This is a genomic window from Streptomyces sp. NPDC033131 (assembly GCF_055578365.1).
On the sequence record NZ_JBVIPA010000025.1, the window covers coordinates 69,759 to 127,429 of the forward strand.

A 57,671-nucleotide genomic window follows, 5' to 3' on the forward strand; every position below is an offset into this window, starting at 1 on the left:
GTTGGGGGGGGGGGGGGGGGGGGGGGGGGAGGGGGTGGGGGGGGGGGGGGGGAAGGGAAGGGAAGGGGGGGGGGGGGGGGGGGGGGGGGGGGGGGGGGGGGGGGTGTTTCTCCCCCCCCCCCCCCCCCCCCCCCCCCCCCACCCCCGATTCGAATCCCCTTGTCGCCGGGGATCGCACAGCACAGGGCCCCGGAACCGGCGCAGAGGTCCCGGGGCCCGGTCACAGGGGCGGCCGATACGAGCCGCCGCCGCAGCCGTCACACGCGCCGCAGCACTGCCACCACCTTGCCGAGGATGGTCGCGTCGTCGCCGGGAATCGGCTCGTACGCGGAGTTGTGCGGGAGAAGCCAGACATGGCCGTCCTCGCGCTTGAAGCGCTTGACGGTCGCCTCGCCGTCGAGCATCGCGGCGACGATGTCGCCGTTCTCGGCGACAGGCTGACGGCGGACCGTGACCCAGTCGCCGTCACAGATCGCGGCTTCGATCATGGAGTCGCCGACGACCTTGAGGACGAACAGCTCACCGTCGCCGACCAGCTGGCGAGGGAGAGGGAACACGTCCTCGACGGACTCCTCCGCGAGGATCGGGCCGCCTGCGGCGATGCGGCCGACCAGCGGGACGTACGACGCGGCGGGCTTTCCCGCGGTGTCCGTGGGCTGCGCCGATGAGGTCTGGTCGGAACCGCGCACCTCGTACGCGCGCGGTCGGTGTGGGTCACGGCGCAGGAAGCCCTTGCGCTCCAGCGCCATGAGCTGGTGCGCGACGGACGACGTGCTGGACAGGCCGACCGCCTGGCCGATCTCCCGCATCGACGGCGGGTAGCCACGCCGCTGCACTGAGTCCCGGATGACCTCGATCACCCGCCGCTGCCGGTCGGTGAGCCCGGAGCTGTCCGCCCGGATGCCCGGAGGTCGGCCCGGCAAGGAGCGCTTGTGCGCCTCGGGATTCATGGCTTCGTTCATCGCATGCACCGGCTCGAGTCGGCCCTGGGAGCGGTCCTGGGCAGTGATGATGGCACTGTCTGCGGTGGTGGTCACGTCGGCCCCTCTCGATGGTCTCCCTGCTGGACAACGGTAGTTGCTTTCGAAAGGTTGCGCCAAACACACGTTCGAGTGAAAAACCGTGAATAGCCTGACTCGATCACATGCCTGGGTGTATGGATGACGCGGCACCTGGCAGACAAAAGCGCCCATTGTTGTACTCTTCACCGCCGGGATGGCGACCTCGTGAGCGCCGGCCCAGTCTGCCATCAGCCTTCCTGGCAGCCGGGGACCGGCCCCCATCTGTGCGGGAACCCCCACGTGCCCTCCCCGTGGCGCCCACGGTATCTCCGCATGTGTCGCAGCGGTACGGCCGTGCGGCCTGTGTGTCGGTGTGGCGGTACGGGCGTGGGGCACATGCCAATACGCCCGCGACACACGTGTACGGCGTGTATGTATGGGCCAATCCCCACATGTAGTGGTTGGATTGCAGCAGCGGCCCAGAAGTTGTGGTCCCCCGGGTCTTTGAGCCCTCGGCGATCGCCTATGCTTGGGGCTGCTTCAAGGGGCCCAAGAGGCCTGAGAGGTCTCTTGAGGCTATTGAGTCTGCTGTTGAGGAGGGTTGGGAATTCATGCACTGCCCCTTCTGCAGGCACCCCGACAGCCGTGTCGTCGACAGTCGAACGACCGACGACGGTACGTCGATCCGCAGGCGCCGCCAGTGCCCTGACTGCTCCCGTCGTTTCACGACCGTGGAGACGTGCTCGCTCATGGTGGTGAAGCGGTCCGGAGTCACCGAGCCTTTCAGTCGTACCAAGGTCATCAATGGCGTGCGCAAGGCATGTCAGGGACGGCCTGTCACGGAGGACGCACTCGCCCAGCTCGGCCAGCGGGTCGAGGAGGCGGTGCGGGCCACCGGAAGCGCCGAGCTGACCACCCACGACGTGGGGCTGGCCATACTCGGCCCGTTGCAGGAACTCGATCTCGTCGCCTATCTGCGATTCGCCTCCGTCTACCGGGCATTCGACTCGCTCGAGGACTTCGAGGCCGCGATCGCGGAACTCAGGCAGCAGACGGGACCCCCCACCGCGGACGACGAGGACCGCGAAGGGGCTCTCACGGGGAGCAAGGAAGACGGCCGCGGGTCCGGCGGGACTGCTCAGGTCCCCGAACCCGCCCACGCCGCCGACTGACCGGCGGGCCGGAACTGGGCCAAACCAAACCCGGGTCCGGCCGGGCGGCGTCGGACGACGACTTGTTGCGGGCGGTATGCGAGTGGGTGCCCGCGACACCAGACACAACACAGTGCCACGGGAACATCGTGGCATTTCAGGGCGTTTTTGCCTGTACAGGGAGGCGGCATGACAGAGACGGCGAGCGGTCCGGCACGGAGTTCCCGCGCCAAGGGCACCAAGGCGACCAAGGGGCTGCGTATCGAGCGCATCCACACCACCCCCGGCGTGCATCCGTACGACGAGGTGGCCTGGGAGCGTCGTGACGTCGTCATGACCAACTGGCGCGACGGCTCGGTCAACTTCGAGCAGCGTGGCGTCGAGTTCCCCGACTTCTGGTCGGTGAACGCGGTCAACATCGTCACCAGCAAGTACTTCCGCGGTGCTGTCGGCACCCCGCAGCGCGAGGTGAGCCTCAAGCAGCTCATCGACCGCATCGTGAAGACGTACCGGAAGGCCGGCGAGGACTACAAGTACTTCGCCTCGCCCGCCGACGCGGAGATCTTCGAGCACGAGCTGGCGTACGCCCTTCTGCACCAGATCTTCAGCTTCAACAGCCCCGTCTGGTTCAACGTCGGTACGCCCCAGCCCCAGCAGGTCTCCGCCTGCTTCATCCTGTCCGTCGACGACTCCATGGAGTCGATCCTCGACTGGTACAAGGAAGAAGGCATGATCTTCAAGGGCGGCTCCGGTGCCGGCCTGAACCTCTCGCGTATCCGCTCCTCCAAGGAACTGCTGTCCTCCGGCGGCAACGCCTCGGGGCCCGTCTCCTTCATGCGCGGCGCCGACGCCTCCGCAGGAACGATCAAGTCCGGTGGCGCCACCCGGCGTGCCGCCAAGATGGTCATCCTCGACGTCGACCACCCCGACATCGAGGGCTTCATCGAGACCAAGGTCAAGGAAGAGGAGAAGATCCGCGCCCTGCGTGACGCGGGCTTCGACATGGACCTGGGCGGCGACGACATCACGTCGGTGCAGTACCAGAACGCCAACAACTCGGTCCGGGTGAACGACGAGTTCATGAAGGCGGTCGAGCAGGGCGGCAAGTTCGGCCTCCGCGCGCGGATGACCGGCGAGGTCATCGAAGAGGTGGACGCCAAGTCCCTCTTCCGCAAGATGGCCGAGGCGGCCTGGGCGTGTGCCGACCCCGGCATCCAGTACGACGACACCATCAACGCCTGGCACACGTGCCCGGAGTCGGGCCGTATCAACGGCTCGAACCCGTGCAGCGAGTACATGCACCTGGACAACACGTCCTGCAACCTCGCCTCGCTGAACCTGATGAAGTTCCTCAAGGACGACGGCCTTGGCCACCAGTCCTTCGACGTCGACCGTTTCGCCAAGGTCGTCGAACTCGTCATCACCGCGATGGACATCTCCATCTGCTTCGCGGACTTCCCGACCCAGAAGATCGGCGAGAACACGCGCGCGTTCCGCCAGCTCGGCATCGGCTACGCCAACCTCGGCGCCCTGCTGATGGCGACCGGCCACGCGTACGACTCCGACGGCGGCCGGGCTCTCGCGGGCTCCATCACCTCCCTGATGACCGGCACGTCGTACAAGCGCTCAGCCGAACTCGCCGCGGTCGTCGGCCCGTACGACGGCTACGCCCGTAATGCCCAGCCGCACCTGCGCGTCATGAAGCAGCACTCGGACGCCAACACCGTGGCCGTCCGTGTGGACGACCTGGACTCGCCGATCTGGGCCGCCGCCACGGAGGCCTGGCAGGACGTGCTGCGCCTCGGTGAGAAGAACGGTTTCCGTAACTCCCAGGCGTCCGTCATCGCCCCGACCGGCACCATCGGTCTCGCGATGTCCTGCGACACCACCGGCCTCGAGCCCGACCTCGCCCTGGTCAAGTTCAAGAAGCTGGTCGGCGGCGGCTCGATGCAGATCGTCAACGGCACCGTCCCGCAGGCCCTGCGCCGCCTGGGCTACCAGGAGGAGCAGATCGAGGCGATCGTCGCCCACATCGCCGACCACGGCAATGTGATCGACGCACCGGGCCTCAAGTCCGAGCACTACGAGGTGTTCGACTGCGCCATGGGCGAGCGCTCCATCTCCGCGATGGGTCACGTCCGCATGATGGCCGCCATCCAGCCGTGGATCTCCGGCGCGCTGTCCAAAACGGTCAACCTGCCGGAAACGGCGACCGTCGAGGACGTCGAAGAGGTCTACTTCGAGGCCTGGAAGATGGGCGTCAAGGCACTCGCCATCTACCGCGACAACTGCAAGGTCGGCCAGCCCCTCTCCGCCAAGACCAAGGAGAAGGAAAAGGCCGAGGTCACGGAGAAGGTCGAAGCGACCATCCGCGAGACGGTCGAGAAGATCGTCGAGTACCGCCCGGTCCGCAAGCGCCTCCCCAAGGGCCGTCCCGGTATCACGACGTCCTTCACGGTCGGCGGCGCCGAAGGCTACATGACGGCCAACTCCTACCCGGACGACGGCCTGGGCGAGGTCTTCCTGAAGATGTCGAAGCAGGGTTCGACCCTCGCGGGCATGATGGACGCCTTCTCGATCGCCGTCTCCGTCGGCCTTCAGTACGGCGTGCCGCTGGAGACGTACGTCTCGAAGTTCACGAACATGCGCTTCGAGCCGGCCGGTATGACGGACGACCCGGACGTGCGGATGGCGCAGTCGATCGTCGACTACATCTTCCGCCGCCTGGCGCTCGACTTCCTGCCCTTCGAGACGCGCTCCGCGCTCGGTATCCACTCCGCCGAGGAGCGTCAGCGTCACCTGGAGACGGGTTCGTACGAGCCGTCCGACGACGAGGTCGACGTCGAGGGCCTGGCCCAGTCGGCGCCGCGCGCCCAGGAGCTGAAGGCCGTCGCCACGCCGAAGGCCGAGGTCGAGGCGGTCAAGCCCGCCCCGCAGCAGGCTCACACCAGCGCCGAACTGGTGGAGATGCAGATGGGCATCCAGGCCGACGCGCCGCTGTGCTTCTCCTGCGGTACGAAGATGCAGCGGGCGGGTTCCTGCTACATCTGCGAGGGCTGCGGCTCGACCAGCGGGTGCAGCTGATCGTCGGCACCCTCAGGGTGTGAAGCCACTGTCAGGGCGGTGGCGCCGGTTCTCGGCGCCACCGCCCTCGGCGTCTTTGACGGGGCTTGCGTCACCAGCGAGCAACACACCCTGACTTGCTGACTTGCCGTCCTGAGATCGCTCCCTGTTCGGGGTCAGGGCCGGCGGGCCCGGCCCATGGTCGCCGTGAACGTCGCCGGGTCGTCCTCGAAGCCGTGGACGCCGGGCTGGAAGGTCCAGGTGCCGGACCCCTCGCGCACGAACTCCGCGACTGTCGTCGCCGTCGCCCCGAGGACGTCGCCGAAGTTGTCCTCGGCCAGGACGGTGTATCCCTCACGGATGCGGAGCGCCGGGTTGATCACGTTGACGAAGGTCGTGTGGCCGGAGCGCTGTTGGATGACGACGCCGACCACCACGCGCGCGTAGCGGGCATCCAGCCGGTCCAGCTCCAGCGTCATGACCTCGTCCCAGCCGAAGCCCTTGCCATCCTTGCTGTCGCGGTTGAGGTAGATGGTCCCGTCGGGTGAGCGGCTGTCGAAGTGCACGACATAGGCCGGATCCCCGTACGGATCGCTCGCCAAGTACGTGGCGGCGACGACGTCCAGATCGCTGGGTGGCCGGCCCGCCGGACTCGGGTCCCACTTGACGGCGATCTCGACCTTGCGGATGCCCTTCTTGAGGCCGTTCACCAGGCTTCCCCTTCCCCCTGTGGCGCCGCCCGAACTGCCGGGCCGGCAAGGCAGGTTGTCCATCCTGCCACGCGACTCCGTGCCTCTACGGGCGAGCTCTCCGTCCGAGAGTGACCTACGCCACGCTCCGTGGCCTTACGATGGCGCGGTGCTGGTCAAGTGGATTCGCTGCACCGTGGTGGACCGCCGCGGTTTCGAGCGGGGACAGCGAAAGTGGGCGGGGCTTCTGGGGGAGCCGGGGTTTCGGGGGCAGGGTGGGGGATGGAGCCGGAGCCGGCAAGGCGTGGCGCACATCTTCGCCTTCTGGGAGAGCCGTGCCTTCTACGACTCGTTCATGGCCCGGTCACACGACCGGCTGGCGGCGGCGCAGTCGGGCACCTTCAAGGACAGCCAGGCCAAGCTGTTCGACTACCGCTTCGACGTGAAGACCGGCTTCGAACCGCGGTTCTCGGACGCGGACCTGGTACGGGTCGCCCACTGCCGCGTCCACGAGGAGCGCGCCGAGCACTTCACGCTGATGCAGGAGAAGGTCTGGAACCCTGCGATGGCCGGTTCCCCCGGGATGATCCGCGGCCTGTTCGGCGAGGCGCCGGGGAACGAGTTCCTGGTGCTCTCGATGTGGCTGTCGGCCGCTGAACACGGCAAGTACCGCACCGAGAGAGTGGAGCGCCTCGCGCTGCGGGCCCAGACGGAAGCGGACGTCGCATCCCTCACGGGCGACATCGTGCAGCTCGAACCGTCCTGGACGGTGTGACGTCCGGACCTGTTACTCGTGCTCCTTGCAGTGGCCCTTGGTGCGGAAAGTGTGTGACCTACGCCGTATGGAGGCCGTACGAGTGCTCTATGGGGCCTCACTCGATCTAGGGTTTTGGCATGGCACGACCACGGCGCATCGTCCTTGTCCGGCACGGCGAGTCAACGGGCAATGTTGATGACACCGTCTACGAGCGTGAACCCGACCACGCCCTTGCTCTGACCGAGCAGGGCTGGCAGCAGGCAGAGGAGACCGGGAAACGGCTGCGCGAGGTCTTCGGCCGCGAACGCGTCAGCGTGTACGTCTCCCCGTACCGTCGTACGCACGAGACGCTGCGGGCCTTCCATCTCGACCCCGACCTCATACGGGTGCGCGAAGAGCCGCGGCTGCGCGAGCAGGACTGGGGGAACTGGCAGGACCGCGACGACGTCCGCCTCCAGAAGGCATACCGGGACGCCTACGGCCACTTCTTCTACCGCTTCGCCCAGGGCGAGTCCGGCGCCGACGTGTACGACCGGGTCGGCGGCTTCCTGGAAAGCCTGTACCGCAGCTTCGAGGCCCCCGATCACCCGCCGAACGTGCTGCTGGTCACCCACGGCCTTGCCATGCGGCTGTTCTGCATGCGCTGGTTCCACTGGACGGTCGCGGAGTTCGAGTCGCTGTCGAATCCCGGGAACGCGGAGATGCGGATGCTCGTTCTCGGGGACAACGGCAAGTACGCGATGGACCGGCCCTTCGAACACTGGCGGGATCCTGAGCCGTACGGGATCACCGGATAGAGTGACAGGGCGATGACTGCTGACTCCTCTCCCGACGGGCGCCTGGAGCGTGCCCTGGCCAGCCTGCGCGGACTGGCCGTGGGGGACGCGCTGGGCTCGCAGTTCTTCGTGCCGGTGAACTACCCGTTGCTCAAGGACCGCGAGCTGCCGCCGGGCCCCTGGCAGTGGACGGACGATACGGAGATGGCCAGCTCCGTGGTTGCCGTCCTGGCCGCCCACCACCGCATCGACCAGGACGCCCTGGCCCACTCCTTCGCCGAGCACCACGACTTCGACCGCGGCTACGGTCCGGCGGTCAACCGTCTGCTGCGGCTGGTCCGGGAGGGCGGTGACTGGCGGGAACTCGCCTCGGCGCTCTTCAACGGCCAGGGGTCCTGGGGCAACGGCGCCGCGATGCGGATCGCACCCCTGGGTGCCTGGTACGCGGACGACCCGGAGCAGGCGACCCACCAGGCGGAGATCTCCTCTTACCCCACACACCAGCACCGTGAGGCTGTTGTCGGCGCCATGGCCGTCGCCGCGGCCGCCGCCCTGGCTGCCGCCCCCGGCGGTCCGCCCAGCCCCGAGGCACTCCTCGACGGAGTCGTGGCGCTCGTTCCGAAGAGCGCTGTCGGCGCGGGCCTGCGACGAGCCCGGGACATGCTGGACTACGCCGATGCCGGCACCGTCGCGGCCGTGCTCGGCTGCGGGCGGCGTACGACGGCCCACGACACCGTGCCTTTCGCGCTCTGGTCGGCCGCAAGAGGCCTGGGGGACTACGAGCAGGCGTTCTGGACGACCGCGCAGGTCGGCGGTGACGTGGACACGACCTGTGCCATTGTGGGCGGGGTGGTGTCCTCCGGCAAAGCGGGAGCGCCGCCGGCCGCGTGGGCTGCGCAGACAGAGGCACTGCCCGTCTGGGTTCCCCCCGCCAACTGACGGGGCCTGCCGCCTGTGGCTCTTCTCGCTCGACCGTCCGTCGGAAAGGCGTGGACCGATGAACTCGCCGAAACTCTCCGTGGTCGTCGGGAACTGTGCGTGACTGCCTCGGCGTTCTCATGACATCCGCTGCGTGATGCGTGGCGGAACGCAGGCACGTGATACGGCTAGGCCGCAGGGGGTGATCGTGCAGTTCGTGACGGGGTCGGTGACGCTGCGGGGCGTTCTGGGTGTTCTGGCCATGCTTGGCGTGCTGGGCCCGGTGGCTCGCGCTCGCGCGTTCTGCGGGCGAATGGCCGGACCGTGGTCCTCGCCGTCGGTCCCCCGGACTGGGACCGGCCATCCGCAGCTTCGCACGCGACCGGTCGGCTCAGCCGATACCCGGACCCGCCGTTCCGGCGAGAGAATCCAGATCGCTCTTACGGACCTTGATCACCAACCAGGCGGTGACCAGGGCGACCACGGCCATGGCTGTTGCCGCGATGAAGCCCGTCGAGATGCCCTGGGCGAGCACCTCGTGTCCCCACGGGGCAGGCAGCTGGTGCGTTTGACTGAAGTCAGCCTTCTGCTCCGCCGAGCCCTCGGCGAGGAACTTCGGCACTTGCTTCTCCGCCTCGCTCTTGCTCGCCGAGCCGAACACCGTGGTCAGGATGGACAGGCCGAGCGAGCCGCCCACCTGCTGCGTGGCGTTGAGCAGTCCGGACGCCGCGCCCGCCTCGTGCTGGTCGACACCGGAGACCGCGGTGAGCGTCAGCGTCACGAAGTTCAGACCCATACCGAAGCCGAACACCAGCATCGGCCCGAGGACGCCACCGACGTAAGAGCTGCCGGAGCTGATCAGGGTTTGCCAGCCAAGCCCGATCGCCGCGAGCGCGGAGCCCACGATCATGAACGGTTTGGGCCCGAGTACCGGCAGGAACCGCTGGGACAGCCCCGCCCCAAGCGCGATCACGACCGTCACCGGCAGGAAGGCGAGACCGGCCTGGATCGGGCTGTACCCAAGCACGTTCTGCACGAAGAGCACGATGTAGAAGAACATGCCGAACATCGCCGCGGCGAGGCTCAGCATGATCACGTACGTGCCGGAGCGATTGCGGTCCGTGAACATCCTGAGCGGCGTGATCGGTTCCTTCGCCCGGGATTCGATGACTGCGAAGGCCACCAGCAGCACCACGGCGGCACCGAAGGAACCTATGGACATGCTGTCCCGCCACCCCTCGTCAGCCGCGCGGATGAAGCCGTAGACGAGCAGAGCCATGCCCGCCGTGGAGGTCAGGGCGCCCGAGACGTCGAAGCGCCCGGTGTGCCGCTCCGACTCGCTGATGTAGAGCGGGGTGAGCACGGCTATCAGCACGCCGATCGGGACGTTCACGAAGAGCACCCAACGCCAGTCGAGCCACTCCGTGAGCATGCCTCCCGCGAGCAGACCGATGGCACCGCCGCCCGCGGAGACCGCGGCGAAGACACCGAAGGCCCTGTTCCGTTCCGGCCCTTCGGGGAACGTCGTGGTGATGAGCGCCAGCGACGTGGGCGACGCGATCGCACCTCCCACTCCCTGCAGTACGCGTGCGGCCAGCAACTGCCAGGGCTCCTGGGCAAGGCCGCCGAGCAGCGAGGCGAAGGTGAAGAGCAGGATCCCGGTCATGAAGACCCGGCGGCGGCCGAGGATGTCGCCGGCCCGGCCGCCGAGGAGCAGCAGGCCGCCGAAGGTCAGCGTGTAGGAGCTGACGACCCAGGTGAGGTCGGTCGTACTGAACTTGAGTGCGTCTTGAATGTGCGGGAGCGCGATGTTCACAATCGTCGCGTCGAGTACCACCATGAGTTGGCAGGCCGCGATGACGGTGAGAGCGATACCGGGGTGTCCCTCCCGGCGGGCCACACCTGGTTTCTGGTTTTGAGTCAACTGAGAGGTTGTCACTATGGGTCCCCCACAAGTGCCTTAGTGAACGGTCACGTTCACTGTCGCGTCAACGGTAGTGAGCCCTGAGTAGTGAACGCAACCGTTCACTCAATATGTCGTCGCGTGGAGTGTCCCCAGCTGTCGCCGCGCGGCGCTGCCCCGCCCCCGGAATCCCCACTTTCCCCCGTACGTTGGAGAAGCTCAGATGGTTACCTCGCGCTGGACGGCCGCCTCCGCTCAGACGGTTTCCCTTCGCCGGCGCGGCCCCGTACTGGAACGCGCGATCCTCGATGCCGCCCTGGATCAACTCAGTACGGTCGGCTGGAAAGGCCTCACGATGGAGGGCGTCGCCGCCGGCGCCCAGACCGGGAAGGCCGCGGTCTATCGTCGTTGGCCGTCGAAGGAGGACCTCGTTGCGGACGCACTCCAGGCCGGACTTCCGGCTGTCGAGGAGGCCCCCGATCTGGGCAGCGTGCGCGAGGACCTGCTCACCCTGTGCCGGCGGGCGCGCGACGCGATGTTCTCGCCGCCCGGCTTCGCGCTCCGTGCAGTGATTCACGAATGCGACCCTGTGCAAGCGGAACGCTTCCATGGCGTGATCTTCGGGGGGGTCGTGGAGCCGACCCTCCGATTGCTGCGCGAGATCATTGCTCGTGGGGTGGAGCGGGAGGAGGTGCGGGCCGATGCGATGAACGGCTTCGTTTTCGATGCCATTCCGGCCATGATGATGTACCGATCCAAGGTGTGCGCGAGCGAATGGAGCGATCGGGATTTGGAAGAAATGATCGACCAGTTGATGCTCCCGCTGCTGCGGCCGAGCGGTGGGTGACCGCGGTCTCGAGAGCCGGTAAAGGCGTTCTGCGATACCGGGGTGTCGGAGAGTGATCCGGGCGGCGTACGCTAAGGGCGCCATGCCGTACGAACCGCCTACTCACACCGTCGAGCGCTCCCTGCGCGCCACGACCGGAGCGAAGGTCATTGCCGGTGTCGACGAGGTGGGGCGCGGCGCGTGGGCCGGTCCCGTCACCGTCTGCGCGGCGATCACCGGATTGCGCCGGCCCCCCGAAGGCCTCACCGACTCCAAGCTGCTCAGCGTCAAAAGGCGCACGGGGCTAGCCCTGGAGTTGGAGAAGTGGGTCACGTCGTACGCCCTGGGTCACGCCTCTCCGGAGGAGATCGACCAGATGGGTATGACGGCCGCTCTGCGACTCGCGGCGGTGCGTGCGCTGGATGCCCTGCCGGTCCGTCCCGACGCGGTGATCCTCGACGGGAAGCACGACTATCTCGGCATGCCCTGGAAGGTCCGCACGGTGATCAAGGGGGACCAGTCGTGCGTGGCTGTCGCGGCGGCCTCTGTGATCGCCAAGGTTCAGCGCGACAAAATGATGGCCGAACTGGGTATCGACCATGCAGACTTCGATTTTGCGGCCAACGCCGGGTATCCCTCGCCCGTGCACAAGGCCGCACTGGAGGAGCGGGGCCCGACCCCGTACCACCGGTTGTCGTGGGCGTATCTTGATGCGCTGCCTCAGTGGCGGCACCTCAAGAAGGCCCGCAGCTGGGTGGAGGGAAGCGTTCCAAGGATCGAGGGTCAGCTCGGCTTCGATTTCTGACGGATCCGCTCGCACTCATGTGCCACCCGCCGATGCGAGCCGTACCAACGTTTGATAAATATCAGCTCATGCCTCTCCTTCCCGAGGAGCCTCAGATTCACGAGAGTGCCCAGGGTCCCCGCGCCACTCCGGCCAGTGGCCGTACCGCGCCGACCCCTCGTCCTGTACCCGGCCCCCGCCCCGCGGCGCATCCGCGTCCGGGTCGGCCCGGCCCGCTGCGGCCCGCGCCGCCGGTGCAACACGCACCGCGCGACGCGGCCGTGGCCAAGCCCGGAGCGCCGGGCCCCGCCGCCCCTGTCGCCGCTGCTCCGGCCGCGGTGACTCCTCAGATCCAGCTGATCCCGGCCTCCGCCGAGGGCGCGCTCGATGCTGCCGAGGAAGCCGTCGACCTACTGCTGGACTCGGGTCGAGCCCCCGGTGACGTGCTGGTGATCACCACCGGCGAACAGCACCCGTGGGCTGTCCACGAACTGTCCTTCGGCGAAGCCTCCTACTGGGCGCAGCACGACGCGGCCGACGACGTCTTCTACACGGACGCCGCCGGGGCTTCCCGCGCCGCATCGCGCCCCGTGGTCGTGGTCGCCGTCAACGGCGGTCCCGACTCGGCAGCCGCCGACGCCCTGCCGCTCGCTCATGCGCGGGCCGGCGCCCTGTTGATCGTCTGTGGGAACCCGCAGCAGCTCAACTCGGTTCTGGGCACTGACGTCTGAGCCGCTTCCCGTACGCCCCGGCGGGACGCCGGGGGTGATGGAGGTGCCGCCCGGGCGGCACCTGCACGGCGGCTGCTTTGTCGTGCCGGCATCCGTACGGTCAGTGCTGTGCCTGGCTTTGCGCACTGCGGGGCGCGTGCGTGCCGTGGCTGTCAGCCACGCGGTCGGTTCGCCGTGCCGGTGCTTCGGGCTGTCGTGCGGGCTCGGCGGCGCGCGGCGGGTGCGCACCAGGCCGTACGCGTACGGCATGAGCACGCGGCCGACGTGCAGACGCTCGGCCGGTGTCAGCGAGCCGCCGCGCGGCGCAGTACCTCCGAGACGGCGCCGCCTGTGCGCGGCAGCGGAGGCGGCGCCTCGGATGTGGCGAAGGGCTCCGGTGCCGAGTCCGCGTTCGGGCGGCGTCCGCCCCGCCCCTCGCCGAGGACCTGCCAGCCGTCGCGGGTCAGTGTGATGTACGCCCCGCAGCGCAGCCCGTGCAGGGTGCAGGCGTCACGCAGTCCCCACATCCACGCGCCGTCCTCCTCGGTCCAACGCGCGTCCCCTTCACGGCAGTACAGCAGCACGGCGGTGCGCACCGGTGTGCGGCGACGCAGGTCGTGCGGAATCACCCGGCGCAGCTGGGACAGCAGCACGTTTCGGGACATCCAGCCGTCAGCCGGTGCCGGACGGCGGGTGAACGAGGCGCTCGCCCGAAGCCGCTCGTCGGCGTCGAGGACTGCCACGATCGCGGTCGTCGGCTCGGGGAGATGCCGTGTGTGCAGCCCGCTGACGACCTCGCGGGGATTGCGCAGCAGGGGGATCCCGGCAGCGGCCCACTCCGCGGGTTCGAGCATGCGGGCCAGAGGATTGGTGGATGCGGCGGACAGTTCGGCTGGCGACGATGTCGACGCCGCGGAGGACGGAGCGAATCCGAAGGTCACGGTCCTCCCTTCGGCTACGCGCCCACACTGCGGGCGGGGTCGGATTCGGGGAAGCGCACGCCGCAGCAGAGCCCTACGTGGTCACGGACGAGCCGTGCGGGGAGCGGACTTCAATTCTTCCTGTCGAACTTGGTTGCGGCAACGAGCAATTGGGCCTACCGGCCCTTTTCGAGAGGTTAGCGTCTTATATCCCTACCCGGTGTTCCGGAAGACGACGCACGGGACGTTCGAGCACGACACATCCGTACCCCGCCACCGGGCTCTCCGATGTCTGACGCGTGCTCAGCCGCGTACCGCCAGGACCAGTGGCAACACCCCCTGCGCACCGGACCTCAGGAGCAGACGGGCGGCGACCGCGAGGGTCCAGCCGGTCTCCGTCACGTCGTCCACGAGCAACACGGGGCCGTGCGCGGCATCAAGTGCCTCCCGCAGCGGTGGAGGAACGACGAGTGCTCCCTCGAGGGCGCGCAGGCGTTGGGCACTGTTGGAGCGGGGCAAGGAAAGGTCGGCCGTATGGTCCGTGTACGCCAGGGACCCGAGGAGGGGCAGTCGGCCGACCTCGGAGATCCTGTTGCCGAGAGACCGGACCAGCTGCGGCCTCGTGCGCGAGGGCATGGTGACCACGCCGACGGGACGGGCCGGCGCGTCCGGCTTGCCCGACGCCCAGCCGTCCGGTGCCTTGGCCCAGTCGGCCAGTACCGTCACGACGGCCTTCATCACGTCGTCGGGAGCGGGGGCGTCCGGGGCGTGCGGCGCGAGCATGGGGCGGAGCCGGTTGCCCCAGCCGATGTCGGAGAGCCGGCCCAATGCCCGGCCCGGGGTGGCTTGTTCTCCGGACGGGATACGGCCCTTGAGGTTGACGCCGATGGCAGGGAGGCCGGTGGGCCACATCTTGCGGGGGTCGACCACGACCCCCGCGCGCGTGAGGGAGCCGCCCGCGGTGTCCAGGGCGGTCGGGGAGACGTCAGCCGTGAAACGGGGGCCGACGCAGTTGTCGCAGCGACCGCACGGGGCCGCCTCCTCGTCGTCCAGCTGCTGCCTCAGGAACTCCATGCGGCAGCCGCTCGTGGTGGCGTAGTCGCGCATGGCCTGTTGCTCGGTGGAGCGTTGCTTGGCAACCCAGGCATAGCGCTCGGTGTCGTACGACCAAGGGTTGCCGGTGGCGGTCCAGCCGCCTTTGACGCGGTGGACGGCGCCGTCCACGTCGAGAACCTTGAGCATGGTCTCCAGGCGGGTGCGGTTCAGCTCCACGAGCGGTTCGAGTGCGGGCAGGGACACGGGGCGGTTCGCCTGCCCGAGGACGTCGAGAGTGCGGCGGACCGCCTCCTCGGGCGGAAACGCGACGGAGGCGAAGTAGGCCCAGATCGCTTCGTCCTCCCGGCCCGGCAGAAGCAGCACCTCGGCGTGCTCCACGCCGCGCCCGGCGCGGCCGACCTGCTGGTAGTACGCGATGGGGGAGGAGGGGGAGCCGAGATGCACGACGAAGCCCAGGTCGGGCTTGTCGAACCCCATACCCAGTGCGGACGTGGCCACGAGCGCCTTGACCTGGTTCGCGAGCAGGGCCTCCTCGGCCTGCTGCCGCTCGGCGTTCTCCGTCTTGCCGGTGTAGGAGGCGACCGTGTGACCGCACTGCCGCAGAAAGGCGGTGACCTCTTCGGCCGCGGCGACCGTGAGGGTGTAGATGATCCCGGAACCCGGCAGGTCAGCCAGGTGATCGGCGAGCCACGCCAGCCGGTGGGCCGCGTCGGGCAGCTGGAGCACACCCAGGCTGAGGCTCTCGCGGTCCAGTGGGCCGCGCAGCACCAAGGCGTCGGAGCCCGTGCCCGTGCCCAGCTGTTCGGCCACGTCCGCGGTGACCCGTGCGTTGGCGGTGGCCGTGGTGGCGAGCACCGGAACGCCGGACGGGAGGTCGGCGAGCATGGTGCGAAGCCGCCGGTAGTCGGGGCGGAAATCATGGCCCCAGTCGGAGATGCAGTGTGCCTCGTCGACAACGAGGAGCCCGGTGGCGGCGGCCAGTTCGGGCAGGACGTTGTCGCGGAAGTCCGGGTTGTTGAGTCGCTCCGGACTTACCAGCAGCACGTCGACCGTGCCCGCGGCGACCTCGGCCTGGATGGTCTCCCACTCCTCCGTGTTGGAGGAGTTGATGGTCCGGGCCTGGATGCCGGCGCGAGCGGCGGCGCCGACCTGGTTGCGCATGAGCGCGAGCAGCGGAGAGACGATCACGGTCGGCCCCGCACCGCGCTCGCGCAGCAGGGCGGTCGCCACGAAGTACACCGCGGACTTGCCCCAGCCCGTGCGCTGCACGACGAGAGCCCGGCGCTTGTCAGCCACCAATGCCTCGATCGCCCGCCACTGGTCCTCGCGCAGTCGGGCCGACCCGGTGCCGTCCCCGACGAGGCGGGTGAGGACCGCATCGGCTGCCGCGCGCAATTCCGCGTTGCTCGTGTGCGTCATACGTCCCATACAACAGGACGGCACTGACAGGCGGGCTCCGAGGCCGTGCCGAGGCGGCAGGCACATGTGCATGCGCAAGGAAATCAGGCGGGCGGGGAACCGTGTTTGGCGTGGCCCTGACCGAACTTATCCACAGGCGAAAGCGGAATGCGCCGATCCGCGAGATCGTCTGCGCATGACGAATCACAGCGAAACGACTGGATCCTCCGAGAACGGCGACATCGGCGGACGTGACGGATATGAGAGGCCCGAAGTCCCGGCTGCGGACGCCGGGCGCCTCCCGGCCGTGGCCGGCGAACACGTCGAGTGCGTGACGTACGACGCCCGGGGAAGCGACCACCAGCTCACCCTGCGCACACCGGCCGAACTCGCCGACGCCCTGCCGTACCTGCTCGGGTACCGCCCCGAGGACAGCATCGTCCTGGTCGCCCTGCACGACCGAGGCGGGCGTGGCCGGTTCGGCGGACGTGCCCGGCTCGGCATTCCGTCGAGCGAGGAGGACTGGGAGCCGGCGGCCCGGCAGCTGGCCCGTGGTCTGATCACGGGCAGCGAGCGCAGGGGTGCCAAACCCGAGCAGATGGTCGCCTACCTGTGCCAGGAACCGGTCAAGGGCGAGACCGGCCAGCAGGTCATGAGGCGGCTGGCCCGGCTCGGCGGCCTTCTGCGCACGGAGTGCGGGCGGCTCGACGTGCCCGTGATCGAGGCGCTGTGCATCTCCGACGGCCGCTTCTGGTCGTACTGCTGCCCGAGCGAGGGCTGCTGTCCCCCCGAAGGGCTGCCGATGGGGCTGCCCGGCACCTCCGTGCTGGCTGCCGCGGCCACCTACGCCGGACTGCAGGTGCGCGGCACGCTGCGCGAGTTGCGGGCCAGGCTGCTGCCCTGGGAGACCGCCGCCGCACTGGAGCAGGAGGTCGCCCTGGACACCGCGAGCATGTCGCAAGTCCCCAGGATGCTCGACGAGGCGAGCCGGGCGGACGTGGCGGAGGAGACGGTGGCTCTCGCCGAGCGGGTGATGACCCGGTTCGCCGAAGCGCCGCCCGTCTCCGGCGCCCTCCTGGGGGACCTGCGGGACGACGAACTGCTCGGACACGACGAAGCGGCCACATTGATCCTCGGCCTGCAGGACCGCTCGACCCGCGACCGCGCGGCGGAGTGGATGGAGGGCCACGAAGCCGGCCCGGCGTTGCGTCTTTGGCGAGCTCTGGCACGCCGCTGCGTCGGGTCGTACGGCGAGCACGCTGCGGCCCCGCTCACGCTCGTCGGCTGGGTCGCCTGGTCGGCCGGCGACGACATCGAGGCGCGGGAGGCCATGGCCATGGCCCTGGGCGCCGATCCCGACTACCTCTTCGCCCGGCTCCTCCACCAGGCCTGCAACGAGGGCCTGGACCCGGAGTCCATCCGCCACTGTCTGCGCGCAGAACGCGAGGCGCGCATGGCGCGAGCGCGTACGGAGGCAAGGGGAGGCGCGGGGGAGAGGGGGACCGAATCCGCGGTGCCACGGGAGTTCGCGGCACCAGTGCGGGGAGACGCGCCACGTGCTGATGGGGCCTCGACGCCGCAGGAGGTGAGGTCAGCGGGGGAAGCTCCCGTGTCGCTGAACGAGTCGGGTACCGGCGGATCTGGCACGCCGGTTTCGCCCGCGGCAGCTTCCCGTCGCCGTCGACGGACTCGGGTGGGCGGTGGCTCCGACGGCCGCTCTCATTCCGCCGGTGCGGGAGGACGACTGACGGGGAGGGAAGAGGACGAGCCGCACACCCGCACACGTTCCACCGGCGCTACCCGTCCCGGTGCTCCGGGGACCGGCGGTACGCGGCCACGGCCTTCGGGGCAGGAGAACGCACGCCGGCGCTTCACGGGCCAGGACAGCACGCGCCGCCGCAGTGCCCGCCCCACAGCCGCACAGGCGGGAGACGACGCCACAGAGGGGGAAGGATGAACGACCGCCGCGAAGTCGTCGGGCGACTCCGTGGTCCGGCAGGCCCACTGCGGGAGGGATGCGCGCGGCTGTGGCACGCCCTCCGCTGCCGGGTGGCGGGCAAGCCCGCCCAGGGCAATCTCCGGCACGACCGGGCTGAGCGGGTCCGGGTGAGGCACCGGGACGGCGTGCGGCTCCTGCTCGGGCGACAAGGGACCCCCTGCCTTCGCCGTCGCCGCCATTCGGTCGGCTTCCGTCGTCGCGGGCGTGACCCCGAAGAGGTCCGTCCCGTTCACCTGAGTGGCGGAACACCTGTAGGGGTGCCGCCGCACCGCCCTTGTCCCCCAGGAGCCCCGCACCCGGCGCCGACCACGATCCAGGCGCACAGAGCGCAGAGGAAGCCGCCCCTTGCATCAGCCGACTCCGCCCTCCGCCACCGACGACAGCTCCGTTCTCGGCAGTTCCGCGCCGCCCTGGAGCAGAGCCGCAAGCCCACCGCCGCAGCTGCCGGGCCCGACCGAATCCAGGGGGCAGGAGAGGCAGCGCCCGGGTGCGGATCCCCGCCGGTATCCGTCTCCGTCGCCGGCACAGGACCACCCCCGGCTCGTCCCAGGCACGGGTCCGCAACGCCGGCCGTCTGCGCCCACGGAGCCGAACCCGCCGCTGACGACGGCCCAGCCACCACGCCCCGCTCCGTCGACGACCCAAGAGCGCAGGCCGCACCCAGCCGTCTCCCGTCCGGATCGCTCGATCGCGCCCACTCAACAGGACAACCTGCCCTCGCCCTCGTCACCCCTGCCCTCACCCCCGAATCCCGCCTCGCCCCTGCCCCCTCGCCGCTCGGCCGACCTGCCCCCGGCCCACGCAACGCTCATCTGTGTCGCGCTCCCGGGGCTCGTCATCTCCTCGGATCAAGGGCAGTTGAACGGATACGGCCTGGAGGGGTTCTATCGCGCGGGCCGACGCGTGCTCTCCCGCTGCCAGCTTCGCGTCGCCGGACGTGAACCGGTCGCGGTCCAGGCCAGGACGACCGCGGCAGATCGCGCACGTTTCGTGGGCACACTGCGCGCCTCCCCGGGCGCCGGACCGGATCCGGACGTCGTGGTTGAGCGCACGCGTCACGCGGACGGCACGGAACGCATCACTCTCCACAGCGCGGCCACCCGCATGCTCCGCCTGCCCGTGGAGGTGGCCCTCGGTACGGATCTGGCCGACCTGGGAGCCATCGCGTCGGGACGGGCGGGACCCGAGCTGTCCGCCAGCGTCCACGACTCCGGCCTGCGCTGGTCCTGCGCCGGCGCGAGCGCATCGGTCACGGCCGATCCGCCGCCCGCTGATGCCCTGGCCTCGGCAGGACTGCTGCGCTGGGAGTTCCAACTGCCCCCGGGCGGCACGGCGAGCGTGGAACTGCGCGTATGCCCCGACGGCGCGGGACCCGTCAGGGCCGCGGGACGTGCCGCGACGAGCCCGCTGGCTACCGCACGGGCGTCCGGCGACCACCCCGGAGTGCAGGCCCTGCTGCACACCGGCATCGAGGACCTCCAGGCCCTGCTGCTGCGCGACCCGGCGCACCCCACCGACACGCATCTGGCGGCAGGAGCACCCTGGCGCTGCGGGATGGCACCGGTCGAGGCACTCGCCGCGGCCAGAATGACGCTGCCGCTCGGCACCAGGCTTGCGGCCGGCACCTTGCGCACCCTGGCCCGTACCCAACTCCCGGACGCGGGCGGACCGCGGTCCGGCATGATCCCGGGACCGAGGCGGGACGCAGGGGTGCATCTGCCGCCCGGTTGCACGGGCACGGAGGCCACTCTGCTCTTCCCGGCCCTCCTGGCGGAGGCCCGAAGGTGGGGGCTTCCCCAGCCGGAGACGGAGGAGCTGCTACCAGTGGCCGAGCGGTGCCTGACCTGGCTGCGGACGACCGTGGGCGACGGTACGTATCTGTGCGACCCGCAGCCCGGCGGGCCTGTCCGTTGTGAGACACAGGCCCATGCCCATCGCGCGGCGGTGCTCGGCGCCGAGCTGCTCGACTCGTGCGGCAGGCCGGGCGGCACCGAGCTGCGCCAGTGGGCCCGAGAACTGCGTACGGCGTTCTGCCGGGACTTCTGGGTCGAGGACCGTGGCGGCGGCCGGCCGGCGATCGCCCGTGCCCCGGACGGGCGTCTCGTTCCGCAGCTTGGCGCCACAGCCGTCCATCTGCTCGACACCGGCCTGCTGGGTGGGGGCGAGCAGGCACCCGGGCTGCTCGACCGGGTGCAGACCGAACAGCTCGCCAGGCTCTTCGGGAGTCCGGCCATGGACTCAGGCTGGGGCCTGCGCGGACTGGGCGCGAAGGAAGCGGGATACAACCCGTTCGGCCATCGTGCCGGTGCCGTACGGGTCCACGAGACGGCCGTCGCCGTCGCCGGTCTGGCCGCGGCGGGCTACGAGAAGGAGGCCGGTTCGCTGCTGCGGGGCGTCATGGCGGCAGCTGAGACGTTCGGTCACCGGCTCCCCGAGATGTACGCGGGCGAGCAGCGCGCGGAAGGGGGCGCACCACTCCCGCATCCGGCGGCCTGCCGCCCGTCGGCGACCGCAGCGGCTGCCGGTGTCCTGCTGCTGACCACGCTGGCCGGGATTCGCCCCGACGCCCCGGCCGGGACGGTCACGCTGCGCCCGATGCGCAGCGCGCCCCTCGGAGAGATCAGCCTGACCGGTCTGCGCGTCGCGGGCGACCCCTTCTCCGTGCGGGTCAGCCGACTCGGCCTCGCCATGGTCGAGGAGGCGGCCGACGGCCTGCAACTCGGGGCGTGACCTCGTACGACACAGCAAAGGAAGACGACCCGAGCCAAGCCTGAACCCCGACCGGACCGAAGCGGACCGGCCGCCGGTGCGGCCGACGAAAGGAGTGTTTATCGTCAAGCAGACGACTATGATCGCCGCATGCCCTACGACCCGTCAGCCTTCCCGCCCTTCGCCGTCACCGTGGACCTTGTCGTGCTGACTGTGCGCCGCCATGCTCTGTGCGCGATGACGGTGCGCCGGGGGGAGCCGCCGTTCCAGGGGCGCTGGGCGCTTCCCGGCGGTTTCGTACGGGCCGACGAGGATCTGGCGCAGGCCGCGGCGCGCGAGTTGGCGGAGGAGACCGGACTGCGCGCGCACGACCCGGCCGTTCGGGTCCAGGACAACGGGGCACACCTGGAACAGCTCGCGACCTACGGCGATCCCAAGCGCGATCCCCGGATGCGCGTGGTCAGCGTCGCCCACCTCGCCCTCGCCCCCGATCTGCCCGCTCCGCGCGCGGGGGGTGACGCGAGCAACGCTCGCTGGGCGCCCGTCGAGGAACTGCTGCAGCAGGGCGGTTACGGCCGGGACGGCGAACCCGTAGCGCCGCTCGCCTTCGACCATGCGCAGATTTTGGCGGACGGCGTGGAGCGAGCCCGTTCCAAGATCGAGTACTCGTCGCTGGCCACCGCGTTCTGCCCGCCCGAGTTCACCGTCGGCGAGCTGCGCCGCGTCTACGAGGCGGTGTGGGGTGTCGCGCTCGACCCGCGCAACTTCCACCGCAAGGTCACGGGCACGCCCGGTTTCCTCGTGCCCACCGGCGGTACGACCACCCGCCAGGGCGGCCGCCCCGCCCAGCTCTTCCGCGCCGGCGGGGCCACGCTCCTCAACCCGCCGATGCTGCGGCCAGAGGTGTGAGGCAGAGAAGCGGGGCCTCAAGGACCGACCGCATCTGACGGAACAGCGGACCGGCCTCTGGTCCCAACGGCGAACAGGAGGCCGGTCTGGGCTGCCGAGGGACTGTCGGAGGCTGCGCAGCGGGCCTTGCGGTACCCGAAAAAACGGACATAGCGCGCTATCTTGCTACGGGTGATCCAGGCCTTCGGACTGACCAGCAACTCCCGCAAGAATCTTCCGCCCGCGGTCGACGACGTCTCCTTCGAAGCGCGCGCAGGCCGTGTCACCGCGCTCCTCGGAGCGGCGGGAGCGGGCAAGACAACGGCGCTCAGGCTGATGCTCGAACTGCAACGGGGCCGCGGCATCACCTATTTCAGAGGCCGCCCCCTGCACCGCATCGCGCACCCCTCGCGCGAAGTCGGCGTGCTGCTGGGTGACGTGCCGGGCCATCCCGCCCGCAGCGTGCGTGGTCACCTGCGCATGCTGTGCGCTGCGGCGGGCGTCCCGGTCCGGCGTGCTGACGAAGTCCTCGAGGTGGTCGGCCTCGTCAGCCTGCGGGAAGAACGGCTCGGCACTCTCTCGCGCGGCATGGACCGCCGTCTCGGTCTGGCCTGTGCCCTTCTGCCCGACCCGCACACCCTTCTTCTGGACGACCCGGCCGACGGCCTGTCCGCCCGCGAGAACCAGTGGCTGCACGGCATGCTGAGGGCGCATGCCACGCAGGGTGGCACGGTCCTGTTCACCACGGCCGATCCCAAGGAGGCGGCGCGCGCGGCTGACCGTGTCGTCACGCTCGACGAAGGCAGACTCGTCGCCGACCAGGACGCCGCGGACTTCGCCCGTACCCGGTTGCGCCCCCGGGTCGCCGTCCGCAGCCCTCACGCCGCCCGCCTCGCATCGCTGCTCACCAGGGAGGCCCGCACCGCTCAGCGCTCCGTCGAAGTCGTACGGGAGAGCGGCAATCGTCTGTCCGTATACGGCAGTACGTGTGCGGATGTGGGTGAGACCGCATTCCGGCACGGCGTCCTGGTACACCAACTCGCCGACGAGGTCGGTGACACGGGCACGCGTGTGGCGCCGGCTCCCTCGGTGGAGTCACGCGTACTCGACGGGGCACTGTCGGACGGTACGGAAGGGGAACCCGGACCGTCGCGGGTGTCCGGTCCAGCGGGAACACACACCGGTGCGAGCGACGGGGAAGGCCGCCCGTCATCCGCGGCCGGCCCCGTCGAAGCCGTCACAACCGTCGACCCCCTGGCCCCCCTCCCGCCCCCGATCTCCGTCCGTTCCGCGCCCAGCCCTCTGCGTCCGCTGCGCTACGAACTGCGTCGCGCCGCCGGGGTCGGGACGGGGTTCCTCACCGGCGCCGGTGTGCTCGTCACGTCCGCCCTCACGGCCGTACTCCTGGCACGTGTCGGACACACCCCGCAGCCGCGTCTGCTGGCCGCGTGGCCGCGGGAACTCCCGCTGCCGCCCGCGGCACTGGGCGCGGGGCTGCTCGGGGCGCTCGCCTTCGGTGACGAGTTCCGCCATCCCGCCCTGGCGGTGGACCGCGGCACGGTGCCCCGCCGACTGGGGCTGCTCGCCGCGAAACTCGTGGTCGCCGCGGCCACCGCGCTGCTGCTCGCCTTGCTCACGCTGGGCTGCGACGCCGAAGTGCTGTACCTCGTCTACGGACAGGAACTCGCAGAAGTCCCAGCCGACTGGTTGCCGCTGGCCGTCAGTTGGATCGGGTTCGTGATCGGGTGCGCCTGGGCCGGTGTGCTGGCCGCGGGAGTCTTCCGGTCCACCACGGCCGGGCTCGCCGCAGTGGTCGCCGTACCGGTTCTCGTCGTACCTCTCGTACAAAAGGCCTTGGAGGGGGCGTCCGTGCGGGCGGCGGCCGGATTCTCCGTGCGGCTGCGTGAGGTGTTCCTTTCGCAGTGGCCCTTCGGGGGAGAGCGCTATCTGTCGGCCGCTGTACGTGTGCTCGCCCAACCCGTCGGCGGGGCGCTGACGTTGTCGCTGACCGCTCTGCTCTGCGCATATCTGCTCACGACCCTGCGTAGCAGGGTCCGATGACGACCGTCCGCGCCCCATCGGTTCCGCCCTGCGCACAACTCCCCGGGGCGCGCCCATTTCTTTCCGATAAGGCGTCAATTGCGACGGGGTGAGCGATCACCCTTTCGTGTGCTTTTCACCAAAGACCTCAAGGGAGTTGGAGGCGACGCCGACAAAAGATCCGTGAGTACCCTTGCGCACACCATGATGACCGCCGCCCGCTCCGCAGACTCCGGTCTCGCCGGCCCGGGCGAACTCGACCGCTACCCCTACGCCGAGGCGTCGGCGCCCGACCGCGTCGGCATCCCCTCCTGGGACGGCGCGGACCCGGAGCTGGGCCGCATGGGCCGACGCGCCGCAGGCAACCGCGGACGTGGACTGCACGGCCAACTCGTCCAGCAGCTTGGCCAGATGATCGTTTCCGGTGACCTGGGCGCCGACCGTCCGCTGGTCCCCGAGGAGATCGGCCAGCGCTTCGAGGTCTCCCGCACCGTCGTCCGGGAGTCGCTCCGTGTCCTGGAGGCCAAGGGCCTGGTCAGTGCCCGCCCGAACGTGGGCACGCGCGTGCGCCCCGTCAGCGACTGGAACCTCCTCGATCCGGACATCATCGAGTGGCGTGCCTACGGGCCGCAGCGCGACGACCAGCGCCGCGAGCTGAGCGAGCTGCGCTGGACGATCGAGCCGCTCGCCGCCCGCCTTGCCGCCGGGCACGGGCGCGAGGACGTCCAGCAGCGGCTCACCGACATGGTCGAGATCATGGGTCACGCCATGGCGCAGGGCGACGTGCTCACCTTCTCCCGCGCCGACGCCGAGTTCCACTCCCTGCTCATCCAGCTCGCGGGCAACCGCATGCTGGAGCACCTGTCCGGGATCGTGTCGGCCGCCCTGCAGGTCTCCGGTGGCCCGATCGCCGGCTGTGACCGGCCGACCGAGGCCTCGCTGGCGCACCATGGCCGGATCGCCGACGCCCTCGCCACCGGGGACGGCGCGGCGGCCGAGGCGGCCATGCGACAACTTCTCACCGTCCATCCTGAGGTGGAGCGCGTGGTGCCCGCGCCGCGCGAGCACTGACCGCGCACCCCGGGCGGCGCGGTCGGCGATGCCCCGCCCCTCCTGTGGCATCGCCCGGCCGCCGAACCGTCTCCCGTCGGACCCCGCAGGATCCTCAGGGAATCCTGCGGGGTCCGACGGTGCGACGTGGCGGTGATTGGGCCGGAATCGCCAGGCCGAGACCGCGCCTGACCTTCTCTGTCCGTGTCTGACCGTTTTTGATTGCTTACGGGGTGTGACTCGGGCCACGCAGATTGGGCGTAACGCTCGGGGAGACAGCGCGATGACCTAAGAGGTGACAGCCGCGGAGGGAATACGGACGCCGTTCAAGGCGCTGTGCATCTTCCCGGCCCCCGCCCGCGCCGTCGGCCCATCCCCAAGGCCGGTGGTCGGTTCCTGTCCGCATGGACGGGGCCGGAAGCCGTTTTCCAACGTTCCGAGAGGTTGTTCGTGTCGGCCAGCACATCCCGTACGCTCCCGCCGGAGATCGCCGAGTCCGTCTCTGTCATGGCGCTCATTGAGCGGGGAAAGGCTGAGGGGCAGATCGCCGGCGATGACGTGCGTCGGGCCTTCGAAGCTGACCAGATTCCGGCCACTCAGTGGAAGAACGTACTGCGCAGCCTCAACCAGATCCTCGAGGAAGAGGGTGTGACGCTGATGGTCAGTGCCGCGGAGCCCAAGCGCACCCGAAAGAGCGTCGCAGCGAAGAGTCCGGCCAAGCGCACCGCCACCAAGACGGTTGCGGCGAAGACGGTGACCGCCAAGAAGGCCACCGCCACCGCCACGCCGGCGGCACCCGCCGCCGAGCCTGCCGTCGAGGACGAGGCGACCGCGAAGAAGGCCGCTGCCAAGAAGACGACGACCGCCAAGAAGGCGGCCGCGAAGAAGACCGTGGCCAAGAAGGCGACGGCCAAGAAGACGACCGCCGGCAAGGATGACGCCGAGGTCGTCGAGGACGAGGCCGTCGAGGAAGTCAAGCCCGGTGAAGAGGAAGAGGAGGGGGCCGAGAACAAGGGCTTCGTCCTCTCCGACGACGACGAGGACGACGCGCCTGCCCAGCAGGTCGCCGTGGCCGGTGCCACCGCCGACCCCGTCAAGGACTACCTCAAGCAGATCGGCAAGGTCCCGCTGCTCAACGCCGAGCAGGAGGTCGAGCTCGCCAAGCGCATCGAGGCCGGTCTGTTCGCCGAGGACAAGCTGGCCAACGCCGACAAGCTCGCCCCGAAGCTGAAGCGCGAGCTCGAGATCATCGCCGAGGACGGCCGACGCGCCAAGAACCACCTCCTGGAGGCCAACCTCCGTCTGGTGGTCTCCCTGGCCAAGCGCTACACCGGTCGCGGCATGCTCTTCCTGGACCTCATCCAGGAGGGCAACCTCGGTCTCATCCGCGCGGTGGAGAAGTTCGACTACACCAAGGGCTACAAGTTCTCCACGTACGCCACCTGGTGGATCCGTCAGGCGATCACCCGCGCGATGGCCGACCAGGCCCGCACCATCCGTATCCCGGTGCACATGGTCGAGGTCATCAACAAGCTCGCGCGCGTGCAGCGCCAGATGCTCCAGGACCTGGGCCGTGAGCCCACCCCGGAGGAGCTGGCCAAGGAACTCGACATGACCCCGGAGAAGGTCATCGAGGTCCAGAAGTACGGCCGTGAGCCGATCTCCCTCCACACCCCCCTGGGTGAGGACGGCGACAGCGAGTTCGGTGACCTCATCGAGGACTCCGAGGCCGTGGTTCCGGCCGACGCGGTCAGCTTCACGCTCCTGCAGGAGCAGCTGCACTCCGTCCTGGACACGCTGTCCGAGCGCGAGGCGGGCGTCGTCTCCATGCGTTTCGGTCTCACCGACGGTCAGCCGAAGACCCTCGACGAGATCGGCAAGGTGTACGGCGTCACGCGCGAGCGCATCCGCCAGATCGAGTCCAAGACCATGTCGAAGCTGCGCCACCCGTCGCGGTCCCAGGTACTGCGCGACTACCTCGACTAGGTCGCGTTCGTACGACATGGAAGGCCCGGCTCCCTGAAGGGAGCCGGGCCTTCGTGCTGCGGGCCGTGATGCTCTGCATGACTCTGGGTGTCCGATCAACACCCCGGAGTAAGGAGCAGGCATGCGGTCTCGCATTGCTCGGGCGCTGGCCCGGCCGCTGGTTCTGGCGGCCGCCGCGGCGGCCATACCACTGGTGTCGGCCGTCCCCGTGGCTGCCGACAACATCGTCGTGGGAGGTTTCCCCGTCGACGTGTCCGAGAGCCCCTGGACGGTGGCTCTGTCCAGTCGTGACCGGTTCGGAGGTACGAGGGCGGGGCAGTTCTGCGGCGGTGTGGCGGTCGGCCGGACCACTGTGCTCACCGCGGCCCACTGTCTGGGGGAGGACGTCCTCGGCGACCCGCCGGACCGCGTCCGCGACCTCAAGGTGATCGCAGGCCGCACGGACCTTCTCTCGGACCAGGGCCAGGAGATCCACGTGCGGGACACCTGGGTGAATCCGGACTACGACGAAGGAGGCAACGCGGGGGATTTCGCTGTGCTCAGTCTCACCGAGCCACTGCCGCAGGGCTCGGTGATCGGGATGGCGGCTGCCGGTGATCCGGGATACCTGCCGGGGACGAGCGCCACCGTCTACGGGTGGGGTGATGCCACCGGTGCGGGGGGTTACGCGCAGAGCCTGCGCGCGGCACGGCTGCGAGTGCTGCCCGACGCACTGTGTGAGAGGGCGTATCCGGGCAGCGCCGACGGTACGTACCTCGTCGGCACCATGCTGTGTGCCGGGGAGGAGGAGGGTGGCCGGGACGCCTGCCAGGGGGACAGCGGGGGCCCACTGGTCGCCCGCGGGGAACTGATCGGGCTCGTGTCCTGGGGGAGTGGCTGCGGTCGTGCGGGCAGCCCTGGTGTCTACACGCGTGTGTCCGACGTCGTGCGGACGCTGTCCGGGGGCGGTGGGTCGGACATGCCGCGTACGGCCGCCTGACGGCGGCTGAGGGGCTCGATGGGCACGAGCAAGGGCGGCTACCCCTGGGAGCAGGGGCGGCCGCCCTTGGCCGGCCTGTGCCGGTGCTGGCTCGTCGTGGAACGCGAGTGTCAGCGCTCTTCTTCGGAGGCGGATGCAGGAATGGCCGTGAGCCGCTCCGTCTCGTCCTGTATCTCAGCGGCGATCTTCTTGAGTTCCGGCTCGAACTTGCGACCGTGGTGGGCGCAGAAGAGCAGTTCTCCGCCGCTGAGCAGGACGACGCGTACGTACGCCTGGGCGCCGCAGCGGTCGCAGCGGTCAGCGGCCGTCAGCGGGCTCGCGGGGGTCAGAACAGTAGTCACGTCGCCTCTTCTCTAGCTCGACGAGCTGTCGTACCAGGGTCAACATCCAACCAGCCCTAAAACGTTCCCGCTCGGGGCTTTTCCTCGAAAAATCTCTCCGAGGCGGCTGTCTGCTGCCGGTTGGCGGCGAATGTGCCGTATTGCGTGGCTTCGTTGCTTACGGGTTCGCGCTGTCGGTCGGGGGGTCGGTCCTCCCGGCTGGGTTGCCGGTTGTTCATGAGGACGTGCCCGGAGCCTAAATGGTTCATGCCCCGAAGGGAACGTGATATGTACTTCACTCAATCGAGGGATCGAACACGCATACGACCGTGGACTAGGGTGAGTTTAAGAGAGGGTGGCGTTACATCGGCTCTACCAGGCCTCGGTACCCTCTGAGCGGCTACCCAAGCCGCGCCCTTACCCAGAAGGGCCCCACCTGAAATTCAGCGAGGAGCGAACCGCGTGACCGCCGAAACGTCCGTGCCGTCCACAGCTCTGCTGGCAGGAGCAGACCGGGACGGTTCCAACTACACCGCGCGGCACCTGCTCGTCCTTGAGGGGCTCGAGGCGGTGCGCAAGCGCCCGGGCATGTATATCGGCTCGACCGATAGCCGTGGACTGATGCACTGCCTGTGGGAGATCATCGACAATGCCGTCGACGAGGCCCTAGGGGGGTACTGCGACCACATCGACGTGATCCTCCACGACGACGGCTCTGTGGAGGTTCGCGACAACGGCCGGGGCATCCCGGTCGACGTGGAGCCCAAGACCGGCCTTTCCGGTGTCGAGGTCGTCATGACCAAGCTGCATGCCGGCGGCAAGTTCGGCGGCGGCTCGTACGCCGCGTCCGGTGGTCTGCACGGCGTGGGTGCCTCCGTGGTGAACGCCCTGTCCGCGCGGCTGGACGTCGAGGTGGACCGCAGCGGCTACACCCACGCCATCAGCTTCCGGCGCGGCGTCCCCGGAGCCTTCGCCACCATGGGCCCCGACGCCAAGTTCGAACCGGGAGGCCTGCGCAAGGGCAAGAAGATCTCCAGGAACCGCACCGGTACGCGCGTGCGCTACTGGGCCGACCGCCAGATCTTCCTCAAGGACGCCAAGCTCTCCCTGGAGAACCTGCACCAGCGCGCACGTCAGACCGCCTTCCTGGTCCCCGGCCTGACCATCGTCGTCCGTGACGAGTACGGCCTGGGCGAGGGGGGCAGCAAGGGTGAGGAGTCCTTCCGCTTCGACGGCGGGATCAGCGAGTTCTGTGAGTACCTGGCCACCGACAAGCCGGTCTGCGACGTCCTGCGCTTCTCCGGTCAGGGCACCTTCAAGGAGACCGTCCCGGTCCTGGACGACCATGGCCAGATGACGCCCACCGAGGTCACCCGTGAGCTCGGCGTGGACGTCGCGCTGCGCTGGGGGACGGGCTACGACACGACCGTGAAGTCGTTCGTCAACATCATCGCCACGCCCAAGGGCGGCACCCACATCGCGGGCTTCGAGCAGGCCGTCGTCAAGACGATGAACGAAGTGCTCCGCACCAAGAAGCTGCTGCGCGTAGCCGAGGACGACGTCGTCAAGGACGACGCCCTCGAAGGACTCACCGCGGTCGTCACGGTCCGCCTCGCCGAGCCTCAGTTCGAGGGGCAGACCAAGGAGGTCCTCGGTACCTCGGCGGCCCGTCGCATCGTGAACACCGTGATCTCCAAGGAGCTCAAGGCGTTCCTCACCTCCACGAAGCGGGATGCCGCGGCCCAGGCCCGCGTCGTCATGGAGAAGGCCGTCGCCGCCGCCCGTACGAGGATCGCCGCACGTCAGCACAAGGACGCACAGCGCCGGAAGACGGCTCTGGAGTCCTCGTCGCTGCCCGCCAAGCTCGCCGACTGCCGCAGTGACGACGTCGAGCGCAGCGAGCTCTTCATCGTCGAGGGAGACTCCGCGCTCGGCACCGCCAAGCTCGCGCGGAACTCCGAGTTCCAGGCGCTGCTGCCGATCCGCGGAAAGATCCTCAACGTTCAGAAGTCGTCCGTCACGGACATGCTCAAGAACGCCGAGTGTGGCGCGATCATCCAGGTCATAGGAGCGGGTTCGGGTCGCACGTTCGACATCGACGCGGCTCGCTACGGCAAGATCATCATGATGACCGACGCCGATGTGGACGGCTCCCACATCCGGACCCTGTTGCTGACGCTGTTCCACCGCTACATGCGGCCCATGGTCGAGGCGGGCCGGGTGTTCGCCGCGGTGCCGCCACTGCACCGCGTCGAGCTGATCCAGCCGAAGAAGGGCCAGGACAAGTACCTCTACACGTACTCGGATCGTGAGCTGCGGGACAAACTCCTGGAGTTCCAGAGCAAGGGAGTCCGGTACAAGGACTCCATCCAGCGGTACAAGGGCCTCGGCGAGATGGACGCCGACCAGCTGGCCGAGACGACCATGGACCCCCGTCACCGCACCCTGCGTCGGATCAACCTCTCCGATCTGGACGCTGCCGAGCAGGTCTTCGACCTGCTGATGGGCAACGACGTGGCACCACGTAAGGAGTTCATCTCCAGCTCGGCTGCGACGCTGGACCGGTCGCGCATCGACGCGTAGCCGCTGCGCTGTGCCCGGACCGGTGGGAATGGGACTGGTCCGGGGCGCCGGTTCAATCGCCGGCTCCGTCCCCAAGGGCTGAGGCGTGGGTGGTCGCGGGTGGGCCGGGGCGGTGTGAGGTGGCGGGTCAACCGGGTACGGGTCGGGCGCGTCAAGTGTGCGGTGGGCCGTCGGGTGACGCGCGGGGCCCGACATCAACAACCTCTTCGCCAAGACAGGGCCGACGGACCGAGCGCAGGCGGTGCGTTACGCGTACGGGAAGGGGCTTGTACGGCCACCGACGGGGTGAGTCACCTAATGGGGTGAAGAGCGCGGGGAAGAAGAGTCGGGGATCTTCCCGTTCTGTCCATCCTTGGGCATGCAGTCAAGCAACGGTCGCCCCCGCGGAGGCGGCGGTGGTGCCGAGAGTTCGGTCGACAACCATGACGGTCATGAAGCGGCGCTCGCCGAGGGGCCCGGAGGGGTGAGGTACGACGACCCCTGGTACGACGCGCTGGCCTCCGGCTGGGGCGAGTCGGGTGGCGCCGACGCGCCCGTGCCCGCGGTGTCTTCGGTGTCGCGGGAACACGAGGCCCCGGCTGTCGCGGCGGCCGAGGTGTACCTGGAGGTCCAGCGCAGCGCGGCCTTCCAGGAGGTGCGCAGCCGGTACCGGAGGTTCGTCGTGCCGGGGGTCGCCGTGTTCTTCGCCTGGTACGTCGCCTATGTGGTGACCGCGACGACGGCGCCCGGGTTCATGGCACGCCCCGTGACGGGCGCGGTGAACGTGGCGATGCTGGCGGGGCTGGGACAGTTCCTCACCACCTTCCTGTTCACCTGGGCGTACGCGCGGCACGCGCGGCTGCGCCGGGACCGGGCCGCGCTCGAACTGCGGTGGGACACCCAGGAACTGACGCGGGGTATCCGGGGAGGTGTGTCGTGACGGGGGACCATCAGGCGCTGGCGTTGCTTCTGTTCAGTGCGTTCGTCGCCGTGACACTGGGGATCACGACGTGGGTGAGCCGTCACCGGCACGGTTCGGCGGAGGAGTTCTACGCGGGTGGCCGGCTGTTCTCACCCATGGAGAATGGTTTTGCCATCGCGGGTGACTACATGTCGGCCGCGTCCTTCCTCGGCATCTCCGGCCTCATCGCCCTCTACGGCTACGACGGGCTGCTGTACTCGGTGGGCTTCCTGGTGGCCTGGCTCGTGGTGCTGTTCCTCGTCGCGGAACTCGTGCGCAACTGCGGGCGCTTCACGCTTGCCGACGTGGTGGCGGCGCGGATGACCGAGCGTCCCGTGCGGATCGCGGCGGGAACATCCTCGGTCACCGTGTCCGTTCTGTACCTGGTGGCGCAGATGGTGGGAGCGGGCAGTCTGGTCGCGTTGCTGCTCGGGGGCACCAGCGGGGCGGCGCAGACCTGGACAGTCATCGGGGTCGGCGCGCTCATGGTGATCTACGTGTCGTTCGGAGGCATGCGGGCCACCACCTGGATCCAAATCGTGAAGGCGGTCCTGCTGCTCGGTGGCACCGTCACGCTCACTGTGCTCGTCCTGGTGCGGTTCCACGGCGACTTCGACCGGCTGCTGCTCACGGCGGCGGAGCGCAGCGGTCACGGGACATCGTTCCTGGCGCCCGGCCTGAAGTACGGCGGGGACTGGACTGCCCGCCTCGACTTCATCAGCCTGGGGCTCGCGCTGGTGCTGGGCACGGCAGGGCTGCCGCACATCCTGTCCCGCTTCTACACCGTGCCGACCGCGCGCGCCGCCCGGCGGTCGGTCGTGTGGTCGATCGGGCTCATCGGCGGCTTCTACCTGATGACGATCGTCCTCGGATTCGGTGCGGCGGCGATCGTGGGGCCGGAGGCGGTACGGGGATCTAACGCGGCCGGGAACACGGCGGTGCCGCTGCTGGCACTCGATCTGGGCGGCGGCGCGGACTCCACGGGCGGAACAGTTCTGTTCGCGATCGTCGCCGCCGTCGCCTTCGCCACGATCCTCGCCGTGGTCGCCGGGATCACGCTGGCCTCCTCCGCGTCCGTCGCCCATGACCTGTACGCCTCGCTGCGTCGCCGGAAGTCCAGGCCGCGCAGCGAAGTGGCCGTCGCCCGCGCCGCCGCCGTCGGCATCGGGGTGGTCGCGATCGCCCTCGGCCTGCTGGCGCGCGACCTCAATGTGGCGTTCCTCGTGGGCCTCGCCTTCGCCGTCGCCGCGTCCGCCAATCTGCCGGTGCTGCTCTACTCGCTGTTCTGGCGCGGCTTCACCACCCGCGGGGCCGTGTGGGCCGTCTACGGCGGGCTGATCCCGGCCGTCGTGCTCGTGCTGCTGTCGCCAGTGGTGTCCGGCAGCCCCGAATCACTGTTCCCCGGCGTCGATTTCCAGTACTTCCCGCTGCAGAATCCCGGCCTCGTCTCGATCCCCCTGGGCTTCGTCGCGGGCTGGCTCGGCACGGCCACCTCCTCGGAACTGCCCGATGAGGCCAAGCACGCGGAGACCGAGGTGCGGTCGCTGACGGGGGCGGGGGCCGTGTAGAGGGCGGCGCGCGTGCATCGTCGGCCGGTGGGCGGCTCGCCCAGACGGCCCCCCACGGCAAGCGCCAGCACCGGCGTAAGGAGTTCTCGGCCCCGGGCTGACATCCCCGAGGCTCGCATCCGTATGCAGCGGCGGGCGCGGTCCCTTCCCCCGTTCCCACGGCCGTGTCCTCAGGCGCGGGTCGCCCACACGTAACGGTGTTCCGGGCGGCCCGCGTCGCCGTACTTGAGGGTGAGTCTGGCCCGTCCCGTGCGCTCCAGGAGCTTCAGATAGCGCTGGGCGGTCTGGCGGCTCACTCCGGTGCGTTCGGCGATCTCCTGGGCGGACAGGGGACCTTCCGCGTTCATGAGGGAGCGGCGGACCAGTTCCGCGGTGGTGGGGGAGTGGCCCTTGGGCAGTCCGGGCTCCGACGGTGTGGACAGGGCGCCGAAGATGCGGTCCACCTCGGCCTGTTCCGCCTCGCCACCGCCGTCGAGGGTGCGGCGCAGCTGCGCGTACGCCTCCAGTTTGGCCCGCAGGCCCGCGAAGGCGAACGGCTTGACCAGGTACTGCAGCGCGCCCTGCCGCATGGCGGCCTGCACGGTCGAGACGTCCCGCGCCGCCGTCACCATGATCACGTCGCTCTGGTGGCCGCGTCGGCGCATCTCCTGGACGACCGTGAGGCCCGTCTCGTCGGGCAGGTAGTGGTCCAGGAGGATCAGGTCCACGTGGGGCAGCGCCTCCAACTGGTGCAGCGCCTCCGCCGCGCTGTGCGCCTCGCCGGCCACGTGGAAGCCCGGCACTTTCTCCACGTAGGCGGCGTTGACCCGCGCGACCCGGATGTCGTCGTCCACGACCAGGACCTCGATCATCGTGATTCCTCCTCGGTGGCCGACTGCGGGGCTTGCGACGCGGTGAGGGCCGGTTCCGGATCGGCCAGGGCGTCGGGCAGGACGATCGTGAACTCCGCACCCCCGCCGCCCGCCTCGCCGACAGTGGCGGTGCCACCTTGACGCTCGGTGAGCCTGCGCACCAGGGAGAGCCCGATGCCACGGTTGCGGTGGGCCGGCGGCTTCTTGGTGGACCAGCCCTCCGTGAAGACCAGCTCGCGGTTCTCCACCGGAACTCCCGGGCCGGTGTCCCGCACCCTGAGGACGGCGGTACGCCCCTCCGCGCGCAGTTCGACCTCCACGCGCGCGTGCGGCGTGCCCGCGGCGGCGTCCAGCGCGTTGTCGACCAGGTTGCCGAGGATCGTGACCAGCCCACCGGGGTCGACCAGCCGGTCCGGCAACCGGGTCCGGTCCGAGACCCACAGGGCGACCCCGCGCTCGGCCGCGACGGTCGCCTTGCCCACCAGCAGGGCGGCGAGCAGGGGGTCCTGGATCTTCTCGGTGACCTGTTCGGCGGTGGCACGGTGGTCGCCGACGACCTCCCCGACAAACTCCACGGCGTCGTCGTACATCTCCAGTTCGAGCAGTCCCAGGAGCGTGTGCATGCGGTTGGCGTGCTCGTGGTCCTGGGCGCGCAGGGCGTCGATGAGCCCCTGCGTGGAGTCGAGTTCCCGGCCGAGCTGCTCCAGCTCGGTGCGGTCGCGCAGGGTGGCGACGGCACCGCCGTCGTCGGTGGGCATGCGGTTGGCGACCAGCACGCGCTGGCCACGTACGGTGAGCAGGTCGGTGCCGGTCACCCGGCCCGCGAGGACGTCGGCCGTACGGCCCGCGCCGAGCGCCTCGTCGGGGGAGCGGCCGACGGACTCCTCCCCGATGCCGAGCAGCCGCTGCGCCTCGTCGTTGATCAGGCGGACGCGGCCGGCGCGGTCCAGGGCGACCACGCCCTCCCGGATGCCGTGCAGCATGGCCTCGCGTTCCGCGAGCAGCCCTGAGATGTCAGAGAAGGCCAGGTCGCGGGTCTGCCGATGCACCCGGCGCGAGATGAGCCAGGCGGCCAGCGCACCGACGGCCAGGGCGCCGCCGGCGTACGCGAACAGGCCGGGGATCGCGTGGATCAGCCGCGCCCGCACGCTGTCGTACGCGATGCCGACCGAGACCGCGCCGACGATGTCGCCGTCGCTGTCGCGCAGCGGCACCTTGCCACGGGCGGAGCGGCCCAGAGTGCCACTGTCGATCTCCATGACCTCCTTGCCGGCGAGAGCCTGGCCGGGGTCGGTGGAGACGGTCCTGCCGACCTGGTCGGGCGTGGGGTGCGACCAGCGCACGCCCCGCCAGTCCATCACCACGACGTACTCGGCCCTGGTCCTCTCGCGGATCCGCTCCGCCGCCTTCTGGACCGGCCCGTCGGCCGTCGGAGGCGTGTTCCTGACCTCGTCCGCGATCCGCGGCTCGGCGGCGGTGGTCTGGGCGATCGCGAGCGCCCGGCGCATCGCCTGGTCGTCCAGCTGGTCGCTGAGGGGGGCGAGGAACAGGCCGGTCGCGAGCACCGCGACTCCCGCGGCGATCGCCAGCTGCATCAGCAGCACCTGCGAGAACACGCGCCGCGGCAGGCCGAGGCGCAGGCGGCGGGCGGGGGAAGTGCGGCTCATACCCATGAAGGTACGTGGGTGTGCCTCAACTGCCGCAGGGGGTGTGGCGTGGATTACTTGATCAATATGTGAGATGCCTGGACGACGCGTGTTGTCGGAAGGGGACTCGGCCAGGACGACGCGCGCGCCCTCAGCTCGCGAGTGCCGTCGTCCCCGTCAGCTCGTGCACCGCCACCACGTCCATCCGCGCGGGCGAGCCGAGCACCGACGCCCCGCAGCTCTCCGCGCGGGGCGGCAGCGACGCGTCCTGGGCCACGACGACACGCCAGCGGCGTCCGTCGGTGTGCGCGACGGTCACCTCCCAGCGCGGCGCCGCGCCCTCCGTGCGGACGACCGCGAGGGCGTCCGCCGCGTCCTCCCCGCCGGCCGTGCGCACGGCCAGCTCGGCCGCTTGGCCGGGCCGCTCCCAGGCCGAGTTCCCGCGGCACCCCGCCACGACGATCCGTCCTTCCTGGACGCCGTGCAGGATCTCCTTGACGGCATGGGCCTCGGCCCGCCCGTAGGTGTATCCGTACGGCAGGACGAGGAGCGTCGGAGAGAAGCGGTGACCACCCAGATGGGTGACCTCCCAGGTGCCCTTGACGTCGGACGCGGCCAGCTCGGCGGCGAGCGGGCGGCCCAGGAGCGCGCAGCAGCGGTCACGCTTGCCGTTGGTGCAGACGAGTGCAAGCGGATCGCCGGTGTGGGGCCGCCCGTCGAGCGCCGCGTCGAAGCTGCTGTGGTCGCCCCTGCCGAGCGCGGCGAAGTCGAGGTCGAGCAGCCGGCGCGGATCGCAGGTGGTGGCGGAGCGCAGCCACGCGTTCCCGGGCAGGGTGTGCGCGGCATACACGTGACGTGCGGTGGGGGTGCCGCTGTCGGCGTGCCGTCCGGGGCGGCGGATCAGCGCGACGCGTACGTCCGTGCCCTGGGTGGCGGCCTCCAGGGCGCGGCCGAGCGCGGGGTCCAGGTGGCTCGAAGTGAGCGCCTTGGCACCCCAGGGGCCGGGCTGCTCCAGAAGCAGCCAGGTCCTCGCTGTCGCCGCGGTCCCGGAGATGGGCTCGTCGAGCTCCTGGGAGACGGTTGAGCACGTACTCACAGAGGTGAGCCTAACCTGACTTGAGGCAGGCGACTTCCGGACGGGCGTGTGTCCTACTCCGGGAGGTGCTGCGGCGGCCTCGGACCGACGTAGTGGCCGCTCGGGCGCATGCGCAGGGGGCGTTCCCCGTACTCCTCCAGGGCGTGGGCGATCCAGCCCGCCGTACGGGCCACCGCGAAGATCGTCTCGCCCGCCGTGGCGGGCATGCCCGAGGAGGCGGTGAGAACGGCGAGCGCCAGGTCGATGTTGGCGTGCAGCGGAGCGTGACGCGCGGTGGTGGCCACGATGTCCTGGGCGGCGGCGAGGGCGGACTCGGCCTTGGGGATCTGCTCCAGGAGGCCGAACAGGGCACGCGCGCGTGGGTCCTCGCCCGGATAGAGACGATGGCCGAGCCCCGGGATGCGGCGGCCGGCCCGCAGTTCGTCCGCGATCACGGGGGCCGCGCTGCCCTGGTCGAGCACGTCGAGCAGCAGCCTGTGGGCAAGCCCGCTGGCCGCGCCGTGCAGAGGACCCTCGATCACGCCGAGCCCGGCGGAGACGGCCGCGTAGGCGTGCGCGCGGGCCGACGCGGCGACACGCACGGCGAGGGTCGATGCGGCGAGGTCGTGGTCGACGAGCAGCGCGAGCGCGGTGTCGAGGGCGCGCAGACAGGCCTCGTCGGCGGGCCGGCCGCTGAGCCGCGTCCACAGGCGGTGGGCGAGCGGGCCGCCGTCGCCCGGGTCGTGCAGGATCGGCGGCAGGGCGGCCACCAGTGTGGGGATGAGGACGCGCGCGGTGCCGAGCACGGCCTCCTCGGAGAGGTCGAAGCGCAGCGGATCCGCGGTCGAGGCGGCGATCGCCGCGACCCGCAACCGGTCGGTGGGAGCGGCGTGTTCGGGCAGCGCGTCCACGGCACGGCGGGCCACGGCGACGGCGGCCTCGGGAGCCGTGAAGGTGATGCCGGGCCGCATCCGCCCGGTCCACAGCCACTCGGCCACCTCTTCGTAGGAATGCCGGGCGGCCAGTTCGGTCGCGTCGACGCCCCGGAAGTAGTAGCGATCCGTGTCGATCAACGTGATGCGTGTCCGTACGGACAGCTCGCCTCCGGAACTCGGACTTCCACCGCTTTCGCGGCTGTTGCGCCGGGCGAGCGCCGCCACCTCCTCGGCGTCGAAGGTGCTGCCCCGGCCGCCGGGGACGCGACGGCTGGTGAGCTGGCCGCGACTCACATAGGCGTACACGGTCTCGGGCTTCACGCCCAGCAGCTCGGCGGCCTCCTTGGTGCTCAGCCGCTGTCCGGCAGGGCCGGGGAGGGGTTCTTGATCGCGCATAAGAGATCACCGTATCCGCAGCCGGTCTGTTGATCGCATGTTGATTCACTTGCATTGATTCAATCAATGTTGACAGGAAATCAGTCAATCATGGACAGTCGAATCAAGTCGAGGGAGGAACCATGTCCGTCAACAGGTCCGCAGGCACTCTGGTCGACGTACCGCGAGGACTCGCGGGCGTCGTGGTCACCGACACCGAGGTGGGGGACGTGCGGGGCCGCGAGGGCTTCTATCACTACCGCCAGTACTCGGCGGTCGACCTTGCGCAGACCCGCAGCTTCGAGGACGTCTGGCATCTGCTGGTCCACGGCGAACTCCCGGAGGCCGAACGGGGGGCCGCCTTCGCCGCCGAGACCGCCGCACTGCGGCGACTGCCCGACCGGGTGCGGGCCGCGCTGCCCGCCATCGCCGCGGCCGGCGCGGGATCCGGTCCGCTCGCCGGAATGCGTACCGCGCTGTCGCTGCTCGGTGCGGCGAAGGGTTTCCGTCCGGTGTACGACCTCGATGCGGACCGGCGTCGCCGGGACACCGTCGTCGCCGCGGCGGCCGTACCGACGCTGCTCACCGCGCTGCACCGGCTGGGGGCCGGGCTTGATCCCGTCGAGCCCCGTGAGGACCTGTCCTATGCGGCGAACTACCTCTACATGCTGACGGGTTCGGAGCCGGAGCCGAAGCCGGCCCGGGCCGTCGAGCAGTACTTGATCTCCACCATTGATCACGGATTCAATGCGTCAACCTTCACGGCCCGGGTCATCGCATCGACCGGTGCCGACGTGGCAGCGTGCCTCGTCGGGGCCGTGGGGGCGTTGTCCGGTCCGCTGCACGGAGGTGCGCCCAGTCGTGCGCTGGACACGTTGGACGCGATCGGCACTCCCGACCGCATCGACTCCTGGATTCGCGAACGGGTCCTTGCCGGTGACCGCATCATGGGCTTCGGCCACGCGATCTACCGCACGGAGGACCCGCGTTCCCGGATGCTCCGTGAGATCGCCCAGCGGTTCGGCGGTCAGCGCGTCGACTTCGCCGTCGAGGTCGAGCGCCGCGTCGAGCGGATCCTCGCCGAGCTGAAGCCGGGCCGGGAACTCCACACCAATGTCGAGTTCTACGCGGGTGTGGTCATGGAGCTGTGCGGCCTGCCGCGCGAGATGTTCACGCCGACGTTCGCGGCTGCGCGGGTGGTGGGCTGGAGTGCCAACATCCTGGAACAGGCGGCGGACTCGAAGATCATCAGGCCGGTTGCCCGGTACGTGGGGCCGAGTGCTCCGGTGGCGGTGCCCGGCGGGTGACGGAGCCTCGCTCACGCGGAGGGAGGCGTATCTCGCTGCCGCCTCTCACGGATCGCCCGTTCGAAGATCCTGAACAGCCGCCCTTCGTCGCTGTCGGGCGGCAGAACTTCCTTGGCACTGCGAGAGGCTTCCCAGTAGCGGGCGAAGGCCGGGCTCTGAAACAGGGTTCCCGCGCGTGCGAGCAACTCCTCCTCTGTGATGCCTCCCCACCTGTGGACCAGTAGGTAGTGACTGAACGTCAGGTTGGCGAAGAGGTTCTGACGGAGTGTCTGCCGGGACACTCCCGGAAAGTCGTTCCAGACTTCGGCCAAGGCGGGATCGTCCATGGCCATCTGCGTCAGCTCCACGTGCAGGGCGCGCAGGTCGGACTCCGCGCTCCGGTGCAATTCGTCACGGGAGGAAGCGAGTTCCTCACGCTGCAGGGCGAGTTCGTGGCGCTGCATCCGCAGCTCGCGCTGCTGCAGGAGGAGGGTGGCCACGAGCAGGAGCAGCGCCATCCCCGAGAAGACGGCACTCACCCCGCCGAAATAGTCACCCATGGAGCTGCGCTCCAACGCTGTCCGTCTGTCACCGTTGGCTTCCTCCACGCCGCTGACGAGCCAGCCGCTCACCACAATGGACGCGGCACCGACGAGGGCGGTCCCGGCGATCGTGGCGGCACCCCATACGCAGATCGTGAGCAGTGAGCGCCCTATCCGGCGGTGTGTCGCCATCCACGCCTCCCCATGCGTCTGGCGAATCCTTCCCGACGCTCAGATGGAGAAACAGCGCCACCGACGACGGCGCATGCCCGCCCAGGAGTTCCGGGCGGGCATTTTTTCCTCATTTATCGGGAATGTCGACCTTGGCGGAGGCCAGGGTGCGCCGGTCCACGACCACGACGATCTCGGACGGGGCGAGTGCGCGCATTCCTGGGTGCGCCCTTCGGATCTCCGCCGTGCGTTCTGTGCCGATGACCGCGAAGCGGCCGTCACGGAGTTCGAAGATGTCGGGGCAGTGTGCGCCACCGGTGCTCCCCCTCGACTGAGGGGGAACGCCGATGCGTTGTTTTATGCGGAGGTGTGTGGCGGGTAGTCGGCAGGCCGACTTGCGCCCGAGATGGATGGGCATCCGGATCCCTTCGTGCGGAGAAACGGTGGAGGAGAACCAGGCCGGCGCGTCTGGACATGCGGTGTGGGACGAGCCGTTCGTCAGTCGCGTTGCGGTGTCGAAGGGACTCCCAGGTGCTCAGGCTTCCGGGATGTCCGCCTTGGCCCGAATGAGCGTCTCCCGGGTGATGACAACGATTCGCTCGTAGTCGGCTCGTGAGGCGTCGGGAGGGAGTTCCTCGTCGAGCTTCTGCGTGACGTCCGTGCCGATTACCGCGAAGTTCCCGTCGGCCAATTCGAAGATGTCAGGGCAGTTGCCCCCGCCCGCGCTCCCTCGAGCACTGGGAGGTACACCGATCCGACGGATGATCTGACTCACTGTTGTTTCCCTCTGGTCCACGGCTGAAGAACTTGTGCACACGACGGCTGCGGCGTACGAAAGCAGCCTTGTGGGGTGCACTCGTCTTCCGGCGGCGTGAGCGACGCTTGTGGGGTCGCTCGACGCGATCAGGCGTGAGTCAACCTCAGCGGCGTCTGGGACAACTGGTGACTTGACCCGTTCGTTATGGCCCGAGGGTGTGATTCCCGGGATGTGGTGTTGCTAGCCGGCCGGGGGATCCCCGACCACCCACCATTCGTCTCCGTCCATCTCTTCCAGTTGCCGTAGGAGTTCGTCCACCATCCGGCCAAGGTCGGCCTCGTCTGATCCGTCCGGGAGGGTTGCCCGCTGCCCCTGCGTGGCGTACCAGTACTCGCGGACGACGGGGTTCTGCAGCAGGCCTCTGATGAAGCCGAAGAACTCCTCGAGGCTGATGTTGCCGATGCGGTAGTAGAAGACGAGGTTCGTGTACAGGGCGTTGGCGAAGAGATACTGCCGTCGTTTCTGCTGCGACGCGGGCGCCTCGAAGATGTCCAGCACCTCGGCCAGTTCCGGGCTGTCGATCGCCTTGCTCAGCAGTTCCCAGTGCAGGCGCTGCTGATTGGCCAGGTTGGTGTGGAGCTGGTTGTGAGCCACCTGTTCCTCCAGGTGGGCGAGCCGTACGCGCAGCGACTGGAGCGTGCGGTGTTGTGCGGCCAGGGCGGCGAGAACTCCCGTCGCCAAGCCAAGGCCTGCTGCCAGGGGCCCAGGGAACCCCCGTGTTCCACGCTTCCGTGTGGCCATGTCAACCCCCGAATCAGGCGGCCGTCCGCCGGTCGTCGGAGTGCGGGTCGACTGGAGGGGACCGGCGAGCGGTGGGCGGCGCTTGCCGCCTCCCAGAATGCCGAGCGGCTCTGACCGGCGGGGAGGCGGAGAGGAGGCGCACGGAGGGAAGCGAGGGTCGCACAGTCCGGCGCCTTCCCCAACGTCTGCCCCGCAAGAGCTGCTAACAATCGTTCACTTCGCGGGGATTCTTGCGGCTCGTATCCTGGGTCGGCATTCGATTCTGGTAGGTGCGCCGGGCTGCGAGCCGGTGCGCGCTTCGGTGAGAGAAAGGTCGCACGTTGAGCCAGCCGAGCCCGCCGACGAACGCAGGCCCGCGTCCGAGTCCGCCGGAGAGTCGGCCGACCACTCCGGGAGCGCGGCAGATCCCGGTCGTCGTGCTCGCCGGATTCCTCGGCTCCGGCAAGACAACCCTGCTCAACCACCTCCTCCACCGCAGCGGAGGCAGCCGGATCGGCGCCGTCGTCAACGACTTCGGGGCCATCGAGATCGACGCGATGGCCGTCGCCGGTGCCCTCGGCGACTCCACGGTCTCCCTCGGCAACGGGTGCCTGTGCTGCGCCGTCGACGCCAGTGAGCTGGATGAATACCTGGAGCGGCTCGCGCGGCCCTCCCTCGGCATCGACGTCATCGTGATCGAGGCCAGCGGACTCGCCGAACCCCAGGAACTCGTGCGCATGGTGCTCGCCAGCGAGCATCCGGGGATCGTCTACGGCGGGCTCGTCGAGGTCGTCGACGCCGCCGAGTTCGACGACACCCGCGCGCGGCATCCCGAGATCGACCGGCACCTCGGCCTCGCCGACCTCGTCGTCGTCAACAAGCTCGACCGGGCCGCCGACGGCGAGCGGGTCCTCGGACTGGTCCGGTCCCTCGTGGACCGGGCCGCCGTCGTGCCGGCCCACTACGGCCGCATCGACCCCGAGTTCCTCTTCGACTGCCGGCCCAGCGAGGAACGTATCGGGCAGTTGTCCTTCGACGACCTGCACGATCAGACCGCGGGGGACAGCCACGACCAGCACCTGCACAGCGGCTACGACAGTGTGGCCTTCGTCTCCGAAGTGCCCCTCGACCCGCGTCGGTTGATGCAGTTCCTCGACAGCAGGCCCGAGGGGCTGTACCGGATCAAGGGATACGTCGACTTCGGGCCGAACGACGTCGCGAACCGTTACGGCGTGCATGCCGTCGGGCGGTTCCTGCGCTTCTACCCGGAGCCCTGGACGCCCGCAGACGCCCGCCTCACCCAGCTGGTGCTCATCGGCTCCGGCATCGACGTGCCCGCCCTCGGCAAGGAGCTGGAGGCGTGCAAGAGCGACGCCCCACACGCCGACGAGCACGGCATGTGGGGCGTTCTGCGCTACGTACAGGAGCCGGAGGAAGAGGCCCCGCGGGAGGCCTAGACCGGTCCTGCCACCACCGACACCGTCTTCGGCAGCGACACGCCCGAACCGTCGCGGCGCGGGTCCATCTCCGGGAGGTCGGCCGGGGTGCCGTTCTTCTGGGCCGCCTTCGCCGGGACGGGGCCCGCCCAGGCCAGGGACAGACAGTCCTCGCCCTTCAGGAAACGCTGGCAGCGGACGCCGCCGGTGGCGCGGCCCTTGCGCGGGTACTGGTCGAAGGGGGTGAGCTTGGCCGTCGTCTGCACGGAGTCGTCCAGCGTGCCGCGTGAGCCCGCGACCGTGAACACCACCGCGTCCGCGGCGGGGTCGACGGCCGTGAAGGAGATCACCTTCGCGCCCTCGGTGAGCTTGACGCCCGTCATGCCGCCGGCCGGGCGGCCCTGTGGCCGGACCTGGGCGGCCTGGTAGCGCAGCAGTTGCGCGTCGTCCGTGATGAAGACCAGGTCCTCCTCGCCGGTGCGCAACTCCACCGCGCCGACGATCCGGTCGCCCTCCCTGAGGGTGATGACCTCCAGCTCGCCCTTGTTGGTCGGATAGTCCGGGACCACGCGCTTGACGACGCCCTGGGCGGTGCCGATCGCCAGGCCGGGAGAGGACTCGTCGAGCGTGGTCAGGCAGACCACCGTCTCGTCGCCCTCCAGGGGGACGAACTCCGCGACCGGGGCGCCGCCCGAGAGGTTCGGCGCGGACGCGGTGTCCGGGAGCTGGGGCAGGTCGACGACGTTCACCCGGAGCAGGCGTCCGGAGGACGTGACCACGCCCACCTCGCCGCGCGCGGTGGCCGGCACCGCCGAGACGATCACGTCGTGCTTGGTGCGCCGGGCCTCGGCGTCCTCCGGGAACGGCTCGCCGTTCGCCGTGCGGGCCAGCAGGCCCGTGGAGGACAGGAGCACGCGGCAGGGGTCGTCGGCCACCTGGAGTGGCACGGCGGCCGCCGGGGAACCCGCCGACTCCAGCAGGACCGTACGCCGCTCGGTGCCGAACTTCTTCGCCACCGCGGCCAGTTCGGTGGAGACCAGCTTGCGCAGCTCGGAGTCCGAATCGAGGATCCGGGTCAGCTCCGCGATCTCCGCGTTCAGCCGCTCCTTCTCCGACTCCAGCTCGATGCGGTCGAACCTGGTGAGGCGGCGCAGCGGCGTGTCCAGGATGTACTGCGTCTGGATCTCGCTCAGCGAGAAGCGCTCGATCAGGCGCTGCTTGGCCTGCGCGGAGTTGTCGCTGGAGCGGATGAGGCGGATGACCTCGTCGATGTCGACCAGGGCGGTGAGCAGGCCCTCCACCAGGTGCAGCCGGTCGCGCTTCTTGGTGCGGCGGAACTCGCTGCGGCGGCGTACGACCTCGAAGCGGTGGTCGAGGTAGACCTCCAGGAGCTCCTTGAGGCCGAGGGTGAGGGGCTGGCCGTCCACCAGCGCCACATTGTTGACGCCGAAGGACTCCTCCATGGGCGTCAGCTTGTAGAGCTGTTCCAGGACCGCCTCCGGCACGAAGCCGTTCTTGATCTCGATGACCAGGCGCAGGCCGTGCGCGCGGTCGGTGAGGTCCTTGACGTCGGCGATGCCCTGGAGCTTCTTCGAGCCGACCAGGTCCTTGATCTTGGCGATGACCTTCTCGGGACCGACCGTGAAGGGCAGTTCGGTGACGACGAGGCCCTTACGGCGGGCCGTCACGTTGTCCACCGCCACCGTGGCGCGGATCTTGAAGGTGCCGCGGCCCGTCTCGTACGCGTCCCGGATGCCGGAGAGGCCGACGATCCGGCCGCCGGTGGGCAGGTCAGGACCCGGGACGTGCCGCATCAGGGCTTCGAGGTCCGCGTTCGGATAGCGGATCAGGTGGCGGGCGGCCGCGATGACCTCGGCCAGGTTGTGCGGCGGCATGTTCGTGGCCATGCCGACGGCGATGCCCGAGGCGCCGTTCACCAGGAGGTTCGGGAAGGCGGCGGGCAGGGCCACCGGCTCCTGCTCCTGGCCGTCGTAGTTGGGGTTGAAGTCGACCGTGTCCTCGTCGATCGACTCGGTCATCAGGCTCGTCGCCTCGGCCTGGCGGCACTCGGTGTACCGCATGGCGGCCGGCGGGTCGTCATTGCCCAGCGATCCGAAGTTGCCGTGGCCGTCGACCAGCGGGACGCGCATCGAGAAGGGCTGGGCCATGCGCACGAGGGCGTCGTAGATCGACGCGTCACCGTGCGGGTGCAGCTTGCCCATGACCTCGCCGACGACACGGGCGCACTTCACATAGCCGCGCTCCGGGCGCAGGCCCATCTCGTTCATCTGGTAGACGATGCGGCGGTGCACCGGCTTGAGGCCGTCACGGGCGTCCGGCAGGGCGCGGGAGTAGATGACCGAGTACGCGTACTCGAGGAAGGAGCCCTGCATCTCGTCGACGACGTCGATGTCGAGGATCTTCTCCTCGTACGAGTCGTCGGGCGGCGGGGTCTTCGTGCTGCGGCGGGCCATCGCTGCCGGCTCCTCCTGTTTCTGGTGTTCGCCTGGGGGCGCTGAGGTCGGTGTCGAGGGCCCGAGTGTGCTCAGCCCTGCGGGCCTGTGCGCGCTCGACCTCTCGACATCGACGCGTCCCTTCGGCTCACTCTTGCTGAAGCGTGAACGGGATCTGACGCGACCATTGTGGACCGCGGCACTGACAGTGCGGGCCGGGGCCCACCGTCGGCCGCCCGGCCCGGGATGGGCGGGCGTCTGACCGCGATTGCCCGCAGGCTACGCGATCTCGCTGACGGCGTACGTCGTCCGGGAACTTCGCGGACCGTCCGCACGCTTGCATACAGTGGCAGGACCGGCAGGAAAACCGCGGTTTCAGCGACCGCGACCGCGATGGAAGGGACGTACATGCCCATGGGTCACACGGCCACAGCACAGGCAGGCTCCGGCGGCCTGACAGCGACCGAGCACCGCCTGGCCAACGGGCTGCGCGTGGTGCTCTCGGAGGACCATCTGACCCCGGTCGCGGCGGTGTGCCTCTGGTACGACGTCGGCTCGCGCCATGAAGTCAAGGGTCGTACCGGCCTTGCTCACCTTTTCGAGCACCTCATGTTCCAGGGATCCGGCCAGGTCAAGGGCAACGGCCACTTCGAGCTGGTCCAGGGCGCCGGCGGCTCGCTCAACGGCACCACCAGCTTCGAGCGCACCAACTACTTCGAGACCATGCCCACCCACCAGCTGGAGCTCGCCCTCTGGCTGGAGGCCGACCGCATGGGCTCCCTGCTGGCCGCCCTCGACGACGAGTCGATGGAGAACCAGCGGGACGTCGTCAAGAACGAGCGCCGGCAGCGCTACGACAACGTTCCCTACGGCACGGCGTTCGAGAAGCTGACCGCCCTCGCCTACCCGGAGGGCCACCCCTACCACCACACCCCGATCGGCTCGATGGCCGACCTGGACGCGGCCACCCTGGAGGACGCGCGCGCGTTCTTCCGCACGTACTACGCGCCGGGCAACGCCGTCCTGTCGGTCGTCGGCGACATCGACCCGGAGCAGACGCTCGCCTGGATCGAGAAGTACTTCGGGTCCATCGCACCGCACGACGGCAAGCCCGTGCCCCGCGACGGCTCGCTGCCCGACGTCATGGGCGGCGAGCTGCGTGAGGTCGTGGAGGAGGAGGTTCCCGCGCGCGCGTTGATGGCCGCCTACCGGCTCCCGGAGGACGGCACACGCGCGTGCGACGCGGCCGACCTGGCGCTCACCGTCCTCGGCGGAGGCGAGTCGTCGCGCATCTACAACCGGCTCGTACGACGTGACCGCACCGCGGTGGCGGCCGGCTTCGGCCTGCTGCGGCTGGCCGGGGCGCCCTCCCTGGGCTGGCTGGACGTGAAGACCTCCGGTGACGTCGAGGTGCCGGTCATCGAGGCCGCCATCGACGAGGAGCTCGCCCGGTTCGCCGAGGAGGGCCCCACGGCCGAGGAGATGGAGCGCGCCCAGGCCCAGTTGGAGCGCGAGTGGCTGGACCGGCTCGGCACCGTCGCGGGCCGCGCCGACGAACTGTGCCGCTACGCCGTCCTGTTCGGCGACCCGCAGCTCGCCCTGACCGCCGTACAGCGCGTGCTGGACGTGACGGCGGAAGAGGTCCAGGAGACCGCCAAGGCACGCCTGCGCCCCGACAACCGCGCCGTGCTCGTCTACGAGCCGATCGCCACCGAAGCCCCCGCCGACCAGGACGAGAACGAGGAGGCGGCCCGGTGACCGAGCTCGCCACGATGGAATTCCACCCCCAGCCCCAGGCGGGCGACGCCAAGCCCTGGGCCTTCCCGGAGCCCCGGCGCGGGACGCTCGACAACGGCCTGACGGTGCTGCGCTGCCACCGCCCCGGCCAGCAGGTCGTCGCCGTCGAGGTGATCCTGGACGCGCCCCTGGACGCCGAACCGGCCGGCCTGGACGGCGTCGCCACGATCATGGCGCGGGCCTTCTCGGAGGGCACCGACAAGCACTCCGCCGAGGACTTCGCCGCCGAGCTGGAGCGCTGCGGCGCAACCCTCGACGCGCACGCCGACCATCCCGGCGTACGGCTCTCCCTCGAAGTCCCGGTCTCGCGTCTGGAGAAGGCGCTGGGCCTGCTCTCCGACGCCCTCAGGGCGCCCGCGTTCGCGGACAGCGAGGTCGAGCGGCTGGTGCGCAACCGCCTCGACGAGATCCCGCACGAGCTGGCCAACCCGTCCCGGCGGGCCGCCAAGGAGCTCTCCAAGGAGCTCTTCCCGGCGACCTCGCGCATGTCGCGCCCGCGCCAGGGCACCGAGGAGACCGTCGAGAACATCGACTCCGCGGCCGTGCGCGGCTTCTACGAGAAGCACGTCCGCCCCGCCACCGCCACCGTCGTGGTCGTCGGCGACCTCACCGGAATCGACCTCGACGCGCTGCTCGGTGACACCCTCGGCTCCTGGACCGGCTCCTCAGCCGAGCCCCGCCCCGTGCCGCCGGTGACCGCCGACGACGCCGGCCGGGTCGTCATCGTGGACCGCCCCGGCGCCGTCCAGACGCAGCTGCTCATCGGCCGTATCGGACCCGACCGGCACGACCGCGTGTGGCCCGCCCAGGTGCTCGGCACGTACTGCCTGGGCGGCACCCTCACCTCCCGCCTGGACCGCGTCCTGCGCGAGGAGAAGGGCTACACCTACGGTGTGCGGGCGTTCGGGCAGGTCATGCGCTCCGCTCCGGACGGTACGGGTGCCGCGATGCTCGCCATCAGCGGCTCCGTCGACACTCCGAACACCGGACCCGCCCTCGAGGACCTGTGGACGGTGCTGCGCACCCTCGCCGCCGAGGGGCTCACCGACGCCGAGCGCGACGTCGCCGTGCAGAACCTCGTCGGGGTGGCCCCGCTGAAGTACGAGACGGCGGCGGCGGTGGCGAGCACGCTGGCCGACCAGGTCGAGCAGCACCTGCCGGACGACTTCCAGGCGACGCTGTACCAGCAGCTCGCCGCGACGGGCACCGTCGAGGCCACCGCGGCGGCCGTGAGCGCCTTCCCGGTCGACCGGCTGGTGACCGTCCTCGTCGGGGACGCGGCGCAGATCAAGGAGCCCGTGCAGGCCCTCGGCATCGGCGAGGTCACCGTCGTGTCCGCGGAGTAGCCGCCCGCGCGCAGTGGAGGCGGCGCACGCGCGCGGCCAGGGGCCCTGGTGACTGAAGAGTCGCCAGGGTCCCCGCATGTCCGAATTGAGGGAGAGGTTGCCTGTCTGCCCTGTGGCATGCGCTACAAAAGCCGTGATCCGTTTGGGGATTGAAAGTTGCCGCGTTTAGCGTCATGCGGGCTGTTCGTCAGGCAGTGCGCCGCAGCCGCGGCACCGGACAGTCATCGCCGAGTCCCCGCATGGCGCGAGCCAGGGGAGCCGGGGACCCAAACCATAAGTCCCTGGGGTGAATCGGACGCCCGCGCGTATCGCGAGGGGGTCCGTAGGAGACCTTCCTGCTCCGAACCCGTCAGCTAACCCGGTAGGCGAGAAGGAAGGAAAGGACCAGCCACCACATGGCGTTCACCTGCGCCACCGGGAAGCACCGGCGTCCCAGTCGGATGAAGCGCACCACCGCCCGTGCCGCCGGCGTCGCGGCCCTCGCCACCACCGGCGTCATCGGCACCCTGGCCGCCCCCGCGCTCGCCGCCGAACCGGCCGTAGAGAAGACCGGTCTCACCCCCGTCATCACCATCGGCGACTCGGTCGCCGACCAGATCGACGCCCAGGCGGCCGCCCAGAAGCAGGCCGCCGAAGAGGCGGAGGCGCAGCGGCAGGCCGAGGAGGCCGCGCGCACGAAGGCGGCCGCCGCTGCCAAGCAGGCCCTCGCCGAGGCCAAGCAGGCGCGCGAGGTCGAGGAGCGTGCCGCCCGCGAGGCCGAGCGCAAGCGCCTCAACTCCTACGTCTCCCCGATCTCCGGCTCGTACATCTCGACCGGCTACAAGGCCGGCGGTGGCGTCTGGTCCTCCGGCAGCCACACCGGCGTCGACTTCCATGCCGCGAGCGGCACCTCCGTCCACGCGGTCGGCTCCGGCACGGTCGTCGAGGCGGGCTGGGGCGGGTCGTACGGCAACAACGTCGTGATCAAGATGAACGACGGCACCTACACCCAGTACGGTCACCTGTCGTCCCTCGCCGTCTCCGTCGGTCAGTCGGTCACCCCGGGCCAGCAGATAGGCCTCTCGGGCGCCACCGGCAACGTCACCGGGCCGCACCTGCACTTCGAGGCCCGCACGACCCCGGAGTACGGCTCGGACATGGACCCCGTCGCCTACCTCCGCTCGCACGGTGTGAACGTCTGACGCCCGCACGGCGTGATCGTCCGACGCCCGCGCCCGTGATCGTCTGACGACCACGGCTCCGCGTCCCGAAGCCCCGGTTCACCGAGCCGGGGCTTTCGGTGTATCGGACGCCCGTCTGTCCAAAAAATATCCATGGATTCCGGCCCGCCATCGGAAATTCCCGCTGATTGCAATAGAGTCGCTGAACACACGTCAATCGTCGACGTTTCACGGGGATTAAAGCGGAGGTCGGTCATGCGTATTCCGGCGCACTCGGTATGCACGGCGATCCGGGACGACATCGTCGCGGGTGTCTACGAGCGCGGCAGCCGGCTCACCGAGGAACTGCTCGCGCGCCGCTACGGCGTCTCGCGCGTCCCCGTACGGGAGGCCCTGCGCACGCTGGAGGCGGAGGGCTTCGTGGTGACCCGGCGGCACGCGGGCGCGTGCGTCGCGGAACCCACCGAGCAGGAGGGTGCCGACCTGCTGGAGATGCGCATGCTCCTGGAGCCGCTCGGCGCCTCGCGGGCCGCCCAGCGGCGCACCGAGGCCCATCTCAAGGTGCTGCGCGGGCTGGTGCGGCTGGGCCAGGAGCGGGCCAGGCGGGGCAACAGCGAGGATCTGCGCTCTCTCGGGAGCTGGTTCCACGAGACGCTCGCACAGGCTTCCGGCAGCGCCGCGATGACCTCGATGCTGACCCAGCTGCGTCACAAGATCGCCTGGATGTACGCGGTGGAGGCGCCGGCCAACCCCGTCGAGTCGTGGGCGGAGCACGGCGCGATCGTGGACGCGGTGGCGCGCGGCGACAGCGAACGTGCGCGGGCGCTCACGGCGCTGCACACGGAGCGCGCGACGACGGCGCACCGGCTGCGATTCGCCGGCGGCGCAGAGCGGCCGGACCGTGTGAGGAACTCGCAACATCCCGTAAACATGACGGGCCTGCGGCATTAACACGAGCACCGTATACAAAGAGCAGATAATTCGCGGGGGATTATTTCTGCTGCCCGTCAACGGGAAATGCGAAGGGCTCGCCCGATAATTCGGACGAGCCCTTCGCCGTACCCTTTAATCGGATGCTCAGACGGTCTCGGGAAGCTCCTCGAGCCCCTCGGAGACCAGCTTCGCCAGACGGTCGAGGGCCACGTCCGCGCCCTCGGCGTCGGAGGCGAGGACGATCTCCTCGCCGCCCTGGGCGCCCAGACCGAGGACGGCCAGCATGGAGGCCGCGTTGACGGGGTTGCCGTCGGCCTTGGAGATCGTCACCGGGATACCTGCGGCCGTGGCGGCCCGGACGAAGATGGAAGCGGGGCGGGCGTGGAGACCCTCGGCCCAGCCGACGTTGACGCGGCGCTCAGCCATGTGATGCTGCCCTTCGGTGTATCAGGTTGTCTAGACCAGTTTCCCACATCGTGAAGCATGCCCGGAGCGGTCCTTCGTCCCGCCCCGGTGTGTCGTCGGACCGCGGCCTCGGTCCGGCTGACGTCCTCCACAGACTGCCTCGCGCCGTTGTCGTACGCGAGCCGTACTCTGGGGCCCATGCAGACCTCGTCGGACCGGCACGAGTACCCCGCCCACTGGGAAGCCGACGTGGTGCTGCGCGACGGCGGGACCGCGCGCATCCGGCCCATCACCGTCGATGATGCCGATCGCCTCGTCAGCTTCTACGAGCAGGTGTCGGACGAGTCGAAGTACTACCGCTTCTTCGCGCCCTACCCTCGTCTGTCCGCCAAGGACGTCCACCGCTTCACGCACCACGACTTTGTGGACCGGGTGGGACTCGCGGCCACCATCGGCGGCGAGTTCATCGCCACCGTACGCTACGACCGCATCGGCGCCGGGGGCATGCCCGCCTCGGCCCCGGCCGACGAGGCCGAGGTCGCCTTCCTGGTCCAGGACGCGCACCAGGGGCGCGGAGTCGCCTCCGCCCTCCTCGAACACATCGGGGCCGTCGCACGCGAGCGGGGCATCCGCCGCTTCGCCGCCGAGGTGCTGCCCGCCAACACCAAGATGATCAAGGTGTTCCGGGACGCCGGATACACCCAGAAGCGCAGCTTCGAGGACGGCGTCGTCCGCCTGGAGTTCGACCTGGAGCCGACGGACCGCTCGCTCGCCGTGCAGTACGCGCGCGAACAGCGCGCCGAGGGGCGGTCCGTGCAGCGGCTGCTCATGCCCGGGTCCGTCGCCGTGGTCGGCGTCGGCCGTACGCCCGGCGGCGTGGGCCGCAGCGTCCTCGACAACCTCAGGGACGCCGGGTTCACCGGCCGGCTGCACGCCGTGAACAAGGCACTGCCCGAAGGGCAGAAGGAACTCGCAGGGGTGCCCGCCCACCGGTCGGTTCGGGATATCGACGGGCCGGTCGACCTCGTGGTCGTCGCCGTTCCCGCGGAGCACGTCCCAGAAGTCGTCGAGGAGTGCGGCACGCACGGTGTGCAGGGGCTGGTCGTGCTCTCGGCCGGGTACGCCGAGAGCGGGCCCGAGGGGCGCGAGCGGCAGCGTGAACTCGTCCGGCACGCGCGCGCGTACGGCATGCGGATCATCGGACCGAACGCCTTCGGCATCATCAACACGTCGGCGGACGTACGACTGAACGCCTCGCTGGCTCCCCGGATGCCCCGGCCGGGCCGGATCGGGCTGTTCTCCCAGTCCGGCGCGATCGGCATCGCCCTGCTGTCCCGACTGCACCGGCGCGGGGGCGGGGTCACCGGGGTCACCGGCGTGTCGACGTTCGTGTCGTCCGGCAACCGGGCGGACGTCTCCGGCAACGACGTCCTTCAGTACTGGTACGACGACCCCGACACCGACGTGGCGTTGATGTACCTGGAGTCCATCGGCAACCCGCGCAAGTTCACGCGCCTCGCACGGCGTACGGCGGCCGCGAAGCCGCTGGTCGTGGTGCAGGGCGCCCGGCACGGCGGAGCGGCCCCGCAGGGGCATACGGTACGGGCGACGCGGTTGCCGCACGCCACGGTGTCCGCGCTGCTGCGGCAGGCCGGGGTGATCCGGGTCGACACGATCACCGAGCTGGTCGACGTGGGGCTGCTGCTCGCGCGCCAGCCGCTGCCCGCGGGAGCGCGGGTGGCGATCCTCGGGAACTCCGAGTCGCTGGGGCTGCTGACGTACGACGCGTGCCTTGCCGAGGGACTCAGGCCGTTGCCGCCGCTGGACCTGACGACGGCGGCGTCGCCGGAGGACTTCCACGGGGCGTTGTCCAGGGCGTTGGCGGACGACGCGTGCGACGCCGTCGTGGTCACCGCGATACCGGCGGTGGGGGAGGGGTATCCCGGCGACGCCGCGTTGGCGGAGGCGCTGAGATCGGCGGCCGAGCGGGTGCCCGGGAAGCCGGTCATGGTGGTGCACGTGGAGCTCGGAGGGCTGGCGGAGGCGTTGTCGGCCGCGGCGAGCACCGCACCCCGGGCGAGCTCGCCGGCGACCGCCGCCGTCGGCCGTGACCACCCCTTCCGCGCATTGGACCGACTGGCCACGAAGGCGGCGGACGACACGCCAGCTCCCGAGAGCTGCTCCCGCCTCATTCCCGCCTACCCCGCGGCCGAACGCGCCGTCCGGGCCCTCGGTGAAGCCGTCAAGTACGCCCAGTGGCGGCGGGACGCCGCCGAGCCCGGCAAGGTGCCCGAGTTCGAGGACATCGACGAGAAGGGGGCCGCCGAACTGATCGGAGGGCTCCTTGCGCGCGGGCAGGGGCTCACCCTCGGTACCGAGGAGACCTGCGAGCTGCTCGGGAAGTACGGCCTGCGCGTCCACCGTGCACTGCCGGCACCCACCCCCGACGACGCCGTCGCCGCCGCCCGCACCCTCGGCTACCCGGTCGCCCTCAAGGCCACCGCCCCGCACCTGCGACACCGCGCCGACCTGGGCGGCGTACGTCTGGATCTCGCGGACGAGGAGCAACTGCGCCGGGCCTACGCCGAGTTGACCGAGTCGTTCGGGAAGCCGGAGGAGCTGCGGCCGGTGGTGCAGGGGATGGCGCCCCGCGGAGTCGACACCGTTGTCAGGGCCGTCATCGACCCGGCGGCGGGCGCCGTACTGTCGTTCGGGCTCGCCGGAGCAGCCTCGCAGCTGCTCGGGGACATCGCGCACCGGCTGGTTCCGGTCACCGACCGGGAGGCGACCTCGTTGGTCAGGTCTATCCGGACGGCGCCACTCCTCTTCGGCTGGCGGGGCTCGGCCCCCGTCGACACCCCTGCCCTGGAGGAACTGCTGCTGCGCGTGTCACGGCTGGTCGACGACCATCCGGAGGTCGTCGCGGTCACCCTGGAGCCGGTCGTCGTCGCCCCGCGCGGGCTGAGCGTCCTCGGTGCTTCCGTGCGGCTCGCGCCGCCGCCGGCCCGCGACGACCTCGGCCCGAGGACGCTTCCGGCGTACTGAGGCGTACCGCAGCCGACGGAGACCGCCGCGAGCGTGCCGCGCAGTCAGTGGCTCCCCGTAGGATGGACGTCATGGCCAAGACCAGTACGACGACCCAGGGGCTGCGAGCGGCGATCGAACGCAGCGGCTACTACCCGGCCCTCGTGGCCGAGGCGGTGGAGGCCGCCGTGGGCGGCGACACCATCCGGTCGTACCTGGTCCACCAGGAGACGACGTTCGACCAGAACGAGGTGCGGCGGCATGTGACCGTCCTCGTCCTCACCGAGACCCGCTTCATCGTCAGCCACACCGACGAGCAGGCCGCGGACACCACCTCCCCGACGCCCTACGCCACCACCTCCACCGAATCCGTGAAGCTCGGCCGGATCTCGTCGGTGGTGATCAGCCGCGTGGTCGCCAACCCGGAGCAGTACGTGCCGGGCACGCCGCCCCGGGAGGTCGTGCTGACCATCGGCTGGGGCGCTGTCTCCCGCATCGACCTGGAGCCCGCCGCCTGCGGCGACCCCAACTGCGAGGCCGACCACGGCTACACCGGCAGCTCGACGGCCGACGACCTGAGCCTGCGCGTGAGCGAGGCCGGGGACGGCCCGGAGACGGTGCGCCAGGCGCTCGTCTTCGCGCAGGCCATCTCCGAGGCGACCGCGGACGTCACCCGCTGATGGCACAGCCCGCCTCGGACTGGGACCACCACCCACAGCCGCTCGCCCCCGACTCCGCGCCCGCCCCCGAGTACGGCACCGGCTCCCTCGCCGACCTGCTGCCCACGCTGGCCGCGGGCATGGCCGTACCGGGCTTCACCGCGGCCATCCAGGAGCTCACCCCCGCCGACCGGAACTGCGTGTTCCTGATCGACGGACTCGGCTGGGAACAGCTCAGGGCACACCCCGACGAGGCGCCCTTCCTGACCGCGCTCCTCGCCAGCTCCCGCGGCGGCACCGGCCGGCCCCTCACCACCGGCTTCCCCGCCACCACCGCCACCTCCCTCGCCTCCGTCGGCACCGGCCGCCCGCCCGGCGCTCACGGCCTGCCCGGCTACACCGTGCGCAATCCGGACACCGGCGAGCTGATGAACCAGCTGCGCTGGCAGCCCTGGACCTCGCCCAAGCTCTGGCAGCCGTATCCCACGGTCTTCCAGCTGGCCCACGAGGCGGGGGTGCACGCCGCCCAGGTGTCGTCCCCGACCTTCGAGAGCACCCCGCTGACCAAGGTCGCGCTCAGCGGAGGAACGTTCCTCGGGAGGCTGTCCGGCGAGGACCGGATGGATCTCGCGGCCGAGCAGCTGGCCGCCGCCGACCGCGCCCTGGTCTACACGTACTACGCCGAACTCGACGGCGCCGGTCACCGCTTCGGCATCGACTCGGACAACTGGCGCGGCCAGCTCATGTACGTCGACCGGCTGGTCCAGCGGCTCGCCGAGCAGCTGCCGCCGCGCACCGCGCTCTACGTCACCGCCGACCACGGCATGATCGACGTCCCCTTCGACGAGCAGCACCGCATCGACTTCGACGAGGACTGGGAGCTGCGCGCCGGGGTCGCCCTGCTGGGCGGCGAGGGCCGCGCGCGCCACGTCTACGCGGTGCCGGGCGCCGAGAACGACGTCCTGACCTGCTGGCGCGAGGTCCTGGGCGAGCAGTTCTGGGTGGCCTCGCGGGACGAGGCGATCGCGGCGGGCTGGTTCGGCCGGCCCGACCAGGTCGAGCAGCGGGTGTACGGCCGGCTCGGCGACGTGGTCGCCGCCGCCCGCGACGACGTGCTCATCGTCGCCTCGCAGCGGGAGCCCAAGGAGTCGGCGATGGTCGGCAACCACGGTTCGATGACCCCTGCCGAGCAGCTGGTCCCGTTGCTCGAAGTACGCTCCTGACGCTTCATCCGCCCCTGTTTCCCCTGTGCTGAAAGGTGCTCGACTCGCCATGCCCGAGCTGGTGTTCTTCTCCGGAACGATGGACTGCGGGAAGTCCACGCTGGCTCTCCAGATCGAGCACAACCGCTCGGCCCGGGGTCTCCAGGGCGTGATCTTCACCCGTGACGACCGCGCCGGCGCGGGGAAGCTGTCCTCGCGGCTCGGTCTGGTGACGGAGGCGGTCGAGGCCGGGCCGGACATGGACCTCTTCGGCTACGTCGTGGCCGAGATCGAGCGGGGCTGCAAGGTCGACTACCTGATCGTGGACGAGGCGCAGTTCCTGTCGTCCGAGCAGATCGACCAACTGGCGCGCGTGGTGGACGACCTGGGCATGGACGTCTACGCCTTCGGCATCACCACCGACTTCCGCACCAAGCTGTTCCCCGGCTCCCAGCGCCTGATCGAGCTGGCGGACAGGATAGAGGCGCTGCAGGTGGAGGCCATGTGCTGGTGCGGGGCGCGGGCCACGCACAACGCCCGCACCCTGGGCGGCGAGATGGTGGTGGAGGGCGAGCAGGTCGTCGTGGGCGATGTGAACCGCCCGGCGGCGGAGGTCGGTTACGAGGTGCTGTGCCGGCGCCACCACCGCCGCCGGATGACCAGTTCCTCGGCGGCCTTCGCCCACTAGCGGCACACGCCCCCGGGCCGCCGCCAACAGCTCGCCGCGGCATCCCCGTTCGACGATCCGGCAGACAGGGACGGCCGGCACTCCCGGCCTCGGCGCACTCCCCGCCTCAGCGCACCCCCTCGATCAGCGCGAACCGCGCACCCTCGGGATCCGCCACCGTGGCCACCCGCCCGTGCGCGCTGTCGTGCGGCGGCTCGAGGACGTGGCCGCCCAGGTCCGCCACGAGGGCGGCCGCGTCGTCCGTGTCGGCGACCTCGAAGTACGTCGTCCAGTGCGGGCCACGGTCGCGGGGCAGGGCGCTGCCCACGCCCTGGATGCCGGCGACGGGGCGGCCGCCGATGTGCAGGGTGACGTGGTCGAAGCCGGGGGACACCACCGGCTCCTCCTCGTAACCGAACACCGTCTCGTAGAACTTGGCGACGCTCGTGGACTCGAAGGTCAGCAACTCGTGCCAGGCCGGTGTGCCCGGTACCCCGCCGATGGACGTGCCGAGGTGGGCCGACGCCTGCCACACGCCGAAGACCGCGCCCGCCGGGTCGGAACCGATCACCAGCCGCCCGGCGTCACCCGCGTCCAGCGGCCCCACGCCGACCGTTCCGCCGCACAGCCGTACCGTTTCAGCTGTCAGGTCCACGTCGTCCGAGGCGAGGTAGGGCGTCCAGGCGATCGGAAGGTGGCGGTCGGGCGGCAGTTGACCGATACCGGCCACCTCGTGTCCGTCGAGCAGAGCCCGGACGTAGGGTCCGAGCTGCTGCGGACCCGGTTGGAACTCCCAGCCGAACAGGGAACCGTAGAACTCCTGGGTCGCCGCCATCCCGTGCACCATCAGGCTCACCCAGCAGGGCGCGCCGGGCGCGTGCCGGGCGGGTGTCTCGCCGTTCGGGCCGGACGACCCCCTTGCCTCGGTCATCGTCACTCTCTCCTCGGCCCCTCACGGTGCCGTGTCGCTTCCGCTTTGACGGACCCCCGTGCCGATGCTCGCACCCGTCGTGGTGCCGCACCCTCCGGGCGCGCCGCCATGTGCCCGCCCGTGACCGGAGAATGCCCGCCGCGCGGCCCTCCGGCCGTTCCGCACCATGACCGACGGGTGACGATCGGCTGTACAGCATGTGCCCGGTCCCGTACGCCCGGTGACC

At 70.1% G+C, this 57,671-nt stretch carries 45 protein-coding genes, 1 pseudogene and 1 riboswitch; of the genes and pseudogenes, 29 read left to right on the forward strand and 17 right to left on the reverse strand.

Going from position 1 to position 57,671, the window contains the following annotated elements; genetic code table 11:
• Positions 1–257: 257 nt before the first annotated feature.
• Positions 258–1,037 (reverse strand): transcriptional repressor LexA, encoded by a 780-nt coding sequence (gene lexA, locus ACZ5XS_RS28275; protein WP_217237363.1) that lies wholly within the window; start codon positions 1,035–1,037, stop codon positions 258–260.
• A 575-nt stretch (positions 1,038–1,612) separates the two neighbouring features.
• Between lexA and nrdR the strand changes: the two genes are divergently transcribed.
• Positions 1,613–2,173 carry a transcriptional regulator NrdR gene (gene nrdR / locus ACZ5XS_RS28280; RefSeq protein WP_468655926.1) on the forward strand — a complete coding sequence of 187 codons (561 nt, stop codon included), beginning with the start codon at positions 1,613–1,615 and terminating at the stop codon, positions 2,171–2,173.
• A 168-nt stretch (positions 2,174–2,341) separates the two neighbouring features.
• Entirely contained in the window at positions 2,342–5,236 is a 2,895-nt protein-coding gene (locus tag ACZ5XS_RS28285) for a vitamin B12-dependent ribonucleotide reductase (protein ID WP_468655928.1), read from the forward strand.
• Positions 5,237–5,391: 155 nt separating this feature from the next.
• Here the strand turns inward: ACZ5XS_RS28285 and ACZ5XS_RS28290 are convergent, their stop codons facing one another.
• The gene (locus ACZ5XS_RS28290) at positions 5,392–5,925 is read right to left on the reverse strand and encodes a TerD family protein (RefSeq protein WP_468655930.1); all 534 of its coding nucleotides are present in this window, start codon (positions 5,923–5,925) and stop codon (positions 5,392–5,394) included.
• 148 nt (positions 5,926–6,073) lie between these two features.
• Here ACZ5XS_RS28290 and ACZ5XS_RS28295 point away from each other — a divergent pair, with 148 nt between their 5' ends.
• The 3 genes from ACZ5XS_RS28295 to ACZ5XS_RS28305 all read left to right on the forward strand — a co-directional run bounded on the left by ACZ5XS_RS28295 (position 6,074) and on the right by ACZ5XS_RS28305 (position 8,376).
• Positions 6,074–6,679 (forward strand): YdbC family protein, encoded by a 606-nt coding sequence (locus ACZ5XS_RS28295; protein ID WP_468655932.1) that lies wholly within the window; start codon positions 6,074–6,076, stop codon positions 6,677–6,679.
• Between the two features lie 119 nt (positions 6,680–6,798).
• Positions 6,799–7,458 carry a histidine phosphatase family protein gene (locus ACZ5XS_RS28300; protein ID WP_468655934.1) on the forward strand — a complete coding sequence of 220 codons (660 nt, stop codon included), beginning with the start codon at positions 6,799–6,801 and terminating at the stop codon, positions 7,456–7,458.
• 12 nt (positions 7,459–7,470) lie between these two features.
• Entirely contained in the window at positions 7,471–8,376 is a 906-nt protein-coding gene (locus tag ACZ5XS_RS28305) for an ADP-ribosylglycohydrolase family protein (RefSeq protein ID WP_468655936.1), read from the forward strand.
• A 370-nt stretch (positions 8,377–8,746) separates the two neighbouring features.
• On the opposite strand, the gene ACZ5XS_RS28310 is transcribed toward ACZ5XS_RS28305, so the two are convergent.
• On the reverse strand, positions 8,747–10,294 hold the full coding sequence (locus ACZ5XS_RS28310; protein ID WP_468655938.1) for an MFS transporter: 1,548 nt from the start codon (positions 10,292–10,294) through the stop codon (positions 8,747–8,749).
• Between the two features lie 187 nt (positions 10,295–10,481).
• On the opposite strand from ACZ5XS_RS28310, the gene ACZ5XS_RS28315 reads away from it, so the two are divergent.
• The 3 genes from ACZ5XS_RS28315 to ACZ5XS_RS28325 all read left to right on the forward strand — a co-directional run bounded on the left by ACZ5XS_RS28315 (position 10,482) and on the right by ACZ5XS_RS28325 (position 12,599).
• Positions 10,482–11,105: a TetR/AcrR family transcriptional regulator gene (locus ACZ5XS_RS28315; protein WP_468655940.1), complete on the forward strand. Its 624-nt coding sequence runs from the start codon at positions 10,482–10,484 to the stop codon at positions 11,103–11,105.
• Between the two features lie 82 nt (positions 11,106–11,187).
• Complete coding sequence (locus ACZ5XS_RS28320) at positions 11,188–11,889, forward strand: ribonuclease HII (RefSeq protein WP_468656036.1); 702 nt, start codon at positions 11,188–11,190, stop codon at positions 11,887–11,889.
• A 68-nt stretch (positions 11,890–11,957) separates the two neighbouring features.
• Positions 11,958–12,599, forward strand: coding sequence for a hypothetical protein (locus ACZ5XS_RS28325; RefSeq protein ID WP_468655942.1), 642 nt, complete (start codon positions 11,958–11,960; stop codon positions 12,597–12,599).
• A gap of 284 nt (positions 12,600–12,883) precedes the next feature.
• Here the strand turns inward: ACZ5XS_RS28325 and ACZ5XS_RS28330 are convergent, their stop codons facing one another.
• Positions 12,884–13,519 (reverse strand): hypothetical protein, encoded by a 636-nt coding sequence (locus ACZ5XS_RS28330; RefSeq protein ID WP_468655944.1) that lies wholly within the window; start codon positions 13,517–13,519, stop codon positions 12,884–12,886.
• A 282-nt stretch (positions 13,520–13,801) separates the two neighbouring features.
• The gene (locus ACZ5XS_RS28335; RefSeq protein WP_468655946.1) at positions 13,802–15,973 is read right to left on the reverse strand and encodes a RecQ family ATP-dependent DNA helicase; all 2,172 of its coding nucleotides are present in this window, start codon (positions 15,971–15,973) and stop codon (positions 13,802–13,804) included.
• Between the two features lie 175 nt (positions 15,974–16,148).
• On the opposite strand from ACZ5XS_RS28335, the gene ACZ5XS_RS28340 reads away from it, so the two are divergent.
• The 7 genes from ACZ5XS_RS28340 to ACZ5XS_RS28370 all read left to right on the forward strand — a co-directional run bounded on the left by ACZ5XS_RS28340 (position 16,149) and on the right by ACZ5XS_RS28370 (position 27,603).
• Positions 16,149–17,909 carry a DUF4192 domain-containing protein gene (locus ACZ5XS_RS28340; protein ID WP_468655948.1) on the forward strand — a complete coding sequence of 587 codons (1,761 nt, stop codon included), beginning with the start codon at positions 16,149–16,151 and terminating at the stop codon, positions 17,907–17,909.
• A gap of 852 nt (positions 17,910–18,761) precedes the next feature.
• A complete protein-coding gene (locus ACZ5XS_RS28345; protein ID WP_468656038.1) occupies positions 18,762–20,681 on the forward strand; it encodes a glycogen debranching N-terminal domain-containing protein in 1,920 nt (639 codons plus the stop codon).
• A gap of 129 nt (positions 20,682–20,810) precedes the next feature.
• Entirely contained in the window at positions 20,811–21,569 is a 759-nt protein-coding gene (locus ACZ5XS_RS28350; RefSeq protein WP_468655950.1) for an NUDIX hydrolase, read from the forward strand.
• A 171-nt stretch (positions 21,570–21,740) separates the two neighbouring features.
• Positions 21,741–23,609, forward strand: a complete 1,869-nt coding sequence (locus ACZ5XS_RS28355; protein ID WP_468655952.1) for an ABC transporter ATP-binding protein — start codon at positions 21,741–21,743, stop codon at positions 23,607–23,609.
• Between the two features lie 162 nt (positions 23,610–23,771).
• Positions 23,772–24,659, forward strand: a complete 888-nt coding sequence (locus ACZ5XS_RS28360) for a FadR/GntR family transcriptional regulator (protein WP_217237381.1) — start codon at positions 23,772–23,774, stop codon at positions 24,657–24,659.
• Positions 24,660–25,088: 429 nt separating this feature from the next.
• Complete coding sequence (locus ACZ5XS_RS28365; protein WP_468655954.1) at positions 25,089–26,624, forward strand: RNA polymerase sigma factor; 1,536 nt, start codon at positions 25,089–25,091, stop codon at positions 26,622–26,624.
• A gap of 121 nt (positions 26,625–26,745) precedes the next feature.
• Positions 26,746–27,603: a serine protease gene (locus tag ACZ5XS_RS28370; protein ID WP_468655956.1), complete on the forward strand. Its 858-nt coding sequence runs from the start codon at positions 26,746–26,748 to the stop codon at positions 27,601–27,603.
• A 110-nt stretch (positions 27,604–27,713) separates the two neighbouring features.
• Here ACZ5XS_RS28370 and ACZ5XS_RS28375 read toward each other — a convergent pair whose 3' ends face one another.
• Entirely contained in the window at positions 27,714–27,944 is a 231-nt protein-coding gene (locus ACZ5XS_RS28375; RefSeq protein WP_217237384.1) for a DUF7455 domain-containing protein, read from the reverse strand.
• A 441-nt stretch (positions 27,945–28,385) separates the two neighbouring features.
• Between ACZ5XS_RS28375 and ACZ5XS_RS28380 the strand changes: the two genes are divergently transcribed.
• From ACZ5XS_RS28380 to ACZ5XS_RS28395, 4 genes and pseudogenes are all read left to right on the forward strand, one after another.
• Positions 28,386–30,506, forward strand: coding sequence for a DNA gyrase/topoisomerase IV subunit B (locus ACZ5XS_RS28380; protein ID WP_468655958.1), 2,121 nt, complete (start codon positions 28,386–28,388; stop codon positions 30,504–30,506).
• A 193-nt stretch (positions 30,507–30,699) separates the two neighbouring features.
• Positions 30,700–30,795 (forward strand): annotated as a pseudogene (locus tag ACZ5XS_RS28385) (DNA-binding response regulator); the annotation flags it as partial.
• 69 nt (positions 30,796–30,864) lie between these two features.
• Entirely contained in the window at positions 30,865–31,425 is a 561-nt protein-coding gene (locus tag ACZ5XS_RS28390; protein ID WP_468655960.1) for a DUF485 domain-containing protein, read from the forward strand.
• Positions 31,422–33,014, forward strand: a complete 1,593-nt coding sequence (locus tag ACZ5XS_RS28395; RefSeq protein ID WP_468655962.1) for a solute symporter family protein — start codon at positions 31,422–31,424, stop codon at positions 33,012–33,014. The genes ACZ5XS_RS28390 and ACZ5XS_RS28395 overlap by 4 nt, the downstream gene beginning before the upstream one ends.
• A 170-nt stretch (positions 33,015–33,184) precedes the next feature.
• Here ACZ5XS_RS28395 and ACZ5XS_RS28400 read toward each other — a convergent pair whose 3' ends face one another.
• The 4 genes from ACZ5XS_RS28400 to ACZ5XS_RS28415 form a co-directional block, all read right to left on the reverse strand.
• Positions 33,185–33,865 carry a response regulator gene (locus ACZ5XS_RS28400; RefSeq protein ID WP_217237391.1) on the reverse strand — a complete coding sequence of 227 codons (681 nt, stop codon included), beginning with the start codon at positions 33,863–33,865 and terminating at the stop codon, positions 33,185–33,187.
• On the reverse strand, positions 33,862–35,532 hold the full coding sequence (locus ACZ5XS_RS28405) for an ATP-binding protein (protein WP_468655964.1): 1,671 nt from the start codon (positions 35,530–35,532) through the stop codon (positions 33,862–33,864). The genes ACZ5XS_RS28400 and ACZ5XS_RS28405 overlap by 4 nt, the downstream gene beginning before the upstream one ends.
• Before the next feature lie 130 nt (positions 35,533–35,662).
• Entirely contained in the window at positions 35,663–36,607 is a 945-nt protein-coding gene (locus ACZ5XS_RS28410; RefSeq protein WP_468655966.1) for a sucrase ferredoxin, read from the reverse strand.
• Between the two features lie 53 nt (positions 36,608–36,660).
• Positions 36,661–37,917 (reverse strand): citrate synthase, encoded by a 1,257-nt coding sequence (locus tag ACZ5XS_RS28415; RefSeq protein ID WP_468655968.1) that lies wholly within the window; start codon positions 37,915–37,917, stop codon positions 36,661–36,663.
• Between the two features lie 122 nt (positions 37,918–38,039).
• Here ACZ5XS_RS28415 and ACZ5XS_RS28420 point away from each other — a divergent pair, with 122 nt between their 5' ends.
• Positions 38,040–39,203: a citrate synthase/methylcitrate synthase gene (locus ACZ5XS_RS28420; protein WP_468655970.1), complete on the forward strand. Its 1,164-nt coding sequence runs from the start codon at positions 38,040–38,042 to the stop codon at positions 39,201–39,203.
• 11 nt (positions 39,204–39,214) lie between these two features.
• Here the strand turns inward: ACZ5XS_RS28420 and ACZ5XS_RS28425 are convergent, their stop codons facing one another.
• From ACZ5XS_RS28425 to ACZ5XS_RS28440, 4 genes are all read right to left on the reverse strand, one after another.
• A complete protein-coding gene (locus ACZ5XS_RS28425; RefSeq protein WP_468655972.1) occupies positions 39,215–39,916 on the reverse strand; it encodes a DUF6082 family protein in 702 nt (233 codons plus the stop codon).
• 109 nt (positions 39,917–40,025) lie between these two features.
• Positions 40,026–40,313, reverse strand: coding sequence for a hypothetical protein (locus tag ACZ5XS_RS28430; RefSeq protein ID WP_468655974.1), 288 nt, complete (start codon positions 40,311–40,313; stop codon positions 40,026–40,028).
• A 117-nt stretch (positions 40,314–40,430) separates the two neighbouring features.
• Entirely contained in the window at positions 40,431–40,670 is a 240-nt protein-coding gene (locus ACZ5XS_RS28435) for a hypothetical protein (RefSeq protein ID WP_217237397.1), read from the reverse strand.
• 222 nt (positions 40,671–40,892) lie between these two features.
• Positions 40,893–41,393: a DUF6082 family protein gene (locus ACZ5XS_RS28440; protein WP_468655976.1), complete on the reverse strand. Its 501-nt coding sequence runs from the start codon at positions 41,391–41,393 to the stop codon at positions 40,893–40,895.
• 476 nt (positions 41,394–41,869) lie between these two features.
• Here ACZ5XS_RS28440 and ACZ5XS_RS28445 point away from each other — a divergent pair, with 476 nt between their 5' ends.
• A complete protein-coding gene (locus tag ACZ5XS_RS28445) occupies positions 41,870–42,889 on the forward strand; it encodes a CobW family GTP-binding protein (protein WP_468655978.1) in 1,020 nt (339 codons plus the stop codon).
• Here ACZ5XS_RS28445 and ACZ5XS_RS28450 read toward each other — a convergent pair.
• Positions 42,886–45,342, reverse strand: a complete 2,457-nt coding sequence (locus ACZ5XS_RS28450; protein WP_468655980.1) for a DNA gyrase/topoisomerase IV subunit A — start codon at positions 45,340–45,342, stop codon at positions 42,886–42,888. The genes ACZ5XS_RS28445 and ACZ5XS_RS28450 overlap by 4 nt on opposite strands.
• A gap of 387 nt (positions 45,343–45,729) precedes the next feature.
• Between ACZ5XS_RS28450 and ACZ5XS_RS28455 the strand changes: the two genes are divergently transcribed.
• The 4 genes from ACZ5XS_RS28455 (at position 45,730) to ACZ5XS_RS28470 (ending at position 50,575) form a co-directional block, all read left to right on the forward strand.
• Positions 45,730–47,079 carry a M16 family metallopeptidase gene (locus ACZ5XS_RS28455; RefSeq protein WP_468655982.1) on the forward strand — a complete coding sequence of 450 codons (1,350 nt, stop codon included), beginning with the start codon at positions 45,730–45,732 and terminating at the stop codon, positions 47,077–47,079.
• Positions 47,076–48,464: a M16 family metallopeptidase gene (locus ACZ5XS_RS28460; protein WP_468655984.1), complete on the forward strand. Its 1,389-nt coding sequence runs from the start codon at positions 47,076–47,078 to the stop codon at positions 48,462–48,464. Before ACZ5XS_RS28455 ends, ACZ5XS_RS28460 begins: the two co-directional genes overlap by 4 nt.
• A 215-nt stretch (positions 48,465–48,679) precedes the next feature.
• Positions 48,680–48,846: riboswitch (cyclic di-AMP (ydaO/yuaA leader) on the forward strand.
• Positions 48,847–48,859: 13 nt separating this feature from the next.
• Entirely contained in the window at positions 48,860–49,645 is a 786-nt protein-coding gene (locus ACZ5XS_RS28465; RefSeq protein WP_468655986.1) for a M23 family metallopeptidase, read from the forward strand.
• Between the two features lie 234 nt (positions 49,646–49,879).
• Positions 49,880–50,575, forward strand: a complete 696-nt coding sequence (locus ACZ5XS_RS28470; protein WP_468655988.1) for a GntR family transcriptional regulator — start codon at positions 49,880–49,882, stop codon at positions 50,573–50,575.
• A gap of 126 nt (positions 50,576–50,701) precedes the next feature.
• Here the strand turns inward: ACZ5XS_RS28470 and ACZ5XS_RS28475 are convergent, their stop codons facing one another.
• The gene (locus ACZ5XS_RS28475; RefSeq protein ID WP_053749171.1) at positions 50,702–50,983 is read right to left on the reverse strand and encodes an HPr family phosphocarrier protein; all 282 of its coding nucleotides are present in this window, start codon (positions 50,981–50,983) and stop codon (positions 50,702–50,704) included.
• Positions 50,984–51,160: 177 nt separating this feature from the next.
• Here ACZ5XS_RS28475 and ACZ5XS_RS28480 point away from each other — a divergent pair, with 177 nt between their 5' ends.
• From ACZ5XS_RS28480 to ACZ5XS_RS28495, 4 genes are all read left to right on the forward strand, one after another.
• A complete protein-coding gene (locus tag ACZ5XS_RS28480; RefSeq protein ID WP_468655990.1) occupies positions 51,161–54,007 on the forward strand; it encodes a bifunctional acetate--CoA ligase family protein/GNAT family N-acetyltransferase in 2,847 nt (948 codons plus the stop codon).
• A gap of 71 nt (positions 54,008–54,078) precedes the next feature.
• Positions 54,079–54,666, forward strand: coding sequence for a DUF5998 family protein (locus ACZ5XS_RS28485; RefSeq protein ID WP_217237412.1), 588 nt, complete (start codon positions 54,079–54,081; stop codon positions 54,664–54,666).
• A complete protein-coding gene (locus ACZ5XS_RS28490; RefSeq protein WP_468655993.1) occupies positions 54,666–55,868 on the forward strand; it encodes an alkaline phosphatase family protein in 1,203 nt (400 codons plus the stop codon). The genes ACZ5XS_RS28485 and ACZ5XS_RS28490 overlap by 1 nt, the downstream gene beginning before the upstream one ends.
• A gap of 49 nt (positions 55,869–55,917) precedes the next feature.
• Entirely contained in the window at positions 55,918–56,535 is a 618-nt protein-coding gene (locus tag ACZ5XS_RS28495; RefSeq protein WP_217237414.1) for a thymidine kinase, read from the forward strand.
• Positions 56,536–56,641: 106 nt separating this feature from the next.
• Here ACZ5XS_RS28495 and ACZ5XS_RS28500 read toward each other — a convergent pair whose 3' ends face one another.
• The gene (locus ACZ5XS_RS28500; protein ID WP_468655995.1) at positions 56,642–57,445 is read right to left on the reverse strand and encodes a VOC family protein; all 804 of its coding nucleotides are present in this window, start codon (positions 57,443–57,445) and stop codon (positions 56,642–56,644) included.
• Positions 57,446–57,671 lie beyond the last annotated feature (226 nt).

Excerpts from the sequence above, each read along its gene's own strand:
- nrdR (WP_468655926.1), top strand. The coding sequence starts at position 1,613 with ATGCACTGCCCCTTCTGCAGGCACCCCGACAGCCGTGTCGTCGACAGT.
- ACZ5XS_RS28285 (WP_468655928.1), top strand. The coding sequence starts at position 2,342 with ATGACAGAGACGGCGAGCGGTCCGGCACGGAGTTCCCGCGCCAAGGGC.
- ACZ5XS_RS28300 (WP_468655934.1), top strand. The coding sequence starts at position 6,799 with ATGGCACGACCACGGCGCATCGTCCTTGTCCGGCACGGCGAGTCAACG.
- ACZ5XS_RS28305 (WP_468655936.1), top strand. The coding sequence starts at position 7,471 with ATGACTGCTGACTCCTCTCCCGACGGGCGCCTGGAGCGTGCCCTGGCC.
- ACZ5XS_RS28315 (WP_468655940.1), top strand. The coding sequence starts at position 10,482 with ATGGTTACCTCGCGCTGGACGGCCGCCTCCGCTCAGACGGTTTCCCTT.
- ACZ5XS_RS28320 (WP_468656036.1), top strand. The coding sequence starts at position 11,188 with ATGCCGTACGAACCGCCTACTCACACCGTCGAGCGCTCCCTGCGCGCC.
- ACZ5XS_RS28325 (WP_468655942.1), top strand. The coding sequence starts at position 11,958 with ATGCCTCTCCTTCCCGAGGAGCCTCAGATTCACGAGAGTGCCCAGGGT.
- ACZ5XS_RS28335 (WP_468655946.1), bottom strand. The coding sequence starts at position 15,973 with ATGACGCACACGAGCAACGCGGAATTGCGCGCGGCAGCCGATGCGGTC.
- ACZ5XS_RS28340 (WP_468655948.1), top strand. The coding sequence starts at position 16,149 with ATGACGAATCACAGCGAAACGACTGGATCCTCCGAGAACGGCGACATC.
- ACZ5XS_RS28350 (WP_468655950.1), top strand. The coding sequence starts at position 20,811 with ATGCCCTACGACCCGTCAGCCTTCCCGCCCTTCGCCGTCACCGTGGAC.
- ACZ5XS_RS28370 (WP_468655956.1), top strand. The coding sequence starts at position 26,746 with ATGCGGTCTCGCATTGCTCGGGCGCTGGCCCGGCCGCTGGTTCTGGCG.
- ACZ5XS_RS28390 (WP_468655960.1), top strand. The coding sequence starts at position 30,865 with ATGCAGTCAAGCAACGGTCGCCCCCGCGGAGGCGGCGGTGGTGCCGAG.
- ACZ5XS_RS28400 (WP_217237391.1), bottom strand. The coding sequence starts at position 33,865 with ATGATCGAGGTCCTGGTCGTGGACGACGACATCCGGGTCGCGCGGGTC.
- ACZ5XS_RS28405 (WP_468655964.1), bottom strand. The coding sequence starts at position 35,532 with ATGAGCCGCACTTCCCCCGCCCGCCGCCTGCGCCTCGGCCTGCCGCGG.
- ACZ5XS_RS28415 (WP_468655968.1), bottom strand. The coding sequence starts at position 37,917 with ATGCGCGATCAAGAACCCCTCCCCGGCCCTGCCGGACAGCGGCTGAGC.
- ACZ5XS_RS28420 (WP_468655970.1), top strand. The coding sequence starts at position 38,040 with ATGTCCGTCAACAGGTCCGCAGGCACTCTGGTCGACGTACCGCGAGGA.
- ACZ5XS_RS28425 (WP_468655972.1), bottom strand. The coding sequence starts at position 39,916 with ATGGCGACACACCGCCGGATAGGGCGCTCACTGCTCACGATCTGCGTA.
- ACZ5XS_RS28430 (WP_468655974.1), bottom strand. The coding sequence starts at position 40,313 with ATGCCCATCCATCTCGGGCGCAAGTCGGCCTGCCGACTACCCGCCACA.
- ACZ5XS_RS28450 (WP_468655980.1), bottom strand. The coding sequence starts at position 45,342 with ATGGCCCGCCGCAGCACGAAGACCCCGCCGCCCGACGACTCGTACGAG.
- ACZ5XS_RS28455 (WP_468655982.1), top strand. The coding sequence starts at position 45,730 with ATGCCCATGGGTCACACGGCCACAGCACAGGCAGGCTCCGGCGGCCTG.
- ACZ5XS_RS28465 (WP_468655986.1), top strand. The coding sequence starts at position 48,860 with ATGGCGTTCACCTGCGCCACCGGGAAGCACCGGCGTCCCAGTCGGATG.
- ACZ5XS_RS28470 (WP_468655988.1), top strand. The coding sequence starts at position 49,880 with ATGCGTATTCCGGCGCACTCGGTATGCACGGCGATCCGGGACGACATC.
- ACZ5XS_RS28475 (WP_053749171.1), bottom strand. The coding sequence starts at position 50,983 with ATGGCTGAGCGCCGCGTCAACGTCGGCTGGGCCGAGGGTCTCCACGCC.
- ACZ5XS_RS28480 (WP_468655990.1), top strand. The coding sequence starts at position 51,161 with ATGCAGACCTCGTCGGACCGGCACGAGTACCCCGCCCACTGGGAAGCC.
- ACZ5XS_RS28485 (WP_217237412.1), top strand. The coding sequence starts at position 54,079 with ATGGCCAAGACCAGTACGACGACCCAGGGGCTGCGAGCGGCGATCGAA.
- ACZ5XS_RS28490 (WP_468655993.1), top strand. The coding sequence starts at position 54,666 with ATGGCACAGCCCGCCTCGGACTGGGACCACCACCCACAGCCGCTCGCC.
- ACZ5XS_RS28495 (WP_217237414.1), top strand. The coding sequence starts at position 55,918 with ATGCCCGAGCTGGTGTTCTTCTCCGGAACGATGGACTGCGGGAAGTCC.
- ACZ5XS_RS28500 (WP_468655995.1), bottom strand. The coding sequence starts at position 57,445 with ATGACCGAGGCAAGGGGGTCGTCCGGCCCGAACGGCGAGACACCCGCC.